56 protein-coding genes (1 of these 56 only partly in view) are annotated in these 56,424 nt (G+C 71.0%); 42 read left to right on the top strand and 14 right to left on the bottom strand.

Annotated elements, in window-relative coordinates; genetic code table 11:
• From prcB to VNF07_09735, 12 genes are all read left to right on the top strand, one after another.
• Positions 1-94: the end of a proteasome subunit beta gene (prcB, locus tag VNF07_09790; GenBank protein ID HVB06520.1), read on the top strand. It extends 716 nt beyond the left edge of the window; the window shows 94 of its 810 coding nt (coding positions 717-810); the start codon falls outside the window, past its left edge; it ends in the stop codon at positions 92-94.
• Positions 91-774 (top strand): proteasome subunit alpha, encoded by a 684-nt coding sequence (gene prcA / locus VNF07_09785; protein ID HVB06519.1) that lies wholly within the window; start codon positions 91-93, stop codon positions 772-774. The genes prcB and prcA overlap by 4 nt, the downstream gene beginning before the upstream one ends.
• 59 nt (positions 775-833) lie before the next feature.
• Entirely contained in the window at positions 834-2,192 is a 1,359-nt protein-coding gene (gene pafA, locus VNF07_09780; protein HVB06518.1) for a Pup--protein ligase, read from the top strand.
• Positions 2,189-2,869, top strand: a complete 681-nt coding sequence (lepB, locus tag VNF07_09775; GenBank protein HVB06517.1) for a signal peptidase I — start codon at positions 2,189-2,191, stop codon at positions 2,867-2,869. The genes pafA and lepB overlap by 4 nt, the downstream gene beginning before the upstream one ends.
• 48 nt (positions 2,870-2,917) lie before the next feature.
• A complete protein-coding gene (locus VNF07_09770; protein HVB06516.1) occupies positions 2,918-3,268 on the top strand; it encodes a twin-arginine translocase TatA/TatE family subunit in 351 nt (116 codons plus the stop codon).
• Between the two features lie 64 nt (positions 3,269-3,332).
• Positions 3,333-4,031 carry a twin-arginine translocase subunit TatC gene (gene tatC / locus VNF07_09765; protein ID HVB06515.1) on the top strand — a complete coding sequence of 233 codons (699 nt, stop codon included), beginning with the start codon at positions 3,333-3,335 and terminating at the stop codon, positions 4,029-4,031.
• Positions 4,028-6,178, top strand: a complete 2,151-nt coding sequence (locus tag VNF07_09760) for a DEAD/DEAH box helicase (GenBank protein ID HVB06514.1) — start codon at positions 4,028-4,030, stop codon at positions 6,176-6,178. The genes tatC and VNF07_09760 overlap by 4 nt, the downstream gene beginning before the upstream one ends.
• 13 nt (positions 6,179-6,191) lie before the next feature.
• A complete protein-coding gene (locus VNF07_09755) occupies positions 6,192-7,862 on the top strand; it encodes an FAD-dependent thymidylate synthase (GenBank protein ID HVB06513.1) in 1,671 nt (556 codons plus the stop codon).
• A 350-nt stretch (positions 7,863-8,212) separates the two neighbouring features.
• A complete protein-coding gene (locus tag VNF07_09750) occupies positions 8,213-8,776 on the top strand; it encodes a DUF4193 family protein (protein HVB06512.1) in 564 nt (187 codons plus the stop codon).
• On the top strand, positions 8,776-9,240 hold the full coding sequence (locus VNF07_09745) for a hypothetical protein (protein HVB06511.1): 465 nt from the start codon (positions 8,776-8,778) through the stop codon (positions 9,238-9,240). Before VNF07_09750 ends, VNF07_09745 begins: the two co-directional genes overlap by 1 nt.
• Positions 9,241-9,245: 5 nt before the next feature.
• Positions 9,246-9,722 carry a GNAT family N-acetyltransferase gene (locus VNF07_09740; protein ID HVB06510.1) on the top strand — a complete coding sequence of 159 codons (477 nt, stop codon included), beginning with the start codon at positions 9,246-9,248 and terminating at the stop codon, positions 9,720-9,722.
• Positions 9,719-10,162 (top strand): NUDIX domain-containing protein, encoded by a 444-nt coding sequence (locus VNF07_09735; protein HVB06509.1) that lies wholly within the window; start codon positions 9,719-9,721, stop codon positions 10,160-10,162. The genes VNF07_09740 and VNF07_09735 overlap by 4 nt, the downstream gene beginning before the upstream one ends.
• On the opposite strand, the gene VNF07_09730 is transcribed toward VNF07_09735, so the two are convergent.
• On the bottom strand, positions 10,052-11,770 hold the full coding sequence (locus VNF07_09730; GenBank protein ID HVB06508.1) for a hypothetical protein: 1,719 nt from the start codon (positions 11,768-11,770) through the stop codon (positions 10,052-10,054). The genes VNF07_09735 and VNF07_09730 overlap by 111 nt on opposite strands.
• 105 nt (positions 11,771-11,875) lie before the next feature.
• On the opposite strand from VNF07_09730, the gene VNF07_09725 reads away from it, so the two are divergent.
• From VNF07_09725 to VNF07_09690, 8 genes are all read left to right on the top strand, one after another.
• Positions 11,876-13,759, top strand: a complete 1,884-nt coding sequence (locus VNF07_09725; protein HVB06507.1) for an ABC transporter ATP-binding protein — start codon at positions 11,876-11,878, stop codon at positions 13,757-13,759.
• A 101-nt stretch (positions 13,760-13,860) separates the two neighbouring features.
• Complete coding sequence (locus VNF07_09720; GenBank protein HVB06506.1) at positions 13,861-15,903, top strand: maltotransferase domain-containing protein; 2,043 nt, start codon at positions 13,861-13,863, stop codon at positions 15,901-15,903.
• The gene (treS, locus tag VNF07_09715; GenBank protein ID HVB06505.1) at positions 15,900-19,217 is read left to right on the top strand and encodes a maltose alpha-D-glucosyltransferase; all 3,318 of its coding nucleotides are present in this window, start codon (positions 15,900-15,902) and stop codon (positions 19,215-19,217) included. The genes VNF07_09720 and treS overlap by 4 nt, the downstream gene beginning before the upstream one ends.
• Positions 19,214-21,208, top strand: coding sequence for a 4-alpha-glucanotransferase (locus VNF07_09710; protein ID HVB06504.1), 1,995 nt, complete (start codon positions 19,214-19,216; stop codon positions 21,206-21,208). The genes treS and VNF07_09710 overlap by 4 nt, the downstream gene beginning before the upstream one ends.
• Positions 21,205-23,088 (top strand): 1,4-alpha-glucan branching protein GlgB, encoded by a 1,884-nt coding sequence (glgB, locus tag VNF07_09705; protein HVB06503.1) that lies wholly within the window; start codon positions 21,205-21,207, stop codon positions 23,086-23,088. Before VNF07_09710 ends, glgB begins: the two co-directional genes overlap by 4 nt.
• Positions 23,089-23,182: 94 nt before the next feature.
• Complete coding sequence (gene glgX / locus VNF07_09700) at positions 23,183-25,276, top strand: glycogen debranching protein GlgX (GenBank protein ID HVB06502.1); 2,094 nt, start codon at positions 23,183-23,185, stop codon at positions 25,274-25,276.
• A 52-nt stretch (positions 25,277-25,328) separates the two neighbouring features.
• Positions 25,329-25,688 (top strand): VOC family protein, encoded by a 360-nt coding sequence (locus VNF07_09695; protein HVB06501.1) that lies wholly within the window; start codon positions 25,329-25,331, stop codon positions 25,686-25,688.
• A gap of 178 nt (positions 25,689-25,866) precedes the next feature.
• Positions 25,867-26,076: a hypothetical protein gene (locus tag VNF07_09690; protein ID HVB06500.1), complete on the top strand. Its 210-nt coding sequence runs from the start codon at positions 25,867-25,869 to the stop codon at positions 26,074-26,076.
• An 11-nt stretch (positions 26,077-26,087) separates the two neighbouring features.
• Here the strand turns inward: VNF07_09690 and VNF07_09685 are convergent, their stop codons facing one another.
• The gene (locus tag VNF07_09685; protein HVB06499.1) at positions 26,088-27,134 is read right to left on the bottom strand and encodes a radical SAM protein; all 1,047 of its coding nucleotides are present in this window, start codon (positions 27,132-27,134) and stop codon (positions 26,088-26,090) included.
• A 553-nt stretch (positions 27,135-27,687) separates the two neighbouring features.
• Entirely contained in the window at positions 27,688-28,569 is an 882-nt protein-coding gene (locus tag VNF07_09680) for a sigma-70 family RNA polymerase sigma factor (GenBank protein HVB06498.1), read from the bottom strand.
• Positions 28,570-28,663: 94 nt separating this feature from the next.
• On the opposite strand from VNF07_09680, the gene VNF07_09675 reads away from it, so the two are divergent.
• Together VNF07_09675 and VNF07_09670 are read left to right on the top strand one after the other, a co-directional pair.
• Positions 28,664-29,161, top strand: a complete 498-nt coding sequence (locus tag VNF07_09675) for a carboxymuconolactone decarboxylase family protein (GenBank protein HVB06497.1) — start codon at positions 28,664-28,666, stop codon at positions 29,159-29,161.
• A gap of 42 nt (positions 29,162-29,203) precedes the next feature.
• Positions 29,204-29,692 (top strand): hypothetical protein, encoded by a 489-nt coding sequence (locus tag VNF07_09670; GenBank protein HVB06496.1) that lies wholly within the window; start codon positions 29,204-29,206, stop codon positions 29,690-29,692.
• Positions 29,693-29,900: 208 nt separating this feature from the next.
• On the opposite strand, the gene VNF07_09665 is transcribed toward VNF07_09670, so the two are convergent.
• Positions 29,901-31,187 (bottom strand): Rieske 2Fe-2S domain-containing protein, encoded by a 1,287-nt coding sequence (locus VNF07_09665; GenBank protein HVB06495.1) that lies wholly within the window; start codon positions 31,185-31,187, stop codon positions 29,901-29,903.
• A 146-nt stretch (positions 31,188-31,333) separates the two neighbouring features.
• Between VNF07_09665 and VNF07_09660 the strand changes: the two genes are divergently transcribed.
• The 3 genes from VNF07_09660 to VNF07_09650 are packed head-to-tail and all read left to right on the top strand — an operon-like array spanning position 31,334 to position 34,016.
• On the top strand, positions 31,334-31,753 hold the full coding sequence (locus VNF07_09660; GenBank protein HVB06494.1) for a nitroreductase family deazaflavin-dependent oxidoreductase: 420 nt from the start codon (positions 31,334-31,336) through the stop codon (positions 31,751-31,753).
• Positions 31,754-31,797: 44 nt separating this feature from the next.
• Positions 31,798-33,105 (top strand): aspartate aminotransferase family protein, encoded by a 1,308-nt coding sequence (locus VNF07_09655; GenBank protein HVB06493.1) that lies wholly within the window; start codon positions 31,798-31,800, stop codon positions 33,103-33,105.
• 2 nt (positions 33,106-33,107) lie between these two features.
• Positions 33,108-34,016 carry a phytanoyl-CoA dioxygenase family protein gene (locus VNF07_09650; GenBank protein ID HVB06492.1) on the top strand — a complete coding sequence of 303 codons (909 nt, stop codon included), beginning with the start codon at positions 33,108-33,110 and terminating at the stop codon, positions 34,014-34,016.
• A 6-nt stretch (positions 34,017-34,022) separates the two neighbouring features.
• Here VNF07_09650 and VNF07_09645 read toward each other — a convergent pair whose 3' ends face one another.
• A complete protein-coding gene (locus VNF07_09645) occupies positions 34,023-34,943 on the bottom strand; it encodes a zinc-binding dehydrogenase (GenBank protein ID HVB06491.1) in 921 nt (306 codons plus the stop codon).
• 62 nt (positions 34,944-35,005) lie between these two features.
• Here VNF07_09645 and VNF07_09640 point away from each other — a divergent pair, with 62 nt between their 5' ends.
• Both VNF07_09640 and VNF07_09635 read left to right on the top strand, forming a co-directional pair.
• Positions 35,006-35,788, top strand: a complete 783-nt coding sequence (locus VNF07_09640) for an HAD family phosphatase (GenBank protein HVB06490.1) — start codon at positions 35,006-35,008, stop codon at positions 35,786-35,788.
• Positions 35,709-36,224 carry a nitroreductase family protein gene (locus VNF07_09635; GenBank protein ID HVB06489.1) on the top strand — a complete coding sequence of 172 codons (516 nt, stop codon included), beginning with the start codon at positions 35,709-35,711 and terminating at the stop codon, positions 36,222-36,224. The genes VNF07_09640 and VNF07_09635 overlap by 80 nt, the downstream gene beginning before the upstream one ends.
• Before the next feature lie 28 nt (positions 36,225-36,252).
• On the opposite strand, the gene VNF07_09630 is transcribed toward VNF07_09635, so the two are convergent.
• The gene (locus VNF07_09630; protein ID HVB06488.1) at positions 36,253-36,840 is read right to left on the bottom strand and encodes a DUF664 domain-containing protein; all 588 of its coding nucleotides are present in this window, start codon (positions 36,838-36,840) and stop codon (positions 36,253-36,255) included.
• Between the two features lie 88 nt (positions 36,841-36,928).
• Between VNF07_09630 and VNF07_09625 the strand changes: the two genes are divergently transcribed.
• On the top strand, positions 36,929-37,627 hold the full coding sequence (locus tag VNF07_09625) for a helix-turn-helix domain-containing protein (protein ID HVB06487.1): 699 nt from the start codon (positions 36,929-36,931) through the stop codon (positions 37,625-37,627).
• A gap of 12 nt (positions 37,628-37,639) precedes the next feature.
• On the opposite strand, the gene VNF07_09620 is transcribed toward VNF07_09625, so the two are convergent.
• Positions 37,640-38,038 (bottom strand): cupin domain-containing protein, encoded by a 399-nt coding sequence (locus VNF07_09620; protein HVB06486.1) that lies wholly within the window; start codon positions 38,036-38,038, stop codon positions 37,640-37,642.
• Between the two features lie 111 nt (positions 38,039-38,149).
• Here VNF07_09620 and VNF07_09615 point away from each other — a divergent pair, with 111 nt between their 5' ends.
• Both VNF07_09615 and VNF07_09610 read left to right on the top strand, forming a co-directional pair.
• Complete coding sequence (locus tag VNF07_09615; GenBank protein HVB06485.1) at positions 38,150-38,332, top strand: hypothetical protein; 183 nt, start codon at positions 38,150-38,152, stop codon at positions 38,330-38,332.
• A 71-nt stretch (positions 38,333-38,403) separates the two neighbouring features.
• Positions 38,404-39,540, top strand: a complete 1,137-nt coding sequence (locus VNF07_09610) for a mandelate racemase/muconate lactonizing enzyme family protein (GenBank protein ID HVB06484.1) — start codon at positions 38,404-38,406, stop codon at positions 39,538-39,540.
• A gap of 7 nt (positions 39,541-39,547) precedes the next feature.
• Here the strand turns inward: VNF07_09610 and VNF07_09605 are convergent, their stop codons facing one another.
• Entirely contained in the window at positions 39,548-40,024 is a 477-nt protein-coding gene (locus VNF07_09605; GenBank protein HVB06483.1) for a YbaK/EbsC family protein, read from the bottom strand.
• A gap of 261 nt (positions 40,025-40,285) precedes the next feature.
• On the opposite strand from VNF07_09605, the gene VNF07_09600 reads away from it, so the two are divergent.
• From VNF07_09600 to VNF07_09585, 4 genes are all read left to right on the top strand, one after another.
• Positions 40,286-41,041, top strand: coding sequence for a class II aldolase/adducin family protein (locus tag VNF07_09600; protein HVB06482.1), 756 nt, complete (start codon positions 40,286-40,288; stop codon positions 41,039-41,041).
• A gap of 93 nt (positions 41,042-41,134) precedes the next feature.
• Positions 41,135-41,677 carry a DapH/DapD/GlmU-related protein gene (locus tag VNF07_09595; protein HVB06481.1) on the top strand — a complete coding sequence of 181 codons (543 nt, stop codon included), beginning with the start codon at positions 41,135-41,137 and terminating at the stop codon, positions 41,675-41,677.
• A gap of 352 nt (positions 41,678-42,029) precedes the next feature.
• Positions 42,030-42,749 (top strand): isochorismatase family protein, encoded by a 720-nt coding sequence (locus VNF07_09590; GenBank protein HVB06480.1) that lies wholly within the window; start codon positions 42,030-42,032, stop codon positions 42,747-42,749.
• Between the two features lie 121 nt (positions 42,750-42,870).
• On the top strand, positions 42,871-44,241 hold the full coding sequence (locus VNF07_09585; protein HVB06479.1) for an amidase family protein: 1,371 nt from the start codon (positions 42,871-42,873) through the stop codon (positions 44,239-44,241).
• Positions 44,242-44,302: 61 nt separating this feature from the next.
• Here the strand turns inward: VNF07_09585 and VNF07_09580 are convergent, their stop codons facing one another.
• Complete coding sequence (locus VNF07_09580; GenBank protein HVB06478.1) at positions 44,303-44,770, bottom strand: SDR family oxidoreductase; 468 nt, start codon at positions 44,768-44,770, stop codon at positions 44,303-44,305.
• A 443-nt stretch (positions 44,771-45,213) separates the two neighbouring features.
• Positions 45,214-46,284, bottom strand: coding sequence for a tartrate dehydrogenase (locus VNF07_09575; GenBank protein HVB06477.1), 1,071 nt, complete (start codon positions 46,282-46,284; stop codon positions 45,214-45,216).
• A 115-nt stretch (positions 46,285-46,399) separates the two neighbouring features.
• On the opposite strand from VNF07_09575, the gene VNF07_09570 reads away from it, so the two are divergent.
• A complete protein-coding gene (locus VNF07_09570; protein HVB06476.1) occupies positions 46,400-47,185 on the top strand; it encodes a class II aldolase/adducin family protein in 786 nt (261 codons plus the stop codon).
• Here the strand turns inward: VNF07_09570 and VNF07_09565 are convergent.
• A complete protein-coding gene (locus VNF07_09565) occupies positions 47,173-48,396 on the bottom strand; it encodes an MFS transporter (GenBank protein HVB06475.1) in 1,224 nt (407 codons plus the stop codon). The genes VNF07_09570 and VNF07_09565 overlap by 13 nt on opposite strands.
• Positions 48,397-48,470: 74 nt before the next feature.
• Here VNF07_09565 and VNF07_09560 point away from each other — a divergent pair, with 74 nt between their 5' ends.
• Both VNF07_09560 and VNF07_09555 read left to right on the top strand, forming a co-directional pair.
• The gene (locus tag VNF07_09560; protein ID HVB06474.1) at positions 48,471-49,421 is read left to right on the top strand and encodes a D-2-hydroxyacid dehydrogenase family protein; all 951 of its coding nucleotides are present in this window, start codon (positions 48,471-48,473) and stop codon (positions 49,419-49,421) included.
• Positions 49,422-49,425: 4 nt separating this feature from the next.
• A complete protein-coding gene (locus VNF07_09555; protein ID HVB06473.1) occupies positions 49,426-50,748 on the top strand; it encodes a nicotinate phosphoribosyltransferase in 1,323 nt (440 codons plus the stop codon).
• A gap of 21 nt (positions 50,749-50,769) precedes the next feature.
• Here VNF07_09555 and VNF07_09550 read toward each other — a convergent pair whose 3' ends face one another.
• From VNF07_09550 to VNF07_09540, 3 genes are all read right to left on the bottom strand, one after another.
• Positions 50,770-51,138, bottom strand: coding sequence for a carboxymuconolactone decarboxylase family protein (locus VNF07_09550; protein ID HVB06472.1), 369 nt, complete (start codon positions 51,136-51,138; stop codon positions 50,770-50,772).
• A 314-nt stretch (positions 51,139-51,452) separates the two neighbouring features.
• On the bottom strand, positions 51,453-52,499 hold the full coding sequence (locus VNF07_09545; protein ID HVB06471.1) for a LacI family DNA-binding transcriptional regulator: 1,047 nt from the start codon (positions 52,497-52,499) through the stop codon (positions 51,453-51,455).
• A 136-nt stretch (positions 52,500-52,635) separates the two neighbouring features.
• On the bottom strand, positions 52,636-52,938 hold the full coding sequence (locus VNF07_09540; protein ID HVB06470.1) for a hypothetical protein: 303 nt from the start codon (positions 52,936-52,938) through the stop codon (positions 52,636-52,638).
• A 458-nt stretch (positions 52,939-53,396) separates the two neighbouring features.
• On the opposite strand from VNF07_09540, the gene VNF07_09535 reads away from it, so the two are divergent.
• The 5 genes from VNF07_09535 to VNF07_09515 form a co-directional block, all read left to right on the top strand.
• On the top strand, positions 53,397-53,825 hold the full coding sequence (locus tag VNF07_09535) for a cupin domain-containing protein (GenBank protein HVB06469.1): 429 nt from the start codon (positions 53,397-53,399) through the stop codon (positions 53,823-53,825).
• Complete coding sequence (locus tag VNF07_09530) at positions 53,825-54,049, top strand: ferredoxin (GenBank protein ID HVB06468.1); 225 nt, start codon at positions 53,825-53,827, stop codon at positions 54,047-54,049. Before VNF07_09535 ends, VNF07_09530 begins: the two co-directional genes overlap by 1 nt.
• 101 nt (positions 54,050-54,150) lie before the next feature.
• Positions 54,151-54,573: a cupin domain-containing protein gene (locus tag VNF07_09525; GenBank protein ID HVB06467.1), complete on the top strand. Its 423-nt coding sequence runs from the start codon at positions 54,151-54,153 to the stop codon at positions 54,571-54,573.
• 150 nt (positions 54,574-54,723) lie between these two features.
• Positions 54,724-55,809 (top strand): amidohydrolase family protein, encoded by a 1,086-nt coding sequence (locus VNF07_09520; GenBank protein ID HVB06466.1) that lies wholly within the window; start codon positions 54,724-54,726, stop codon positions 55,807-55,809.
• Positions 55,810-55,940: 131 nt separating this feature from the next.
• The coding region (locus tag VNF07_09515) for a hypothetical protein (protein ID HVB06465.1) at positions 55,941-56,424 on the top strand (484 nt) is incomplete at its 3' end.

Here is a 56,424-nt window from a genome sequence, read left to right as displayed (position 1 = left end):
CCAGCGCATCGGCGACGACGAGGTGGCCGAGCGCTTCGGCGCCGTCCTCGAGCGGCGGGCCGCGGCGAACCGGGAAGGGGGCGGCTCCCGATGAGCATGCCCTACTACGTCGCCCCCGAGCAAGTGATGAAGGACCGCGCCGAGTACGCCCAGAAGGGCATCGCCCGCGGTCGCTCGCTCGTCGCGCTCACCTACGCCGACGGCATCGTGATGGTCACCGAGAACCCCTCGCGGACCCTCCACAAGATCAGCGAGATCTACGACCGCGTCGCCTTCGCCGGGGTCGGCAAGTTCAACGAGTTCGATCAGCTGCGCGTCGCCGGCATCCGCCACGCGGACACCAAGGGCTACACCTACTCGCGCGAGGACGTCGACGCCCGCTCGCTCGCCAACCTCTACGCCCAGTACCTCGGGCAGGTCTTCACCCACGAGATGAAGCCGCTCGAGGTGGAGATTCTCGTCGCCGAGCTCGGCGAGAGCGCCGAGGACTACCGGCTCTACCACATCGCCTACGACGGCACGGTCGCCGACAAGGAGCGCTTCACCGTCCTCGGCGGCGAGGCCGAGGCGATCACCCAGCGCGTGGAGGCGGCTTTCGAGGCCGAAGCCGACCTCGCGGCGGCGCTCCGCACCGGCGTCGCGGCCCTCGGCGGCGAGCGAACGCTGCGCGCCGCCGACCTCGAGGTGGGGCTCCTCTCGCGTGGCAACGGCCGGCGGGCCTTCCACCGCCCGAGCGCCGAACAGCTCGCCGCGCTCCTCGAAACCGCGGCCTGACCATCGAAGATCCCTCTCGGCGGTGCTCCAGCTCGCGCCGCGACCTGTAGGTTCTCGGCGTGGACCGTCGGATCTTCGGAATCGAGAACGAGTACGGCGTCACCTGCACGCTGCGCGGCCAGCGCCGCCTCAGCCCCGACGAGGTCGCCCGTTACCTGTTCCGCCGCGTCGTCTCGTGGGGGCGCTCCTCCAACGTCTTCCTCGAGAACGGTGCCCGCCTCTACCTCGACGTCGGAAGCCACCCAGAGTACGCGACCCCCGAGTGCGACTCGGTCCTCGACCTCGTCGCCCACGACAAGGCAGGGGAGCGGATCCTCGAGGGCCTCGTCGCCTCTGCCGAGGCGCGCCTTCGCGACGAGGGCATCCGCGGCGTGGTCTACCTGTTCAAGAACAACACCGACTCGGCCGGCAACTCCTACGGCTGCCACGAGAACTACCTGACGGGCAGGCGCGACGACCTCGCCCACTTCGCGCAGGTTCTCATCCCCTTCCTCGTCACGCGGCAGATCTACGCCGGGGCGGGCAAGGTGCTGCAGACGGCGCGCGGCGCCGCCTACTGCATCTCGCAACGCGCCGAGCACATCTGGGAGGGCTTCTCGTCCGCGACGACGCGCTCGCGCCCGATCATCAACACTCGCGACGAGCCGCACGCCGACGCCGAGCGCTACCGCCGCCTGCACGTCATCGTCGGCGACTCGAACATGAGCGAGTACGCGACCTTCTTGAAGGTCGGGACCGCGGCGATCATGCTGCGGATGCTCGACGACCCCGGCATCGTGCTGCGCGACATGACCCTCGAGGACCCGATCCGCGCGATCCGCGAGATCAGCCACGACATCACCTGCCGGCGGCGCGTCCGCCTCGCGAACGGCCGCGAGGTGAGCGCCTTCGACATCCAGAACGAGTACCTCGGCCGGGCGGTCCGCTACGCCGAGCAGCGGGGCCTCCCCGAGCAGGAGATGAAGGCGCTCGGGATGTGGCAGCACTGCATGGAGGGCATCGAGAAGGACCCCCTCTCGCTCGACCGCGAGTGCGATTGGGTGATCAAGCACCGCCTCATCGAGGGCTACCGGGAGCGCCACGGCCTCCCCCTCGGCCACCCGCGCGTCGCGCTCCTCGACCTGCAGTACCACGACGTGAGCCGCGAGCGCGGCGTCTTCTACCGCCTGCAGGCGAAGAACGCCGTGGAGCGGATGGTCACCGACGAGGCGATCAACGACGCGATGGAGCACCCGCCGGCGACGACGCGGGCACGCCTGCGCGGCGAGTTCATCCGCCGCGCGAAGGAGCGCCGACGGGATTTCACCGTCGACTGGGTGCACCTCAAGCTGAACGACCAGACCCAGCGCACCGTCTTGTTGAAGGACCCCTTCCGCGCCCACGACGAGCGCGTCGAGCGCCTCATCGAGGCGATGTGAGCGAAGAGCACCCCGGGGACGAGTCGCGGCGCGACCCCCCGACGATGACGGTCCCGGTGAGCCGGGACGAGGCGGTGGGCGGCGACGGCGAGCCGGTCCCCGAGGCCGACGCCGCCGGCGAGTCCTCGCGCCGCCGGCACAGCCGGCGGCGCGTCGCCTCCGAGTGGGGCGTCGTCCTCATCGCCGCGCTGCTGCTCGCCTTTGTCATCCGCACCTTCGCGGTGCAGGCCTTCTTCATTCCCTCGGCCTCGATGGAGCCGACACTCAACATCGGCGACCGGATCCTCGTCGACAAGGCCTTCTTCGATTACCACCACCTGCAGCGCGGCGACATCATCGTCTTCACCCAGCCGCCGCGCGATACCTGCGGCTCGTCGGAGACCGACCTCGTGAAGCGGGTGATCGGCCTCCCGGGCCAGACGATCCGCTCGCAGGGAAACAGCATCTACGTGGACGGCAAGCGCATCAGCGAGCCCTACCTGCCGAGGGACGACCCCCTCGGGCCGGTGCGCATCACGCCGCAGAAGATCAAGCCGGACAACTTCTACGTCCTCGGCGACAACCGCGCGATCTCCTGCGACAGCCGCTACTGGGGGACCGTCGTCGGCGACACCATCGTCGGCAAGGTCGACCTGCGGTGGTGGCACAACGGCCGTCCCGACATCCACTTCTTCTAACCGGCGCCCTTCCGCCGGTCCGGGCGTGCCCACCGGTACATTGCACAGGTGCTGAACCTCGATCCGGCGAAGCTGCTGGTGATCCTCGTGGTCGCGCTCGTCATCCTCGGTCCGGAGCGCCTCCCGCAGGTCGCCCGCCAGATCGGCACCGCCTGGAGGACGCTCACGAACCTGCGTGAGCAGGTCACCGAGGAGGTGCGGCGCGCCCTCCCGGAGGTCGGCGAGCTGCCGCGCATGCCGCGCCCCGGGTCGGTGAGCAGCTTCCTCAACGACCTCACCCGCCCCGGCGGGACGGAGGGGAACGCCGACGCGGTCGCGTCCGCCGCGGCGACGGGCGCCGCAAGGCGCTCGAGCGGGCCGGTCGAGACGATCGGCTTCGACGACCCGGGCATGAACTGACCCCCGTCCCGAAGCGCCGATGAACCGGCTGCTGCGTCGCGCGGGCGGGCCCGCCCCGGACGAGATGACGCTCACCGAGCACCTCGCCGAGCTCCGCCAGCGCCTGCTGATCTGCCTCGCCGTCTTCGTGCTCGCCGCGATCGCGAGCTACGCGCTGTACCCGCAGATCATCAACTTCCTGCGCCATCCGCTGTGCCACGCCGACCCGCAGCACTGCAGCCTGTACGTCACCGCCCCCCTCGACGCCTTCGGCTTCCGCCTCGACGCGATGGGCCTCGGCGGCGCGCTCCTCGCCTCGCCGGTGATCCTCTACCACCTGTGGCGCTTCGTCACCCCGGGCCTCAAGACCAACGAGCGCCGCTACGCGATCCCCTTCGTGCTGGCGAGCCTGGCGCTGTTCGCCTTCGGCGTCTTCGTCGCGTGGCTCACGCTCCCGCACGCCCTCGCCTTCCTCCTCCACCAGGGCGGCCCCGGCGTGAAGCCGCTCCTGCAGGCGAACCGCTACCTCTCGCTCGTGATCGCGCTGCTCGCGATCTTCGGGCTCACCTTCGAGTTCCCCGTCGTGCTCGTCGGCCTCGAGCTCGCCGGCGCCGTCCGCCCCGCGCAGCTCGCGAAGTCGCGGCGGATCGCGATCATCGCGATCGTCGTCATCGCCGCGGTCGTCACGCCGAGCTCGGACCCCTTCTCGATGCTCGCCCTCGCCGTCCCGCTCCTCGTCTTCTACGAGGCCTCGATCGTCCTCGGCAGGCTGCTGAAGCCTTGAGCGCGGGCACCGCCACCGAGCCGGGGGCGCCGCCCCCCTCCGCCTCTGGGATCCGCCGCTGGTTCGTCGACAGCCGCCCCTTCCCCCTCGACCCCTTCCAGCAGGAGGCACTCGACCACCTCGACGCCGGCCGCTCGGTGCTCGTCGCCGCGCCGACCGGCTCCGGCAAGACCGTGGTCGCCGAGTACGCCGTGGCGCGCGCGATCGCGGAGGGGGGGCGCGCCTTCTACACCACCCCGTTGAAGGCGCTCTCCAACCAGAAGTACGGGGACCTCGTGCGCGCCTACGGACGCGAGCAGGTGGGGCTGCTCACCGGCGACGTCTCGCGCAACGGCGAGGCACCGATCGTCGTGATGACGACCGAGGTGCTGCGCAACATGATCTACGCGAGCTCGGGGAGCCTCAAGGACCTCCGCTACGTCGTCCTCGACGAGGTCCACTACCTGGAGGACCGCTACCGCGGCTCGGTGTGGGAGGAGATCATCCTCTCCGCGGCCCCCTCGGTCGTCCTCGTCTGCCTCTCGGCGACGGTCTCCAACGCCGAGGAGCTCGCCGGCTGGATCTCGACGGTGCGCGGCTCGGTCGGCACCGTGATCGAGGACCACCGGCCGATCGACCTCCGCCAGCTCTACCTCGTCGGCGACCGCTCGGCGGGCCATCTCCACCTCTTCCCGACCTTCGTCGACGGAGCCCCCAACCGGGAGGCCGCCGCCCTCGACGAGCGGGCGCACCGGGTGGGCAGGGTGCGCCCCGGCCGGGGGCCGCGTGCGAGCGCGGCGCGCAAGCCGGGAGACCTCTTCCGGCCCGCCCGGGCCGAGGTCGTCGAGCGCCTGGCAGAGGAGGAGCTCCTCCCCGCGATCTACTTCGTCTTCTCGCGCGCCGGCTGCGACGACTCGGTCCGCCAATGCCTCGACGTCGGCATCCGCCTCACGAGCCGCGAGGAGCGCCGCGAGATCCGTCGCATCGCCGAGGAGCACGTCGACGAGCTCTCCGACGCGGACCTCAAGGTCCTCAACTACCAGCGCTTCGTCTCCGGCCTCGAGTCCGGCATCGCGCCGCACCACGCGGGCATGGTGCCGCCCTTTCGCGAGGCGGTCGAGGACCTCTTCGCGAAGGCGCTCGTGAAGGCGGTCTTCGCCACCGAGACCCTCGCGCTCGGGATCAACATGCCGGCACGTTCGGTGGTGATCGACGCGCTCTCCAAGTTCGGGGGCAACGGCCACCAGGACCTGACGGCGGGGGAGTACACCCAGCTCACCGGGCGCGCGGGGCGCCGCAGCATCGACGACGTCGGCTACGCGGCCGTCGTCTACTCGCCCTTTCATACCTTTGACGAGGTGGCCGCGCTCGCCGCCAGCCGCTCGCGGGCGCTGCGCTCCTCGTTCCGCCCGAACTTCAACATGGTGGTCAACCTCGTCCGCCGCTACCACCGCGAGGACACCTACCGCCTCGTCGCCTCGTCCTTCGCGCAGTACCAGAGCGAGCAACCCCTCGTCCGCCAGCTGGACGCGGTGCTCGCGCTGCTCGAGGAGCGGGACTACCTCGAGAACTGGCACCTCACCCCGGCCGGCGAGCGCCTCTCCGGCCTCTACCACGACTGCGACCTGTTGATCGCGGAGGCGATCGGAGCCGGCCTGCTCGACGGCCTCGACGCCCCGGGCCTCGCCGCCGTCGCCTCGATGTTCACCTTCGAGGCGCGCCGCCAGCGGGGCCCGGGGGGCCTCTCCACGCCCCGCCTCGCGCGCCGCGCCGCGAGCCTCGAGGAGCTCGCCGTCGAGCTCCGCCTCGACGAGCGCCGCCTCGGCCTGCCGCGCACACGCGCCCTCGACAGCGGCTTCGCCTCGCTCGCGGAGGAGTGGTGCCGCGGCGCGGACCTCGCCCGCCTGCTCGCGCCCCGTCGGGCACCGGGGCGCGCCGGCACCTTCGAGCCGGTGATGTCGGGGGGCGACTTCGTCCGCAACATGAAGCAGCTGATCGACCTCCTCCGCCAGATCGGCAACGTCACGGCGGGAGAGCGGGTCGGGACCGTCGCCCGCCAGGCGGCCGAGCTCCTGACGCGTGGCATCGTCGCCGCCTCGGCGGGCGCCGGGGTCGTGGAGAGCGAGGAAGAGGCGGTGGTCCCCCCGAAGACGGAGCCGCTCCTTTAATCTCTCTCGGGCAATGGCCTACGTCCGGGAGACCTTCACCGAGGACGAGCGGGACGTGCTCCGCCACTACGTCACGAACCTCGACGGGCCCGTCTTCGCGCTCGTCAACCTGCCCGAGGTGGTGAAGGGTGCCCTCTTCGCCCGCTACTCCCGCTCGCCGAAGAGCCTGCGCCGCCTCTTCCTCGACGAGTTCGTCGACGACCTCGACGTCTCGGGGGACATCTACCTCGACGCGACGATGGGGCTGCGGCGCGCCGAGGAGCTGTACGCGCGCGTCTTCGGCGAGTACGGCGACGACTCGGTCGCGCAGCTCGGCGGCGTCCACCTCGCCTGCGAGCAGGCCTCGAACATCCTCACCAAGGTCCTCGAGCGGGGGCGGCTGATGTCCTACCTCGAGCAGTCCACCCGCTACATCCCCTACGACACGCGCATGCCGAGCGGCCACTACCGCTACTACCGCGACCCCGACGTCCTCGAGTCGCCCCTCGGTGCCCGCTACGTGGGCGAGATGGACCGCATGTTCGACACCTACGGGGAGCTCCTGCCGCGCCTCGAGGGGCACCTGCGGCGCTCGGTGCAGAAGCCGGACGCGATCTCGGACTTCGCCTACCGCCAGTCGGTGCGCGCCGCGGCGCTCGACTCGCTGCGCGGCCTGCTGCCGGCGGGGGCGCTCTCCAACGTCGGCATCTACGGCTCGGGGCAGGCCTACGAGATGCTGCTCCTGCGGATGCGGGCGCACCCCTCGCCGGAGGTGCGGGGCTACGCCGAGCTGATGCTCGTCGAGCTGAACAAGGTGATCCCCTCCTTCCTCACCCGCCTCGACCGCCCCGACCGCGGCGGCGAGTGGGTCGAGTACCTGGGGGGGCGGCGCGACGAGATGACCGCCCTCGCGGCGCTGCTCTTCCCCGACGAGCCCGCTGGCGCGGTCGAGCCCTCGGTGCGCCTCGTCGACTTCGACCCCGCCGGCGAGGAGAAGGTCCTCGCGGCGATGTGCTACCCGTACACGGGGGTCTCCGACGCGGAGGTGGAGCGGCGCGTCGCCGCCCTCACGCCGGCCGAGCGCGAGGAGCTCGTCGCCGCCTACGTCGGGAGCCGCCAGAACCGCCGCCACCGCCCCGGCAGGGCCTTCGAGCGCACCTCCTACCGCTTCGACGTCGTCTCGGACTACGGCGCCTTCCGGGACCTGCAGCGTCACCGGATGCTGACGATCGAGTGGCAGCCGCTCACCACCACCCTCGGCTACGGGGTGCCGCCGCTCGTCGCCGAGGCCGGCCTCGAGGACGAGTTCGTCGCCTCCCTCGAGCGCTCGCGCGAGCTGCACGGCGCGCTCGAGGAGAGCTTCCCCGAGCAGTGCAGCTACGCGGTGGCCCTCGCCTTCAACATCCGCTACTCGCTGCAGCTCTCGGCGCGCGAGGCGATGCACGTCACCGAGCTCCGCTCGGGGCCGCAGGGCCACCCCGCCTACCGGGTGATCGCCCAGCAGATGCACCGCGCGATCGCCGAGCAGGCCGGCCACCGGGCGCTCGCGGCGGCGATGTCCTTCGTCGACCACGGCGAGGTCGAGCTCGGGCGCCTCGACGCCGAGCAGCGCCTGGAAGTTCGGCGTGGTGGAGGGGGAGGGGCCGTTTCCGGCCCCGGTACCCTCTCCGGTGGAGGGCGAGAGGCGATTCGGATCGACTCTTGACGCGGCGGTGCGCACGCGTCATGAATAGGGGGTCCCGTTTCCGCCATGTCGTCCGGAGCCTCCGTCAGTCGCTCCCCGGCAGTACGGCGGGGCTGTTGCGTCAGGCGGGGCCGTAGGGAACTGAGTAGACAACGTCGGAGACGACGACGGCCCCAAAGGTTCCCCGGCCCCGCCTTTCGCCTTTCCTCCAGGCCGAGGAGACCCTCCGCGCAGCGGGAATTTCCGGGCCGTGACAGCGGTTGAAGCCCCACACGCGTGCCCTATAGTGACCCGCGCCCGACCCCCGGAAGGTCGTCGCGCGCCGTCGCCCCAGGGCCCGACGACCACGCGCGATGAGAACGAGGAGCTGAATGCCGAGCAAGAAGAGCGATCCGGAGGGCGAAGTGGCCGAAGGCGCTGTCGAGGAGGAAGAGCCCGCCGAGCCAGGCGAGGAGCTCCTCGAGGGCGAGCTCGACGAGGACGCCCTCGAAGAGCTCGAAGACGATGCACTCGGGGACGACCTCGACGACGACGGCCTCGGAGACGAGGTGCTCGGTGACGAGGTGCTCGGTGACGAGGTGCTCGGCGACGACGTCCTCGTCGCCGACGGCGACCCGACCGTGGTGGTCGTCGCCAACCCGCAGGCCCTCGTCGAGGGCGAGGAGGCGAGCGAGGACGAAGAGGACGAGGAGATCGACGACGACGAGGTGGAGGCGAGCCTCGACGTGATCCTGAAGGAGCGCCTCGTCGTCGCCGAGGAGGAGGACGAGGAGCCCGACGAGGACGAGCCCGCGGACACCGAGGACCGCGTCGACGGTAACGCCCGCGTGCTCCCCAAGCAGCCCGGCGAGTTCCTCTGCCAGTCCTGCTTCCTCGTGAAGAGCGACACCCAGCTCGCCGACGAGAAGCGGATGCTCTGCAGGGACTGCGTCTGATGGAAGAGGAGCGGCCCTTCCTCGACGAGCTGCTCGACGTCGCGCTCTACGCGCCCGTCGGCCTCGCGCTCACGGTCCTCGAGGACCTCCCCGGGCTGATCGACAAGGGTCGCCGACGCGTCGCCGGCCAGGTCGGCGCGGCGAAGCTCGTCGGCCGCTTCGCGCTGCGCAACGCCCGCCGCCGCCTCGACGACCTGCTCGAGCCGAGCGGCACCGACGCGACGGTCACCGTGCTGCACCGCGACGACCGGGCGGAGCCCCCCGCCGCGCCGCCGGTCACGCCCGCGGTCGCCGTTTCCTCGGAGCACCTCGCGATCCCCGGGTACGACGCCCTCGCCGCCTCGCAGGTGGTCGCCCGCCTCGAGGCGCTGACCGCCGCGGAGCTCGACGCCGTCGAGCAGTACGAGCTCGCCACCCGTCGGCGGCGGACGATCCTCAACCGCGTCACCCAGCTCCGAGGCTGACGGCCGTGGGGGAGGGCCCCGCCCTGGCCGTGCCGTTCGCCGCGGACGGCACGGCCCTCGCCGAGCCGCTCTGGAACGACGCCCTCGCCGCGCTCGCCGCCCTTCGTGGCGGGAGCTCGCTGCTCCGCTGGCTCCCCGAGGGGAGCGACGGTGGCCCCTCGCTCGCAGCGGCGTCGGCGGGTGGAGCGGGGCAGCTCTTCCTCGGCAGCTACGACGGGGTGGCCTGCGGCCTCGCCTACGCGGCCCTGCCGACGGCGACGCACCGTGCGACGCTCCTCCTCCTCTTCGTGGACGAGGGCTTCCGCTCGGTGGGCGTCGGCGAGGCGCTGCTCGAGGCTGCCGAGGGGTGGGCCGCAGCCGGGGGCCACGGCGCCCTCGACGCCGTCGTGCCGCCCGGGGCGCGCGACGCGAAGGTGCTCCTCGAGGGGCGCGGCTACCTCACGGACCTGCTGCTCGTGCACCGCGGGGAGGCCCGCCGCTGAGCGACCGGGAGCGCTCACCGGTCATCGCCTGTGCCGGCATCGTCCTTGTCGACGCGGGCCGGCTGCTCCTCGTCCGGCGCGGCCAGGAGCCGGAACGGGGGCGCTGGTCGCTCCCAGGGGGACGGGTCGAGGTGGGGGAGTCACCGGCCGCGGCCGCCCGTCGCGAGGCGGAGGAGGAGACGGGGCTGGAGGTCGTCCTCGGTGCGCTCGTGGGCACGGCGCTCGTGTGCGGTGGTGGTCGCCGCTTCCTCGTGTGGAACTACCGCGCCGCTCGGGGTGGGGGTGCGCTGCGGCCGGGCGGCGATGCCGCCGAGGTCGCCCTCGTCGCCTCAGGCGGGCTCGGGGCTCTCGATCTCAGCAGCGGCCTGCTCGACTGGCTCCTCGGCCACCGCGTGCTCGCCGGCGGCGTCCTCGGTGGACGGCGGCCCGTCGACGGGTGACTCGGCCGCCTTGAGGACGCCATGCACCGCACCGGTCGCCTCGACGGCAGCCTCCTCCGCGGGAGCGGCTGGTGTCGCGGGCGGGACGCGCGACGCGCCCTCGGGCACGGTCACCGCCTCCTCCGACGCGGCCGCGGCTCCGCTCGGGTGCGGGCTCGCGACGGCGCCCGGCGCGTCCTCGGAAGGCTGCCCGGCACCCTCGCGCGCCGCGACCGGGGGGGTGGGCTCGGCCGCGGAGCCCTCTGCGGGCGGTCGCGGGACGGCGGCGGGCGGCGGGGGGACGCGCAGGCGATGCGCGCCGGCCACCGCCGGGCGGGGCGGGCGCGGGATCGCGCCGACCGGTCGCGGTGGCGGGGGCATCGCGAGGCCGACGAGCTTCGCGAGCGCCGGTATGCGACCGGCGGCCACGGTGGCCGCCTGACGAACCGCCCCCGAGGGGTCCTCGGGGAGCCCCGCGGGGTGGATGGAGCGGCGGATCGGGGAGGCGACCGCCGCCTCGAGCACCGCGACCCAACGCTCCGGCGGCACGTCGCTGCCGAGCGCCGCCCCCGCGGCCTCGGCGAGGCGGGTGACGAGCGCGGCGGGGAAGCGGGCGGAGGGTTCGGGGAGACGCGCCGAGAGACGGAGCGCCTGCAGGACGCGGCCCTCCTCGAGCGCGTGGGCGATCTCCTCCTCCCACGTCGTCCGCAGCTTGGTGACCCTCGTCTCGAGCGCCTCGCGCAACGAGCGCAAGAGCGTCCGCCCCTCGTCGTTCTGGGGAGCGGCGCCGACGACGGCGGCACGCAGGTCGCGCAGCGAGATCTGCTCGAGCGACTTCGCGGCGGCCTCGGCGCGGTCGCGCCAGGCTGCCTCACGGACGGGCTTCAGGAGCTCCTCGGCGATCGCCACGATCGCGTCCCCGGCCGCCGCGGGGCGGCCTTCGCGCTGGGCTGCCGCCTGCTCGTCGGCGATCGCGCGGCGCACCTTCGGGAGGCCGCCGAGCGCCAACTGCTCGGCGATCGGCCGCCGCTCGGGGGCGAGCGTGTCGAGGAGCGCGTCGAGGTGGACCCGCCCCGGGACGAGACGGACCGGGCGTGCGCGCGCCGGTCGGCGGGCGCCGTCTGGTCGGGCGCCACCTTCTCGGGGCTCGCGTGGCTCTCGCGGCGGCGCGCCCTCGGGGCGCGCGGGACGGCTGCGGGAGTCCCCACGCTCGGCCGTCGGCCGGGGCCGAGGGTCGCCCCGCTCGGCCGGCGGGCGGCCGGGGCGGCTGTCGCGCGACGGACGGTCGCGACGGGGGCGGTCCTCGCCGAGGGCGTCCCGGCGGCCGGATCCCCGGCGCTCCTCCTTGCCCACGAGGGTCGTCGTCACCCCGCCGGTGACGGGGCGCTCGGGGCGCAGCTCGATGCGGTCGGTGCTCGGGCTGTGCTCCTTGTTGGGGAGGACCTGGACGACCGTGATGCCGTCGAGCTCGAAGTCCGCCTCGACGCGCAGCACGTCGCCGACCTTCGCGCCGGCGGGGAGGAGCTTGGTCTCGACCACGCCCTTCGGCTGCCGGGCACCGGCGGCGCGCCAGGTGTAGGAGACGTCGTCCTTCAGCGAGGTGAGTTCGATCTCCATCCGGCGGGCCATTGCGCCGGTCAAGTTACCGCCTGATGAACATACGACGCGCCGGGGAGGGCGCAGGCACCCCGATACGCTCGCCGCGGCGGAGAGGCGGAGGTCGGCGCGGTGGGCATGGGCATGGGCGGCGCGATGTACTGGGGGCACATGCGCCGGGACCGCTCGGTGCTGAAGACGCCGCTAAAGCGCGGCACGGTGCGCCGCATCATCCGCTTCGCGAAGCCCTACCGGTGGATGCTCGCGGTCTTCCTGGTGCTCATCGCGGTCGACGCCGCCGCCGGGACGGTGAACCCGCTCATCTACCGGGAGATCATCGACGTCGGGATCAAGGATCACCGGGGCTCGCTCGTCGTCTCGCTCGCCTTTTTGCTCGCCGGCCTCGCCTTTTTCGACGTCGCGCTCGGGGTGATCGAGCGGATGATCTCCTCGCGCGTCGGCGAGGGACTCATCTTCGACATGCGCTCACGGGTCTTCGCGCACGTGAGCCGGATGCCGATCGCCTTCTTCACCCGCGCCCAGACAGGCGCGCTCGTCTCGCGCCTCAACAACGACGTCCTCGGCGCCCAACAGGCCTTCACCGACGTGCTGCAGAACGTCGTCTCCAACGTCGTCACGGTGTCCTTCGTCCTCGTGGCGATGTTCTTCCTCTCCTGGCCGATCACGCTCGTCGCGCTGGTGATCCTCCCGGTCTTCGTCATCCCGGCACGCCTCGTCGGCCGTCGGCTGCAGGTGATCACGCGCGAGTCGTACTCGTTGAACGCCGAGATGACGACGATGATGACCGAGCGCTTCAACGTCTCCGGGGCGCTGCTCGTGAAGATCTTCGGCCGCCCAGAGAGCGACCGTGCCGCGTTCGACTCGCGGGCCGGGCGGGTGCGGGACATCGGCATCCACCAGGCGATGCTCGGGCGGATCTTCTTCGCCGGGATCATGCTCACCGCCTCGGTGGCGACCGCCGTGGTCTACGGATGGGGCGGCGTCCTCGCCGCCCACGGCACGCTGCAGGTGGGCACGGTGGTGGCGCTCGGCTCCTACCTCACCCGCCTCTACGGCCCGCTCACCTCCCTCTCCAACGTCCAGCTCGACGTGATGACGGCGCTCGTCTCGTTCGACCGGGTCTTCGAGGTCCTCGACCTCGAGCCGATGATCACCGAGGCGCCCGGCGCCGGCGCCCTACCGCGCGGCCACAACGGCGTCGAGTTCCGACACGTCGATTTCTCCTACCCCGGCGCCGACGAGGTCTCGCTCGCCTCGCTCGAGTCGGTCGCGGTGCTCGAGCGCCATCCCCGTGTGGAGGTGCTCCACGACGTGAGCTTCACCGTCGAGCCGGGCCAGCTGGTCGCGCTCGTCGGCCACTCGGGCGCCGGCAAGACGACGATCGGCGCCCTCGTCTCGCGCCTGTACGACGCGAACGGCGGGAGCGTGCTCGTCGGCGGCCACGACGTGCGCTCGCTCACCCTCTCCTCTTTGCAGGAGGCGGTCGGGGTCGTCACCCAGGACGCGCACCTCTTCCACGACACGATCCGCGCCAACCTCCTCTACGCCCGGCCGGCGGCGAGCGAGGAGGAGCTCTGGGAGGCGCTCGAGGGCGGCCAGATCGCCGAGCTCGTGCGCTCGCTCCCCGAGGGCCTCGACACCCTCGTCGGCGACCGTGGCTACCGCCTCTCCGGTGGCGAGAAGCAGCGGGTGGCGATCGCCCGCCTGTTGCTGAAGGCCCCCGACGTCGTGATCCTCGACGAGGCGACGGCCCACCTCGACTCGGAGTCCGAGGTGGCGGTGCAGCGGGCGCTCGACACCGCACTCGAGGGACGGACCTCGCTCGTCATCGCGCACCGCCTCTCGACGATCCGCGAGGCCGACCAGATCCTCGTCCTCGAGGGCGGCCGCATCGTCGAGAGCGGGCGGCACGGCCAACTGCTCGCCAGCGGTGGGCTCTACTCCGAGCTCTATCGCACCCAGTTCGCGGAGGCCCCCGAGGAAGAGGCGCAACCGGCCTGAGGGGCGCGCCACAAGTGAGGGACGTGTCGCGGCGTCGACTAGAACAGGTAGAACCGGCGCACGGTGGGCGTCGACACGATCCTGTTCGGGTAGGGACTGCCGTGCGCCAACTCCACGCTGCGGACCCCTCGCTCCCCGCCGCCGGCGCGCCACCGGCGCGCCCCACCCTGTCGGGGCTGTGGCCCGCGGTCGACGGGGGCAGGCGAGCGCTGAAGGCGATCGCCGGTGACCCGCAGCGCTTCGAGGTGGACGCCCTCCTTGACGGCCACGACCTGCTCACCGGCGAGCTCCGCCACCGCCACGAGGAGGAGCGGCGCTGGCAGCGCGTGCCGCTCGTCGCCCTCGGCAACGACCGCTACGGGGCGACGCTCTCGTTCTCGCGCCTCGGCCGCCACGAGGTGGTGGCCGAGGTCGCCGTCGACCACTTCGGGAGCTGGCGGCGCGAGGTCGCGATCAAGGCGGCGGCCGGCGAGGACATCGGCCTCGAGCTGCTCACCGGGGGAGCACTCGCGCGCGCCGCGGCGGTGCGGGCGCGCGGCAACGACCGCCGGCGGCTGATGGAGGTCACCGAGCCCTTCGCGGCGCGTCCGCCGCTTTTCGACGAGCTCGTCGGCGACGAGGTCGCCGCGCTCTGCGCCCGCTACCCCGATCCGGCGCAGCGTGTCACAAGCGCCCCCTACCCCGTGCAGGTGGAACGGGAGCGGGCCCTCGTCGGCGCCTGGTACGAGCTCTTCCCCCGCTCCTGTGCCGAGGAGGAGGGGGCACACGGAACCTTCCGCGACGTGCTCGGGCGCCTCGACTACCTGGCGCACCTCGGCATCGACGTCCTCTACCTGCCGCCGGTGCACCCGATCGGGACGACGCACCGCAAGGGTCGGAACGGCGCCACCGAGGCGGGGCCCGAGGACCCCGGGAGCCCGTGGGCGATCGGCGGCCCCTCGGGCGGTCACACCGCGCTGCACCCCGAGCTCGGGAGCTTCGCGGACTTCGACGCCCTCGTCGCCGCCGCGGCGCAGCGAGGGGTCGAGGTCGCCCTCGACCTCGCCTTCCAGTGCTCACCCGACCACCCCTGGGTCCGCGAGCACCCGCAGTGGTTCCGCCATCGCGCCGACGGCTCGATCCGCTACGCGGAGAACCCCCCGAAGCGCTACGAGGACATCTACCCGATCGACTTCGAGAGCCGCGATTGGCGCAACCTTTGGCAGGCGCTGCGCGGGGTCGTCGAGTTCTGGGTCGAGCGCGGGATCCGCATCTTCCGGGTCGACAACCCCCACACCAAGCCCTTCTCCTTCTGGGAGTGGCTGATCCGGGAGGTGCAGCGCAGGGATCCCGAGGTCGTCTTCCTCGCCGAGGCCTTCACCCGCCCGAAGGTGATGGGCGAGCTCGCGAAGCTCGGCTTCAGCCAGTCCTACACCTACTTCGCCTGGCGCCAGGGCAAAGAGGAGCTGGTGGACTATCTCCGCGAGTTGACGAGCCCCGAGATGGCGGCCTACTTCCGCCCCAACCTGTGGCCGAACACCCCCGACATCCTCACCGAGCAGCTGCAGCGCGACGGCGCCGCCGCGTTCGCGCTGCGGGCGCTCCTCGCGGCGACGCTGTCGGCCAGCTGGGGGATCTACGGCCCCGCCTTCGAGCAGGCGGAGCACCGCCCGCGCAGTGTCGGCTCCGAGGAGTACCTCGACTCAGAGAAGTACGAGCTACGCCACTGGCACCTCGACGAGAAGGCGGGCGTCGCGCCCCTCGTCGCGCAGCTGAACGCGCTGCGGCGCGCCGAGGCCGCCCTCCGCCGGAACACCACACTCGCCTTTTACGGCGCGGACAACCCCGCCCTCCTCGCCTACTCCAAGCACCCGGGCGCCGGGGAGGCGGGGGCCACGGTGCTCTGCGTCGCCAACCTCGACGCGCACTACCCCCAGTCGGGCTGGGTGGAGCTCCCCGCCGGCTTCGCCGGCCCGGAGGTGGAGCGCTTCGACGTGCACGATCTGCTGAGCGGCGAGCGCTACCACTGGCAGGTCGGCCGCAACTTCGTGATCCTCGATCCGAAGCGCGCCCCCGGTCACCTCTTCGCGGTCGAGCCGAGCACCCCGGCGCCGACGGCCGCCGCCCCCGGCGCCGCCGCGGCACCCCTCGGGGCGGGCGGGTGAGCGCGCGCCGCCGTGACCTCGGGCCGGCGCCGGACCCTCTGTGGTACAAGGACGCGGTCCTCTACGAGGTGCACGTCCGCGCCTTCGCCGACAGCAACGGCGACGGCGTCGGGGACTTCCGCGGGCTGATCGGCAAGCTCGACTACCTCCGCGAGCTCGGCGTCACCGCGCTCTGGCTGCTGCCCTTCTACCCCTCACCGCTGCGCGACGACGGCTACGACATCGCCGACTACCGCCGCGTCCACCCGGCCTACGGGACGCTCACGGACTTCCGGGCGCTGTTGCGCGAGGCGCACGCCCGCGGGCTGAGGGTGATCACCGAGCTCGTCCTCGCCCACACCTCCGACGAGCACCCCTGGTTCACGCGGGCTCGCGCCGCGCCCGCGGGCTCGGTGGAGCGCGACTTCTACGTCTGGTCCGACACCCCCGACCGCTACCGCGAGGCGCGGGTGATCTTCAAGGACTTCGAGACCTCGAACTGGGCCTTCGACTCGGCAGCCGGCGCCTACTACTGGCACCGCTTCTACTCCCACCAGCCGAGCCTCAACTACGACAACCCGGCGGTGCGCGCCGCGATGGTCGACGTCGTCGACTACTGGCTGGAGATGGGGGTCGACGGGCTGCGCCTCGACGCCGTCCCCTACCTCTACGCCCGCGAGGGGACGACCTGCGAGAACCTGCCGGAGACCTTCGCCTTCCTCCGCGAGCTGCGCGCGCACGTCGACGCGCACTTCCCCAACCGGATGCTGCTCGCCGAGGCGAACCAGTGGCCCGAGGACGCCGTCGCCTACCTCGAGGGCGCCTGCCACATGGCCTTCCACTTCCCGCTGATGCCCCGCATCTTCATGGCGGCCCGCCAGGAGGACCGCTTTCCGATCGTCGACATCCTCACCGAGACCCCGCCGATCCCCCCCGAGAGCCAGTGGGCGCTGTTCCTCCGCAACCACGACGAGCTGACGCTCGAGATGGTCACCGACGAGGAGCGGGACTACATGTACCGCACCTACGCGGAGGACCCCCAGGCCCGCCTGAACGTCGGCATCCGCCGCCGCCTCGCGCCCCTCCTCGGCAACGACCGCAACCTCATCGAGATGATGCTCGGCCTGCTCTTCTCGTTGCCGGGGACGCCGATCATCTACTACGGCGACGAGATCGGGATGGGCGACAACATCTATCTCGGTGACCGCAACGGGGTGCGGACACCGATGCAGTGGGACGGCGACCGCAACGCCGGCTTCAGCAACGCCAACCCGCAGCGCCTCTACCTGCCGGTGGTGATCGACCCCGAGTACCACGCGCAGTCGGTGAACGTCGCCGCCCAGGAGGAGAACCCGAGCTCGCTGTTGTGGTGGATGCGGCGGCTGGTGGCGCTGCGCAACCGCTACCGCGCCTTCAGCCGCGGTGACCTCGAGATCCTGCTGCCGGAGAACCGCAAGGTCTTCGCCTTCCTCCGCCGCCTCGGGGACGAAACGCTGCTCGTCGTCGTCAACCTCTCCCGCTTCACCCAGTGCGTCTCGCTGGACCTGCAGGGCTATCTCGGCGCGGTCCCCGTCGAGCTCTTCGGCGGCACCGAGTTCCCGCCGATCGGCGACCTCCCGTACTTCATCACCCTCGGGCCGCATGGCTTCTACTGGTTCGCGATCGAGGCCTCCGTCGAGCAGGCCGAGCCGCAGCCGCCGCACCTCGAGGTGCCCGGCCGCTTCACCGACGTCTTCAGCGGGGCGGCGAAGCTGCGCCTCGAGGGCTCGCTCGTCGACTACCTGCCGCGGCGCCGCTGGTACAGGGACAAGGCGCGGCGCATCCGGCGGGTGACGATCGACGACGTCGTCGGGCTGCCGCACGCCGAGCGGCCCAGCGAGCAGGTCGCGAGCCTGCTCTTCCTGCACGTCGCCTTCGACCAGGGGGCACCGGAGGACTACCTCGTGCCCGCCGCCTTCGCCACCGGCGAACGGGCCGAGGACCTCCGCCGCCATCACCCCGAGTCGCTCCTCAGCGAGCTGCGCAGCGGCGGTGAGGAGGGGGTGCTCTTCGACGCGACCTACGACCCGGAGCTCGCCGCGGCGCTCGTGCGCGCCCTCGGGCGCCGCCGCCAGCTCCTCGGCACCGCCGGGCGCATCAGCACCGTGCCCGCCCCCGCGTTCACGCGCCTGACGCGTGGCATCGAAGCCGACGCCCCGAGCCAGCTGATCGGAGGCGACCAGTCGAACTCCTCGATCGTGCTCGCCAACCGCCTCGTCGTGAAGCTCCTGCGGCGCGTCGAGCCGGGGATCAACCCCGACGTCGAGCTCGGCCGCTTCCTCCACGAGCGCGCCCGCTTCGCGCACTCGCCGGTCGTCGCCGGCCACCTCGAGCGGCGCAGCGACGGCGCGAGCGAGGCCTCCTGCATCGCCGTCGTCCAGGAGTACGTGCAGAACGAGGGGGACGGCTTCAGCTACGTCCTCGACGCGCTGCTGCACGGCCTCGAGGAGGCGGTCGCGCACCGCGACCCCGAGGAGCTCATCGTGCACGTGCCGAGCCGCCTGCTCGACGTCGCGATGCAGGCCCCCGACTCCGGGCACCCGCTGATCGGGCCCCACCTGCAGTGGGCCGAGCTCCTCGGGCGGCGGACCGGGGAGATGCACCGGGCGCTCGCATCCGGCCCCTACGATCCGGCGATCGTGCCGCAGCAGCTGACGGCCATCGACCGCCAGGCGATGCTGCACGGGGCGCGCAGCCTGATGCGCAGCAGCTTCCGCGCCGTGCGCGCCCTCCCCGAGCGGCACCCCGTCATCACCGAGGTGCTCGCCGCCGAGGGGGAGATCCGCGCCCGCCTCGATCTCGTGCGCGAGGGCTCGAGCACCGCCTGGAAGATCCGCTGCCACGGTGACTACCACCTCGGGCAGGTGCTGTGGACCGGACGCGACTTCACGATCATCGACTTCGAGGGCGAGCCCGCCCGCTCGATCTCGACCCGCCGCCTGCGCCGCCCGGCGCTCACCGACGTCGCCGGCATGCTGCGCTCGGTGCACTACGTCGCCTCCGTGGCGGCGACCCGCCTGAGCCGCGACCTCATCCCCGGGCGCGACCCCTCGATCCTCGAGCGCCTCCTGCTGCTCTGGTACCGCTCGATCGCCGGCGCCTTCCTCACCGCCTACCTTGAGGTGAGCTGGGACGCGCCCTTCCTCCCCGAAGGGCGCGAGGAGCTCGAGAACCTCCTCGACTTCCTCCTCCTCGAGAAGGCCCTCTACGAGCTCGGCTACGAGGCGAACAGCCGACCCGAGTGGGTGACCATCCCCGCCCAGGGCATCCTCGAGCTGCTCGGCCACCACCGGTGAGCGTGGGCGCCGCCCCCGGGCCGGCCCTCGCGCGCCTCGCCGCGCTGCACGGGATCGCGACCAGCTACCGGAGGACGACGGGTGAGACCGTCGTGACCCCGCGGGAGAGCGTCGTCGCCCTCCTCGGCCTGCTCGGGGTGAGCGTCGGGAGCGAGCGCGCCGCGAACGCGGCGGCCGCCGCCGAGCGGGCGCGGCGCTCGGCCGTGACCCTCGACGCCGTGCTCGTCCACCGCGGCCCCGGCGCACCGGTGATCAGCTTCACCCCCCGGCGCGCGCTCGGCGCGGGCGCCGAGCTCGTCGTCACCCAGGAGGACGGCGACGAGCAGCGCTACCCTCTCTCGTCCCTCGAGGCCCCGACCACCAGGGCGCGACGGCGTGCCGTGCGCCTTCCGGGGGAGGTGCCGCTCGGCGTGCACCGCATCGCCCTCGTCTCGGCGGGCCTCTGCGAGCAGGCGACGCTCCTCGTCGCGCCGGCCGCACTGCCACGCGCCGAGCGCGGCTGGGGCGCCTTCACCCCCACCTACGCGCTGCGGGGTGCGTCGGACCTCGGTGCGGGGACCCTCGGCGACCTCGCGGCCCTCTCCCGCCTCCTCGCCGAGCGGGGCGCGGCCCTCGTCGCCACCCTCCCGCTCTACGCGGCACGCGAGAGCCCGACGCTCGAGACGAGCCCCTACCTGCCGTTGTCCCGCCTCGCCTGGAACGGCCTCTACCTCGATCTCACCCCGCTCGTCGCCGCGACGGGGGATGAGCAGCTCCGCTGCGAGCACGCCGCGGCGCTCCTCGGGGCGGCCGATGACAAGCCGACGCGGGTGCGCTATGACGAGGTGCTCGCTCGCCGCGCCCCACTGCTCGGGCGCCTCGCGGCGCTCGCGGCTCGTGACCCGGCGGGGCGCGCCGCGATCGATGCCTTCTACGCGGCGCGCCCCGAGCTCGCCGCCTACTGCTCGTTCCGGGCCCGTCACGACCTCGCCGCCACCCCCCCTGCGGGCGCGGACGTACAGCAGCGGGAGGCCTACCACCGCTACCTCCAGTTCGCCCTCGACCGCCAGCTCGACGCCCTCGCCGGCGAGGGCCCGGGACTGCTCCTCGACTTCCCGATCGGCGTCCACCCCGAGGGCTTCGACACCGCCGCGTTCCCCGAGAGCTTCACCTTCGGGGCGAACGTCGGTGCCCCCCCGGACCCCTTCCAGGCGGCCGGGCAGGACTGGGGCTTCCCGCCGCCGAGCCCGACGGGCCAGCGCACGGAGGGCTACCGCTACCTGCGCGCCTGCCTGCGCGCCGCCTTCTCCTATGCCAAGGTGCTGCGCATCGACCACGTGATGGCCTTCGAGCGGCTCTGGTGGATCCCCGCCGGCGCCCCCGCCACCGAGGGCGCGTACGTCGCCTCGCCGACCGAGGAGCTGCACGCGCTGGTGGCGATCGAGGCGGCGCGCGCCGGGGCGGTGGTGGTCGGCGAGGACCTCGGCACCGTTTCAGCGACCACCGAACGGGCTATGGACGACGAGGCAATGCTGCACAGCTCGATCCTCCAGTTCACCCTGCGCGCCGACGCGCCCCTCCCCGAGCCGCCGGCGCGCGCCGTGGCGTCGGTCGGCACCCACGACCTGCCGCGCTTCGCCGCCTTCTGGCGCGGCGACGACCTCGACCCCGGTGACACGGGCGCGCGCACGGCGCGCGCCGCGCTGCGTAACCGGGTCGCCGATGCGCTCGGCCTCGCGGCCGAGGGGAGCGGCACCGACGCTGCGCTCACCTCGCCGGAGACGACCCGGGCCGCGCTCCGCGGCCTGCTCGGCCACCTCGCGCGCAGCCCCGCGGACCTCGTCGTGTGCGACCTCGAGGACGCCTTCCTCGAGGAGCAGCCGATCAACCGCCCCGGGACCGAGGACGACGGCAACTGGAGCCTGCGCAGCGGGCGCACCCTCGCCGAGCTGGCAAACGACCCCACGCTCGCGGCCCTCTTCGAGCACGTCGACGCGGAGCGGCGGCGATGAGCCCGAGCACGCTCACCGACGACGACCTCTACCTCTTCAACGAGGGGACGCACCGTCACCTCGCCGGGAAGCTCGGTGCGCAGCCGCTCGCCGGGGGTGGCACGCATTTCGCCGTGTGGGCGCCGAACGCGCGCGCCGTCTCGGTGCTCTGCGACGCGAACGGCTGGAAGCCCGGTCCCTCGCCGCTCACGCCGCGCGGGGTGTCGGGGATCTGGGAGGGAGAGGTCGCGGGGATCGGCGTCGGCGCCGCCTACAAGTACGCCCTCACGAGCGCGACAGGCGCCCTGCTCGAGAAGGCGGACCCCTACGCGCTGCAGAGCGAGTGCCCGCCGAAGACGGCCTCGGTGGTCGCCACGCTCGACTACGAGTGGGGCGACGGCGAGTGGATGGCGGGGCGGGGGGCCCGCGCCGCCCTCGACGCGCCGCAGTCGATCTACGAGGTCCACCTCGGCTCGTTCTGCCGCCCCTGGGACCGCGAGGGCTTCTCCAGCTACGGGGAGATCGCCGACGCGCTGATCGCGCACGTCACCCGTTGCGGCTTCACCCACGTCGAGCTGCTCCCGGTGATGGAGCACCCCTTCTACGGCTCCTGGGGCTACCAGGTGACCGGCTTCTTCGCACCGACCGCGCGCTACGGCAGCCCGACCGAGCTGATGGCGCTCGTCGACCGCCTGCACCAGGCGGGGATCGGGGTGCTCTTTGACTGGGTCCCCTCGCACTTCCCGAAGGACGCCTTCGCCCTCGCCGCCTTCGACGGCACCCACCTCTACGAGCACGCCGACCCCCGCCTCGGCGAGCACCCCGACTGGGGGAGCCTGATCTTCAACTACGGCCGCCACGAGGTGCGAAGCTTCCTCGCCTCCTCGGCCGACCACTGGCTGCGCGCCTACCACGGCGACGGGCTGCGGGTCGACGCGGTGGCCTCGATGCTCTACCTCGACTACTCGCGAAAGGCCGGCGAGTGGCTCCCCAACCGTGAGGGGGGCCGCGAGAACCTCGAGGCGATCGACTTCCTCCGCCAGCTGAACGCCGGCGCCTACGGCGACCACCCCGGCATCCAGATGATCGCCGAGGAATCGACGGCCTGGCCGGGGGTCTCCCGCCCGGTCGACCACGGCGGCCTCGGCTTCGGGATGAAGTGGGACATGGGCTGGATGCACGACACCCTCGAGTACTTCCAGCGCGAGCCGGTGCACCGCCGCTTCCACCACCACGAGCTCACCTTCCGCGGCCTCTACGCCTTCAGCGAGCACTACGTGCTGCCGCTGTCCCACGACGAGGTCGTGCACGGGAAGCGCTCGCTGCTGCGGCGCATGCCGGGTGACGAGTGGCAGCGCTTCGCGGGGCTGCGCCTCCTCCTCGCTTACCAGTTCACCGCGCCGGGCAAGAAGCTCCTGTTCATGGGGGACGAGCTCGCCGAGGAGCGGGAGTGGGACCACGACTCGGTCCTCGACTGGGCGCTTCTCGAGCACCCCGCGAACGAGGGGGTGCGGCGCCTCGTCGCCGAACTGAACGCCCTTTACCGAGCCGAGCCGGCGCTGCACGAGCTCGACTGCGACCCGGCGGGCTTCGACTTCGTCGAGTCCGACGACGCCGCCGAGAGCACCCTCAGCTACCTGCGGCGCGCCCGCGACGGCAGCACCTGTCTCGTCGCCTTGAACTTCACCCCGGTCGTGCGCCGCGACCACCTCCTCGGGGTGCCCTTCGCGGGACGCTGGGAGGAACGGCTGAACAGCGACGCGGCGCTCTTTGGGGGGAGCGACGTCGGCAACGCCGGCGCTGTGGAGGCCCTCGCCGCGGCGCACTACGACTGGCCGGCGAGCCTGCGCCTCACCCTCCCGCCGCTCGCCGCCGTGGTGCTGCGCGGCCTGCCCAGGTGAGCGCCCCGCTGCTCGCCCCGGCTGGCGGGAACCCCCTGTTGCATGCTCCACTTGCCGCCCTCCGCCGGCATCGCGGCCGGGGGAGGTGAGGAGGGTGCGCGAATTGCGGGTCTGGCCAGGGCAACCCCGCCCGCTCGGTGCCCGCTGGGACGGCGAAGGGGTGAACTTCGCGATCTTCTCCGAGCACGCGACGCGCGTCACGCTCTGCCTCTACGACGCCCCCGACGGCGACGAGTCGGCGCGCATCGAGCTCACCGGGGTCACCGACCACGTCTGGCACGCCTACCTCCCCGACGTCCGCCCCGGCGCCTGCTACGGCTACCGGGTGGAGGGCCCCTACGACCCGGCGGCGGGCCAGCGCTTCGACGCCTCCAAGCTCCTCATCGACCCCTACGCGCAGGCGATCTCCGGCGGCATCCGCTGGTCCGACGCGCTATTCAGCTACGACCCCGCGGAGCCCCTCGCGCCCCGCGTCATGCCCGGCCGGGATAGCGCCAGCGCGATGCCGAAGAGTGTCGTCGTCGACCCCGCCTTCACCTGGGGGGGCGACCGCCCGCCGCGCACCCCCTGGAACCGCACGGTGATCTACGAGACGCACGTGCGCGGCATGACCAAGCTGCACCCGCAGATCCCCGAGGAGCTGCGTGGCACCTACCTCGGCTTCGCCTCGGACCCCGTCCTCGACCACCTCACGAACCTCGGGGTGACGGCGGTCGAGCTGATGCCCATCCACCAGTTCGTCGCCGACCGCCACCTCGTCGAGCGGGGGCTCACCAACTACTGGGGCTACAACTCGATCGGCTTCTTCGCCCCGCACGTGGAGTACGCGACGACCGGCGACGGCGGCCAGGTCGGCGAGTTCAAGTCGATGGTGAAGGCGCTGCACCGCGCCGGCCTCGAGGTGATCCTCGACGTCGTCTACAACCACACCGGCGAGGGCAGCCACCTCGGCCCGACGCTCTCGCTGCGCGGCATCGACAACGCCGCCTACTACCGCCTCGCCGACGACCGCCGGGGGGAGTACACCGACTTCACCGGCACCGGCAACAGCCTCAACATCCTCCACCCGCGCACGATGGCGCTGATCATGGACAGCCTCCGCTACTGGGTGACCGACATGCACGTCGACGGCTTCCGCTTCGACCTCGCCCCGGTGCTCGTGCGCGGCTACGGGGACGGCAAGCCGAGCGCCTTCTTCGAGATCATCGGGCAGGACCCCGTCCTCTCGGAGGTGAAGCTGATCGCCGAGCCGTGGGACGTCGGCCCCGACGGCTACCAGCTCGGCCGCTTCCCGCAGGGCTGGTCGGAGTGGAACGGCGCCTACCGGGACTGCGTCCGCCGCTTCTGGCGCGGCGACGCCGGCATGGTCCCCGAGCTCGCCAGTCGCCTCAGCGGCTCGAGCGACGTCTACGCCCCCTCGGGGCGCGCCGCCTACGCCTCGGTGAACTTCGTCACCTGCCACGACGGCTTCACCCTCACCGACCTCGTCGCCTACAACGAGCGCCACAACGAGGCCAACGGCGAGCAGAACACGGACGGGACGAGCGAGAACTACTCCTCGAACTGGGGGGAGGAGGGCGACACCGACTCGGAGCGGATCATCGCGCTGCGCGAGCGGATGAAGCGCAACCTGCTCGCCACGCTGTGCTTCTCCCAGGGGGTGCGCATGCTGCTCGGCGGTGACGAGGTGGGCCGCAGCCAGTACGGGAACAACAACGCCTACTGCCAGGACAACGAGATCAGCTGGTTCAACTGGGCGATCGACGACCCGGGGCGCGACCTGCTCTCCTACACCCGCAGCCTCATCGAGATCGAGCACGCGAACCCGGTGCTGCGCCGGCGGGAGTTCTTCGCCGAGCACGAGGTGCTCTGGATCCGCCAGGACGGCGACGAGATGACCGACGCCGACTGGGCCGACCCGGAGCGCCGCAGCCTCGGGATGCTGATGCACGGCCAGGCCGCCGACGAGGTGGACAGCCGCGGCCGCAGCCTGCGGGGCGAGACGCTCCTCCTGCTCCTCAACGCGGCGGCCGTCTCGCGCCCCTGGACCCTCCCGAAGGTGCCCGCCCCCGGGCTCTGGGAGATCCTCCTCGACACCGCCCGCGCCGGCCGCCGTCCGGTGCGCAACGCCGCGGTAACCCTCTCGGGGCGCTCGGTGCTGCTGCTGCGCCACCGCGACAGCCGCTGAGCGGCACGACCGCGGCCTTGCGGTCGGCGGGCGCGAGGTGGATGCTTCGGTGATGGCAACGGTGATCGCCCTCGACCACGTGAACGTCGCGATGCCAGCGGGGCGCGAGGAGGAGGCCGACGGCTTCTACTCCGGCCTCCTCGGCTTCGAGATCCTGGAGAAGCCGGCGGCGCAGGCGCTGCGCGGCGGCCGCTGGTTCCGTCGCGGCGACGTACAGGTCCATCTCGGCGTCGACCCCGACTTCCGTCCCGCGCTCACCGCCCATCCGGCGCTGCGCGTCGCGGGGCTCGACGAGCTGGCACCGCTCCTCGAGGCCGCGGGGGTGCCCCTGCACTGGGACGACACCCCTGAGGTCCACCGTTGCGTCGTCTTCGACCCCTTCGGCAACCGCGTGGAGCTGATCGACGGCTGAGACGGCACCGCTCCGCCCGCAGTACCACTTCCACGAGGGGCCCGACGGCCTCGAGGCCTGGTCGGTCGCCCGCCTGGTCGAGCTGAGCAGGGGGCTCCCGCTCGAGGAGGTCGCGCTCTCGGCGATCAGCGAGATCGACACCGCCTACTGGTCGACCGCCGGGGGCGCGCCGCTCGCGGTGCGCGAGATCGTCGAGCACCTCGTCCTCGTGCAGTCAGCGGAGCTCGCCTACCCCGTGATCCTCGGTGCCGACGGCCGGGTGATGGACGGCATGCACCGCATCGCCCGCGCCCTTGTCGAGGGGAGGAGCCACGTGGCCGCGGTGCGCTTCCCGGCAGACCCGCCTCCCGACCACGTCGGGCGTTCCCCCGAGGAGCTGGCCTATTAGGCCTCGCGTGCTCAGCCGCAGGCGGGAGAGAAGAGGCCGAGCTGCTCGCCGAGGGGCGCTGCGGGCACCTCGGGGCGGCGCTCGCGCAGCGTCGTCCGCACCGGAGCCTGCACGATCGCCGCCACAGTGTCGGCGATGCGGCGCTGCTCGTCGGCGGGCTGGTAGGCGCCGGCGGAGAAGCGGCGGGCGTAGAGGGGGAGGAGGTCGGGGCGGAGCCGCCCGAGCTCGCCGAGGAAGTGCTCGCGGACCCCGTCGCGCAGGTGGAGCGCGATCGCGCTCACCGAGACCGCCCCCGCCTCCTTGCAGGCGGCGGCGATCTCCTCGAGGTGCTCGGTGTCATCGGTGAGGCCGGGCAGCACCGGGGCGATGAGCACACCGCAGGGAACCCCCGCCTCGTTCAGCCGACGCACCGCCTCGACCCGCCCCCGTGGCGGGGGAGTGCCCGGCTCGAAGAGGCGCCAGGCGGTGCGGTCGAGGGTGCCGATCGAGAGGTTGACGCTGACCTCCGTGCGCGCCGCGGCGCGCCGGAGGAGCGCGAGGTCGCGCAGGATGAGCGTCGACTTGGTGAGGATGCTGAACGGGTTGCGGACCTCGCCGAGCACCTCGACGATGCCGCGCGTCAGGTGGTAGCGACCCTCGGCCTTCTGGTACGGATCGGTGTTCGTCCCCATCGCGAGGTGCTCGCCACCCCAGCGGCGCGAGCGCACCTCAATGGCGACGCGCTCGACGGCGTTCACCTTCACGACGATGCGTCGCTCGAAGTCCTCGCCGACGCCGAGGCCGAGGAAGGCGTGCGTCGGGCGGGCGAAGCAGTAGCTGCAGGCGTGCGAACAGCCGCGGTAGGCGTTGATCGTGTGCGAGAAGGGCAGGCGACTCGCCGCCGGGACCCGGTTGATCACCCGCTTCGCGTTCACCTCGAGGAACTCGAGGCCGCGGTACTCGCCGACGCCGACATGGTGGACCGCCGGTGGGGCGTCGTCGAAGAGCTGGCCGCGATCGGCAGGCGGCGCTTGGTCGGCCGCCAGCGGCCAGCGCAGTCGACCGGTCTCCTCGTCCACGACGTCACCCTAGCGAACATATGTTCGCTAGGGTGAGAGGGCGGCGGTTTGCCCGGCTCGCGGCGGGTCGGAAAACCGGAGAGAATCACGGGCTCGACGACGACTTCGACCACCGCCGGCACGACGTCGCGGGCGGCCGCCGGCAGCGCGGGCCAACAGGCCATCGAGTTCACCCAGTGCATGCGCACCCACGGTGTCCCGAGCTTCCCCGAGCCCCGCATCACGGCGAACGAGATCTCCATCAGGATCGGTCCCGGCACGGGTGTCGACCCGAAATCGCCCCCTTTCCGGTCGGCCCAGGCCGCGTGCCACAAGTACCTGCCGGCAGGCAAGTGGGCGGTCAGGCGATCACACCGGCCGACCAGGCGGGCTACCTGAAGGCCGTCGACTGCATGCGCTCACACGGCTTCCGGGGTTTCCCCGACCCGGTCTTCTCGAGCAACGACGTGCGGCCAACATCCCCTCGAGCGTCAACCAGAGCTCGAATCAGTTCAAGAGCTCGGTGCTCACGTGCCAGAAGCTGATCCCCTCCCGCCTGCCGTACTCCGGCGGCTCATGGGCGCTCGTCAAGGGCTCTGAGGTCGAGCTGGGCGACCCGCGCCGGGTCGACCAGGAAGTCGCACTCGACGATCTTCCCGTTCCTGATCGTGAACGCCCCCACCGAGAAGGGCTTGCCATCGCGCTCGGAGACGAGCCCGGCGGCGCCGTTCACCAGTGCCCGCCGGACGCTGAGCCCTGTCCGCCGCCACATGCTGGCCTGGCGGGCGACCTCCGCCGCGCCTTGCACGTAGTGCGAGAGGCCGATCCCGCCGTCCGCCCGCAGCACGACATCGGGGTCGAGAACGGCGATGAGCGCCTCGAAGTCACCGCTACGCGCCGCCGTCAGAAAGACGTCCACGACCCGCCACTGCACGTCGAGGTCGGCGTCGGGGACCGTCACCGAGCCTCGTACCCGCTGGCGGGCGCGGCTCGCGAGCTGGCGGGTCGCCTCTGGTGAGCGGTCGACGATCTCCGCGATCTCGTCGAAGGGCACCGCGAACATGTCGTGCAGCACGAAGGCGAGGCGCTCGGCGGGACCGAGAGCCTCGAGGACGACGAGCAGCGCGAGGCCGACCGAGTCGGCCAGCAGCGCCTCGTGCTCTGGATCGGTGCCGCCCGGCGGGTCGATCACCGGGTCCGGGAGGTGGACATCGAGCGGCTGCTGTCGGCGCGCGCCGCGCGAACGCAGCATGTTCAGCGCGACGCGGGCGACGATCGTCGTGAGCCAGCCCGCGAGGTTCTCGACCCCGCCCGCTCCGGCGCGGCTGGCCCGCAGCCATGCGTCCTGGACCGCGTCGTCCGCCTCGGTGAGCGACCCCAGCATCCGGTAGGCCACCGCCCGCAGCCGGGGCCGGTGCTCCTCGAACCGCTCGGCCAGCCACTGCTGATCGGTCATGTCACGTTCCTCCGTCGCCGCGTGTCATACCCGTAGACACCTGAGACGCAGGTGATGTGACCGCGACACCGACAGACATGGCTGGAGGACCATCATGGGACCACGGATGAACAACCCGGCGATGACCGTCCCCGGCGCGATGGATGCGCTGCGGCAGCTCGGTGCCGCCGCCCGCAGCGCCGGAGTGCCCGAGAGCACGCTCTACCTCATCGAAGCGCGCGCCAGTCAGATCAACGGATGCAGCGTCTGCCTCGACATGCACTCGCGTGAGCTGAAGGCGGCGGGGGAGCCGGATCAGCGTGTCTTCGTGGTCGGCGCCTGGCGGGAGGCTCCGTACTTCAGCGAGGCCGAGCGTGCCGCCCTGGCACTCACCGAGGCCGCCACCCGTCTCGCCGACCGCTCGGACGCGGTCCCCGACGAGGTGTGGGAGGAGGCCGCCCGCCACTACGACGAGCCCCAACTCGCCGGTCTGGTGATCGCGATCGCCGGAATCAACGCCTGGAACCGCATCAACGCCACCACCCGGCAGGTCGCCGGCGACTGGGTCGCCCAGTGGATCAACCGCTCCGAGCCGGCCGCCCAGTCCGCCTGAGGCACAGCCGTTCCGCCGACGAGAGCAACTGGAGAGGACCGAATGACCGACCCGAACGCACAACCTGTCGTCAAACCGACCGTGAGGGCACAGACCTTGCCCCTGCAGAGGATCGTCAACGGGCTGATCCGCGGCCTTCTGCGCGCCCCCCTCCTCAGCCGCGCCATCGGGAAGCGGCTGATCACCCTCTACGTCGTCGGGCGCAAGTCCCGCCGCCGGTACGCGGTCCCGGTCGCGTACACCCGTCTCGACGGACGCCTGCTCGTGAGCTCGCAGTTCGGCTGGATCCGCAATCTCCGGAGCGGGGAGCCCGTGGACACCCGCCTCTCCGGCAGACGGCGGCCGGCAGAGGTGCAGGTGCTCGCCGACGAGACCGGCGTCGTGGAGCACCTGGCGCGGATGGCGAGGGACAACCACCCGTTCGCCAAGTTCAACGGGATCGGCTTCGACCGGGACGGGAACCCCGTGCCTGCTGACCTGCACCTTGCATGGGCGGCCGGTGCGCGAATCGCCATCCTGACGCCACGCTGAAACGACCCTTCGATGTTGCCGCTTCGGCACGCGACCGAACGGCCCTCTTGACACAATGAGGATTCGTTCGGGGAGCTGACCGCTTCGCCCGCAGCGCCTGCTGAACACCTGCGCCCGCCGCGAGACAGGGCGCGGAAATGCCGATCACCCGCCTGGCGCAGGGCCGGACGGGCGATCGATGACTTGCGAGAACGTGCTGCGTCGGTGCCTACCAGTAGGCGACCGTGGCCTCCTTGCTGGCGTCGCGCCACGGCACGCCGCGGGGGATGACCATGTCCGCGGCACGGGCGGTGCGCAGCACCGTCGGGTCGGTGCCACGGATCGACCGTCCGGCCTCGACGTCATCGGCGGCCTCGAGGAGGAGCTTGCGCATCGAGGAGATCGCGCGGTCTGTCGAGCCGAGGGCCTCGAGGTGGCGGGGCTCGATGTACCCGCCGCCCAGTGCGCTCTGCAGCGCGAAGTCCTGGGTGTTCACCCCGTGGATGCCGGTGAAGGTCTTCGTCCGCTGCACCTCGCGGTCGATCTTGTAGTCGTTGGACTTGTTCGACTTCAGCCAGTGCGTGCCGGGGATGTAGTCGACCTGGCCACGCCCGCCACGGTGCTCCTCGGCGTCGAAGCTCTCAAAGGTCATCTCCCACGAGTCGTCCGAGGTGTACTTGATGTTGTACGCGAAGACGTTCTCGTCGTCGATCGCCACCCAGATGTGACCGTTCAACGCGGGGTGCTTGGCCGGCTCGCCGTTCGCACCGTTCACGAGGCCACCACGCATCTGCTGGTTGGGCATCATGTACTGGTAGACGCGGACGTAGCTCTGGTCCTCGGAGATGTTGCGGATCGAGCCGTAGGTGAAGCCCCACGGCTTCTCGTCGACCTCGAGCGTGGGGTGCGTGTCGAGGTTGCGCAGCGCCTTGGTGTTCGAGATGTCGTTGTTGTGGGCGAAGCTCGAGTGGGCGGTGTCGATGCCGCCCTCGAGCGCCTGCAGCCAGTTGCAGTGCTCGCCAGTCTTCGAGACGCGCACGTGCGTGCCGACCGGGGCTCGCAGCCACTCGTAGTCGGGGGGAGCGGGCATCTCGCGGACGGGGCCCATGTAGGACCAGACGATGCCGCCGGCCTCGTAGGTCGGGTAGGCCTTGATCGAGACGCGCAGGCGGAACTTGGAGTACGGCGGCTCAGACGGCATGTCGACGCAGTTGCCCTGGGTGTCGAACTTCCAGCCGTGGTACACGCAGCGCAGCCCGCACTCTTCGTTGCGGCCATAGAACAGCGGTGCGAGGCGGTGCGCGCAGTAGGCGGCGACGAGGCCGACCTCGCCCGAGGAGTCTCTGAAGGCAACGAGGTCCTCGCCGAGGAGGCGGACGCGGATCGGCGGGCTGTCCGGCTCGGCGATCTCCTCCGCGAGGCAGGCGGGCGTCCAGTAGCGACGGAGCACCTCACCCATCGGGGTCCCGGGACCGACGCGCACGAGGCGCTCATTCATCTCCTCAGTGATGTGCATCTTTCCCCTCCGACATCCTCAGGGCCGCTGCCCGTTCGAATTGGCTTTCACGTGGGCGCAATCTTACTTCGAATCTCTAAGCTCTGGCGACCGCGAGCGCGCCCCGACGCGGGGAGCGCCGGAGCATCCGAGCAGGGGAGTGGACGATGACCGACCGCAACAGCCACAACCAGGAAGTGATCGCGGCCTACCGCGCCAACGCCCCGACCTCGGACGGAACGCTCGATGGGCGGCCGCTGCTCCTTCTCACCAGCACCGGCGCGAAGAGCGGCAACCCGCACACCACGCCGATGATCTACCGCCGCGAGGGCGAGCGGATCTTCGTCTTCGCCTCAAAGGGCGGCGCTCCCACCAACCCGGACTGGTACGTGAACCTCGTCGCGACCCCGACGGTGACCGTCGAGCTCGGACCGGAGACCTTCCGCGCCACGGCCACCCCGCTCGGAGAGCCCGAACGGGGCAGGATCTATGCCGAGCACGCGGAGGCCTTCCCGAACTTCGCGGAGTACCAGGAGAAGACGACCCGGCCGATCCCCGTCGTCGAGCTCGTGCGCGCCGAGGGCTGAGGGCTCCACTCGACGGCGCCCCGTGACACCGGTTGAATGGTCCGATGACCACCCACGACGAGCTCCTCGCCCGCCACCGCCGCGTCCTGCCGAACTGGATCGCGCTCAACTACGAGCGCCCGATCGCTCTCGTCGAAGGGCGCGGGCGCCACGTCGTGGACGCGGAAGGCCACCGCTACCTCGACTTCTTCGGCGGCATCCTCACCACGAGCATCGGGCACAACGTGCCGGAGATCGTCGAGGCGACCCGCGCCCAGCTCTCGCGCATCGTGCACACCTCGACGCTGTACCTGATCGAGCAGCAGATCGAGCTCGCGGAGCGCATCGCGGGGCTCTCGGGGATCCCCGAGGCGAAGGTCTTCTTCACCAACTCCGGGACGGAGGCGAACGAGGCGGCGCTCCTGCTCGCGACGACCGCTCGCCGTTCAAACCAGGTGCTCGCCCTCCGCAACAGCTACCACGGTCGCTCCTTCGCGGCGATGGGTGTCACCGGCAACCGCAACTGGTCGGCGTCCACCTTCTCGCCGCTCGCGGTGAGCCTCGCCCCCTCGCCCTACCGCTACCGCTCGCCCTACGCGGCGCTTCCTGAAGAGGCCTTCCTGGCGGCCTGCGTGGCCGATCTCCGGGAGCTGGTCGCGACGGGTCTCTCCGGTGACCTCGCCGCGGTGATCGTCGAGCCGATCCAGGGCGTCGGTGGCTTCATCGTCCCGCCGCAGGGCTACTTCGCCGCGCTGAAGGAGGTCACCGACGAGCTCGGCGCGACCTTCATCTCCGACGAGGTGCAGACCGGGTGGGGACGCACCGGGGAGAGCTACTTCGGCATCTCCGCCGACGGGGTGCGCCCCGACGCGATGACCTTCGCCAAGGGGTTGGCGAACGGCCTCCCGATCGGTGGGGTCGTCGCCGGCGCGCAGCTCATGGACTCGGTCTCGGTCAACTCGATCAGCACCTTCGGCGGAAACCCGCTCGTCACCGCGACCGCCCTCGCCACCCTCGACTACATCGAGCGCCACGACCTGCAGGGCAACGCCCGGGCGCGCGGCGGCGAGCTCCTCGAGGCCCTCGGACGGCTCTTCTCGCCGCTCGACACCGTCGGAGAGGTGCGCGGCAAGGGGCTGATGGCGGCGGTCGAGTTCGTCCTCCCCGGGACGCGCACCCCCGCGCCAGCCCTCGCCGCCGCTGCGCTCGAGGGGGCGCGCGAACGGGGCCTGCTCATCGGCAAGGGCGGCCTCTACGGCAACGTGTTGCGCATCGCGCCGCCGCTGTCGGTCACGGCCGCGGAGATCGCCGAGGCGGCCGGCATCCTCGAGGGCGTCGTCGCCGGCCTCGCCGAACCGGCGACGCTGCGGTGAGCGTGGCGGCCGCGGCAACCGAGGCCCCCGTGAGGGCGAGCGGCGAGCTCGCCCGCTCGATCGTCGGTGACGAGGAGGCGCTGCGCCTGGCCATGGCCGGCCACGGCTACGTCTTCGTCCGCGGCCTCGTGCCGCCCGACGACCTCGCCGCGCTCGACGCCGCGCAGCGCACCATCCTGCTCGGTGCGGGCTGGGCCAGCGGCGGGCCCGGCGGAAGGCTCCACCCCGAGGCAGCGGGGGCTGCGGAGGCGGCGACCCTCGTCAGCTCACGACCGGTGCAGCGGGCGCTGTTCTCCTGTGAGGCGCTACACCGCGTCGCCCACCACCCGCGGTTGCTCGCGTTGCTGGGCGCCCTCCTCGACACCTCCGCGGTGCTCCGCCATCCGCGGCCCGTGGCACGGGTGGCCTTTCCGCAGTCCCTCGGCGGCGCGCTGCCGACCCCGCCGCACCAGGACCACGTCGGGATGCAGGGTGCCACGGAGACCTACACGGCCTGGATCGCCCTCGAGAGCTGCGGCCGCGAAGATGGGGCGCTCGCCGTCGCGGAGGGCTCGCACCTCGGCGGCATCCGCCCGCTGCGGAAGGTCGCGGGGGCGAGGGTCTTCTGCTGCGCGGCGGAGGGCCTCGAGGACAGCTGGAGGAGCGCCGACTTCGACCCCGGCGACGTCGTCGTCTTCCACAGCCACACGGTGCACGCCGCCCTCGCCAATCGCAGTGGTGCCCTCCGCCGCTCGGTGGACTGCCGCTACCAACGCGCCGCCGACCCGGTCTGCGAGGTCTCGCTGCGCGAGGAGGGCGACCTGCACTGGGAGGAGGTCTACGCCGGGTGGGGGAGCGCGGAGCTCGAGCGCTACTGGGAGGCACTGCCGCTGCAGGTCGTCCCGTTCGACCCCTCGCTCGCGAGGTCCTGAGCGGCCTCAGCCGATCGTCAGGGTGACCTTCCCGACGACCCGCCGGGCGCGCAGCTCTTCGAGCGCCTCGACCGTCTCGGACCAGTCCCTGCGCACGCCGGACTCGACGCTGAGGCGGCCCTCCGCGACGAGGCCGGCGAGGTACTCGAGGTCGGCCCCGAAGGTGGAGAGGTCGGTCTCGTAGACGAAGAAGCCGGTGAGGCGGGCGTGCGAGGTGCGGGGGAAGTCGGTGAAGGCGATCGGCGCGGGCGCGCCGGAGGCCATCCCGTAGGTCGTCACGGTCGCGTCCGTCCCGACGTGGTGGAGGGCGTCGAGGAGGACCTCGCCACCGACGCCGTCGATGACGAAGTCGTAGGGGTCGGCCTCCCCGAGCGTCCCGGCGAAGGCGGCGTGCGCACCGAGCGCCCGCGCCTCGGAGAGGCGGTGCTCGCCGCTCACGAGGGCAGTGACGTGCGCCCCGGCGACGCGGGCGAGCTGCACAGCGAAGTGGCCGACCCCTCCGGTCGCCCCGGTGACGAGCACACGGCGCCCGATCACAGGACCACCGGTGCGGAGCGCTCTGAGGGCGGTGAGCCCGGCGACGGGGAGGGCGGCGGCGTCGGCGAACTCGACGCCGTCAGGGAGGAGCCCGATGCGCGCCGACGGGACGGCAACGCTCTCGGACCAGCCTGCGCCGTCCCCGACGGCGACCACCCGGCTGCCGGCCACCGGTCCGCTCCCGTCCGCGGCGGCGGCAACCACGGTGCCGGCGACGTCCTGGCCGGGCATCCAGCCTTCCGGCCGCCGTTCGAGGAGGGAGAGCTCGCCGCGGTTCACCCCGAAGGCGCGCACCGCCACAATCGCCTCGTCGTCCCTCGGTGTCGGCTCCGGCAGTTCGCGCCGCACGAGGCCGCCGGGTGCCGCGGGATCGGTGATCAGGCCGAGCACGGGCCCTCCTTGGTCGGGTGGAACCGCTCGGAACGGTATCCCGCTTCTGCGATGCTCTCCCGGTGTCGATCCGCCCCTTCGACGCGGTGGTCTTCGACCTCGACGGCGTGATCGTGGACACCGAGGACTCGGTCTTCGAGGCCTGGTGCACGGTCTTCCGCCGCCACGCCTGCGAGCTCTCCCTCGAGGACTGGAACCGCACGGTCGGCAGCGCGGAGGGCGGTCGCGTCGTCTACGAGCTGCTCTGCGCACGGGCGAGCGGCGCGGTCGCGCCGCGAGAGGTGCTGCGGGCCGAGATCCGGGACCTCCAGCACGACCTCTTCGAGACCATGCGGCCGATGGCCGGCGTCGTCGAGTGGGTCCTCGAAGCGCGCGCCCTCGGCCTCGGCCTCGCCGTCGCCTCGAGCTCTTTTGAGGAGTGGGTCCGCCGCTGCCTGGCGACGGTGCGCCTCGAGCAGGCCTTCTCCTCGGTCCACCGCCCCGACGAGCGGCACGCCGCGAAGCCGGCACCGGACCTGTACCTCGCGGCCTGCCGGTCACTCGGTGTGGAGCCGGCCCGCGCCTTCGCCGTCGAGGACTCCCACAACGGCCTGCGGGCCGCGCTCGCCGCCGGCCTGCGCTGTGTCGTCGTGCCGAACGCCATCACCCACGGAGCGGACTTCAGCGAGGCCCACCACCGCCTCAGCTCACTCGGCGAGCTCACGCTCGCCGAGGCGATGGAGATCCTCGCCAGCTCCCCTCTGAGCAGCCCGTTAGCGTGGCCACATGGAGACCTGGCAGGCGATCATCTCTCGGCGCAACACCCGTACCTTCTCCGAGGAGCCGATCGCCCGCAAGGACCTTGAGCAGATCCTCGAGGCTGCGCGGCGCACCCCCTCCTCGCGCAACGGTCAGCGGTGGGACTTCGTCGTCTGCACCGAGCGCGAGCAGCTGGCGGCGCTGTCGATGGTCTGGCAGGGCGCCGGTCACGTGGCGCACTCCCGGGCGACGGTGGCGCTCGTCACGATCGACGACGCCGACCCGCACACCCGTGAGACCCTGCAGTTCGACCTCGGGCAGGCTGCGATGGCGATGGCGATCGCGGCGGCCGACCTCGGCATCGGCAGCGCCCACTCCGCGGTCTCCGAACACAAGCGTGCTCGCGAGCTTCTCGGCCTCCCCGAGGACCGCTTCTGCGCCTGGCTGCTCTCCCTCGGCTACCCCGGGGACCGACCGCTCGCGCCGATCACGCGGCCAAAGCGCAGGGACTTCGACGAGGTCGTGCACTGGAGTCACTTCTAGGGCGTCACAGAACACGACGCGCAGAGCCCTAGAACTGTGACGGCAGTCGCGGTGTCGACCCGCCGCTACTCGCCGGTCTCGCCGTCGATCGACTCCCGGAGGAGGTCTGCGTGCCCGTTGTGCCGTGCGTACTCCTCGATGAGGTGGACGAGCACCCAGCGGAGCGAGACCTCCCCGTGCCCCCCCAAGCGGGGTGGCTCTCCGCCAGCGCCGCCGCCTCGCCGCGGCCGAGCTCGGCGAGGACGATCGCTCGGGAGCGCTCGACGCGCTGGGCCCACAGCGCCTGCAGCTCCTCCGCGGTGTCGTCGGCGGCGCTCCGCCAGTCCCAGTCTGGATCGGCGTCGAAGTCCACCGTCGCCCACGCCTCGTGCAGCGGCGCGCCGGCGACCACCTCACTCATCCAGTAGTCCTCGACCATCGCGAGGTGCTTGAACATGCCTCCGAGAGTCATCGACGTCGGCGGCAGCGCCTGGCGTAGCTGCTCGTCGCTCAGGCCCCGGCACTTCCACTCGAAGGTCGCCCGCTGATACTCCAAGAAGCCGAGCAGCGTCGCGAGCTCGTCGCCGCCGTGCGGTGGCTCGGGTCGCCCGTGTTCGTCCGTCTGCGCCTCGTCCATCGCGCGCCAAGCTACGGGATGGCGCGGTCCCGAAGGCACACCACCCTCCGACACAGTACTGCGCCGATACACCCGCTATTGTGTGACGATGCACTTCCGCGACGTGTACACCGTCGACGAGGCGGCGCGGCGACTCGGGGTCGGCCGTCGCCACCTGCTGCAGCTGCTCGGGAGCGGCGCGGTGGTGGGGGAGCGGCACGGGCGGAGCTGGCTCGTGCCCGGCGAGGCCCTGGAGCGCACGCCCGCGGTGGCCCCGGTGATCGGCCGACCCTTCGGCGAGCGCCTCGCGTGGAGCGTGCTCGCGGAGCTGGAGGGGCGACCGCCGCGCGCCGGCCTCGCCCGCGAGGAACGGGCGCGACTCCGCAGGCACCTCGCACGCCCCCTCGAGGAGCTGCTGCCGCGCCTTCGTGGGCGGGCCGCCGCGGAACGCCTGAGCGTCGGCTCCGGCGCTCTCGAAGCGGTGGTCACTTCTCGGCGGGACCTTCTCGGAGGGGCGCGGGCGCTTCGCCTCGTCGGGTCGAGCCGGGCGGCGGCGGTCGACCTCTACCTGCGCTCCGAGGACTACGACGCCTTCCTCGACGAGACGCTCGCGGTACCCGACGTCGCCTACCCGAACCTGGTGGTGCACCTCGTGAGCGCCGCCAACTGGCCCTTCGAGGACCCGGGAGGGGCGGTCTGGACGAGCGCCGCGCTCCTCGACCTCTACGAGGCGGGTGCGCTCGGGGGGTCAGCGCTCGCCGTCGCCTTCGACGGCCTCCTCCGCAAGCAGGCCGGCCGCGCTGGCTGAACCGCTGAGCGATCAGCTCTCGAGCTGACGCGCCGCCTCCTCGTAGGCGGCGGTGTCGACCGCCTCCAGCCAATCCGTGCTTCCCATCGAGACGGTGGTCTGCCCGAGGTAGCTGTGGGGGAGGGCACCGTGCCAGTGCTCCTCGCCCGGCGACGCGTAGAGGACGTCCGCCGCACCGAGGCTCCTCACCTCACCGGCGCGGGTCACCACCACGCCGCGCCCGTGATCGATGAACAGGATCTGGCCGTTCGAGTGCGAATGCCAGAAGGTGTGCGCCCCCGGCTGGAAGATGATCGTCGAGATGTTCACGCCCTCGGCAGTGAGGACGGGATCGCGCCAGACCGAGCCGACGAAGGTGTCGTTGGTCGTCGCGGACTTCGCGCCCGGCTGCCTTCCGCTCACGTGCTCCATGGGCTGCTCCTCGTCTCGGGAGAGTCATTCTCCCAGCTCGAGGGCACCCTACAACGAGCTTTCCGGCGCCGTCGCCGCCCGCTGATACACCCCCGCGGCATAACTGGAGCCATGCACACCGCGACGCTGCACCCCACCGCCCCACCCGCCGGCGACCTCCGCTCGTGCAGCGGAACGGTCATCGTGCACCCCGACCGCGGCACCGAGTGCACCGACGACGCGCACTGCGAGGTCCCGCTCTTCGCGCACGAGTTCACCAGCCTCTGCGACGACCCCACCTGCTGCGGCGACTGATCGCCCGCGCCGCAAAGCGCCATGCGATGCTGAGGCCGAGCCCGACCGAGGGGTGACGAGGAGGCGGCGGCGTGTCAAAGCTCAGCGCGGTGAGGGCCCGGGCGGTCTCGATCCCTGTCGAGAAGCCGACCCGGATGTCGACTCGCATCCTTGACCGCCGTGACTTCGTCATCGTCGAGGTCGAAGAGGAAGAGGGGCGAAGCGGCGTCGGCTACAGCTACGCCGGCACCACGGGCGGGCCGCTCCTCGCGCGCGCCGTCACCGAACTGCTCACGCCGAGCGCGCTCGGGGAGGAGGCCGAGAACATCCTCGGCCTCTACGAGCGCCTCTACCAGGAGACCCTCCTCACCGGGCGTCGGGGGATCGTGCTGCGCGCCATCGCCGCCCTCGACATCGCCCTGTGGGACCTCGCCGGAAAGCGGGCGGGGCTGCCCCTCGCGGTCCTCCTCGGAGGGCGGACCGGCGCCGTGGCCTGCTACGCCTCCGGCGGCTACTACCGCGACGAGGGCGCCTCACCCGAGGAGGCCGTGCGCGCCGAGATCGCGCACAACGAGCAGCTCGGCTTTGCCGACCACAAGATCAAGGTCGGCGGCCTCTCCGTCGAGGCGGACGCCCGCCGGGTGGCCGCCGCGCTCGAGCCGATCCGTCCGGGTGGTCGCCTCGCGCTCGACGCGAACAACGCCTACCCGAACGCCCACGAGGCGCTGCGGGCGATCCGTGCCTTCGAGCGCGCCGCGGGGGAGCGGGGGCTGTGGTGGATGGAGGAGCCGCTCTCACCCGACGACATCGCCGGTCACGCCGAGCTCGCCCGGACCGTCGAGACGCCCATCGCGACGGGTGAGATCGCCCAGACCCGGCACGAGTTCCGCGCCCTCATCGAGGCGGGCGCCGCCGACATCCTGCAACCGGACGCCGGGGTGCTCGGCGGCGTGAGCGAATGGATCCGCATCGCCCGCACGGCTGAGACCTTCCGCCTCCCCGTCGCCCCCCACTGGCATGCCAACCTGCACGTCCACCTCGCCGCGGCCGCGCCGAACAGCCTCGGTGTCGAATACTTCGAGCTCGCCAAGGACATCTACAACTTCGAGCGCCTCGTCACCCCCGAGACGCGCCTCGAGACCGTCGACGGGAAGGTCCTCTGCCCCGACCGACCGGGCCTCGGGATCGACTTCGATCCCGAGGCGCTCGAACGCTTCACCGCTGCCTGAGGGGCACCTAGGCCGGCGGCGTGACCGTCACGGGCAGCGCGCCGGCGAGGCCCCGCAGCTCTTCGAAGTCGGTCGAGAAGACCGAGTGCGGGCTGCCGGCCGAGGCCCACAGCACCTCGTGGTCGCGCAGCGCCTCGTCGATCACGGCTCTCAGCGGCGCGGGATGACCGAGCGGGGCGACGCCGCCGATCACCTGCCCGGTCGCGGCGCGCACCTCCTCGGGGCTGGCGCGCCGGAGCTCGCCGCAACCGAGCGCCGCGGCGAGGGACTCGAGGTCGACTCGGTGCGCGCCGCTCGCGAGGACGAGGATCGGCGTGCCATCGGCGACGAAGACGAGCGAGTTGGCGATCGCACCCACCGGGCAGCCGAGCGCTGCCGCAGCCTCGGCGGCAGTCCTCGTCGAGGCATCGAACTCGCGCACCTCTCCCTTGGCCCCCGCCGCGCGCAACGCCCTTGCCACCGACGACTCGCCAACGCCGCTCATGGATCGCGCCTGGCTGCCGGGAGCGCTGGGTTCAACTCGACCGCAGCCCGACACGTGCCGGCCGCGCGTCAGCGACGTCGCCCGCTGCGTTGACCCCCCCGGGTCGCGGCCTTACGATCGCCCAAGCCCAGGTGGGGGAGCGAGCATCGGGGCCACGCCCCCGAGCAGCGTTCCGCCGGCGCATCGACCCGTCGGCAGACGTCCGTCGCGCCGGTGCTCCGACCCGAGCGATGGCACCGACGTCGACAAGGGAGGAACGCCATGGCGCGTGACAAGAAGATCGCCGCACGGCTCGCAGAGGCCTGCCGGATCATGGGGACCTGGGACATGACCCACGGTTCCGAGGGCCACATCAGCTACTGGGACGGCGAGTCCGAGAGCGTCCTCATCCGGGGAAAGGGCAAGGACCAGCTCGGCGTGCGCTACACGCGTGACTCCGACATCGTCGAGGTGGACTTCGCCGGCAACACCCTCGAAGGCGGCACCGAGGGGGTCCGCTCACCGAGCGAGATCTACCTGCACACATGCATTCTGAAGGCGAACCCCGAGCTGCGCAGCGTGGTGCACATGCACCCGCGTGCCGCGCTCATCCTCACCGCCTGCGAGAAGCCGATCCTCCCGATCCACGGCCGAAACGCCCAGGGCGCGCGCATCGCCGCGGAAGGGATCGACACCTACCCGACGAGCATCACGATCCACACCCAGGAGATGGGTGAGAAGTTTGCCGCCTTCATCGGCAAGAAGAAGTTCGCCCTGATGCGCGGCCATGGGATCACCGTCGCCGGAACGAGCATCGAGGACGCGACGGTGCGCGCGCTCGAGCTCAACGAGCTGCTGAAGCTCACCTACGAGGCCTACCTCGTCGGTGACCCGAAGCCCCTCCCGCAGGGCGACATCGACCACCTGCTGCGCGACCCGGAGGCGAACCGACCGCGTGGCTCGGCGGGCGGCGAAGCGGGCATGCTCGCCAATTACCGCTACTACGGGATGGTCGCCGGGGAGATCCCCGTCGGCTGACCGGTAGGCGGGGAGCAGCCCCGACGACGTGTCGCGAACTCAGGTAGCAGTCTCACTACCTTTGGAACCCCAGCGGCAGGCTTCAGGAGCGGCATGCACGAGGCGCAACTCATCAAGACCAGGACGCCGGAGTTCCGTGAGCTCTTCGAACGGGTCAAGCTGGCCACCCGGCTTTCCTCAAAGCTGAGCGCCTACTGCCTTGAGGAGGCTGAGTCGATCCGGATCGCCTTCGAGGAGCTCATCGGCAAGCCGGTTGGGGACTCCTTCACACTGATTCCGCCCTTCTACACCGACTACGGGTTGAACATCTCCGTCGGCCGGTCCGTCTTCATCGGCTATCAGTGCGCGTTCACCGGCCACGCAGCCATCGACATCGCCGACGAGGTGATGATTGCGCACAAGGTCAACCTCATAACGGCCGGTCACCCCGTCGAACCGAGCAAACGGCGGGACTACATCACGGCGGAGCCAATCACGATTGGCACCAACGTGTGGATCGGCGCGGCCGCGACAATCCTGCCCGGCGTGAACATCGGAGCCGGTGCCGTCGTAGGCGCCGGCGCTGTGGTCACCCGCGACGTGCCCCCGGCCACCCTTGTAGCAGGCGTGCCGGCCACCGTTATCAGACAGCTGTGACGACACGGATCTCCCTTGTGCCTTTCGTCCTGACGCCGATAATGTTCGTTATGTAAGTTACATTATTAGGGTCCCCGAAGGGTCGGAATGTTCAGCCCTTCAAGTCCTCCCCGACCGGCAGGCTCCCGCCGCAGGAAAGAGGTGGGGTGCCACGGCCGGTCGTGGCATTCCGAGGGCGATGCCTAGGCCACTGGCCACACCATGGCGGCGCAGACGAGATCGCGGCCTTCCTCGAGCCTCCGGCATTGTTGTCTTGCAGCACTCTCCGGGGCGCACCTCGTCGGAGCGCCCCATACTGGGGCCCACGGCTCGGCACGACGCACCGGAGCGAGCACGCGGACGGGGAGGACAAATGGCGAGGAACAAGCCCTGGGACGGCGTCTTTGGCGCTGATGACCTCGCGGCGATGGGCCGCAGCTACGACCAGCAGGACCGCCCGATCACCGCGGGCGAGCGTCCTGCGGTGATCGTGGTCGACATGACGCGTGCCTTCGTCGATTCGACCTACCCGACCGGCTTCAGCGCGACCGGCTATCCCGCCGCGGCCGCGAACGCCCGGTTGCTGGAGGTGGCGCGTGCCGCCGGGCTGCCGATCTTCTTCACCAAGGGCTATGCCGAGCCCGATCACCAGCCGACGCCCGCCGAGCGGGGACGCTGGAAGTCGACCTCGCGACCGGCGCCCCCCGCTGACGCGCCCCCTGGCGACGTGATCGTCGATGAGCTCACTCCCCTGCCGGGGGAGATCGTGATCAACAAGGCCGGTCGGCCGAGCGCCTTTTTCGGTACGCCACTCACCTCCTACCTCGTGCACGCCGGCTGCGACACGGCGATCGTCACCGGGATGGTCACGAGCGGTTGCGTGCGCGCGACGGTGATGGACGCCTTCCAGAACAACTTCCACTGCATCGTGCCGTCCGAGTGCGTAGCCGACCGCAACCAGCTCTCGCACAAGGTCTCGCTCTTCGATCTGCACATGAAGTACGCCGACGTCGTCAGCCTCGACGAGACGGTCGGCTACCTGGACCAGCTGCACAAGGGCGCAGCGGGGCTGCCCGACCTGCAATTGGCCTGACCGCGGTCATGGCCTCACCTTCCCCCGCTGACATCGCCGTGACGGCCTGAGGGCTGCTCCGCCGCGCTTTACGATCTTCGCTTCGTCGCCGTGGGCGCCGTGCCGCGAAGGGATCGTCCGGATGACCGACCAGCTGCTCACCGACCTCGGAGCGGGTGAGCTCTCAGAGCGGGTGCGGAGCGGCCAATGTACGGCGACCGAGCTCGTGCGGGCACACCTTGACCGCATCGAACGCCTCGAGCCGACCCTCCACGCCTTCCGGCACCTCCGTCGGGCGGCCGTGCTGGCCGAGGCCGAGAGCTTTGACGCTCGTCGCGAGCCGAGCGACCGCCCCCTTGCAGGCATTCCGGTGGCAGTGAGCGCAGACCTCGCGGTGGCCGGCCTTCCGAACGAGCGCGGCTCGGCGGCAACGTCGCCGGACCCGGCGGTGCGGGATGATCCGCTCGTCGCGATGCTGCGGGGAGCTGGTGCGCTCATCGTTGGCACGACCTCGGTCGCGGAGTTCGGGATCTGGCCCTTCACCGAGCCCGAGCGCGCGGAGGCGCCACGAAACCCCTGGAACACCGCGCACTCCCCCGGCGGCGCCGCCGGGGGCGCCGCGGCCGCCGTCGCTGCCGGGATGGCGGTCCTCGCCGTCGCGACCGACGGGGTAGGCGGGCTACGTGTCCCGGCGAGCTGCTGTGGCCTGTTCGGGCTGAAGCCCGGCCCCGATCTCCTCGCGCCGGTCGAGCCGGAAGCGGCCCGGATGTACGGGATGACGACCGCTGGGCCGATCGGACGCAGCGCCGAGGACGTCGGCCTCGCCCTCGACGTCCTCGCCGGCTCCCGGAGCTACCGCGACCCGCTGCCGCCGCCCGCCCCCCTCCGGATCGCTTACGCGCCGGGCCACTACTCCCCCGCGGCCCGCATCACGCCGGCGGTCTACGAAGCGGTGAAGGGCGCAGCCACGACGCTGCAGCAGGCCGGCCACCGGATCACCGCCGATCGTCCCCCCTACCCTGCCGACATCACCTTCCGCTTCACCCACCGATGGCAGGCGGCGATGGCAGACGAGGCCGAGGGCCTCCCCACCGAGAGGTTGGAGCGGCGCACCCGCAAGGTGGCTCGCCACGGCCGAGCCGCCCGTCGCAAGGCCACACCCGTCGCCGACGACGCCTTCGCCGTGGCGATGCGCAGGTGGTTCCAGGGCTACGACCTGTTGATCACCCCGACGTTGACGAGCGGCCCGCCGCCGGTCGGATCCTGGCCGCGGGGATGGCTGCGCACCATGAACGCGGTCACCAACTGGCTGTACACGCCGCCGTGGAACGTCGCCGGGCTGCCCGCCGCCTCACTCCCCTACGACCGCGACGAGGCGGGGCTGCCAATCGGCGTACAGCTGGTGGCGCCCCCGGGCGGTGAGGCGACGCTCCTCGCCGTCGCCGCACAGTTGCAGGCCCTCCACTCGTGGGAGCGAATCGCCCCGATCGGCACTCTTCCTCCGTCACATTAATCGTCCATATTGGACGTGCTTGCGTGACGGAGCCCCCCCGGGCCGAAGTGCACCTGCGTTGTCACGGCTCGTGCGCGGCAGGATCGAGCAATCGGGTGCGATCCACGTGGCCCCGATGGATCGTCTGCCCACCGTCGATCACGATCGCCGCCCCGGTGACGAAGGAAGCGGCCGGGGAGGCGAGGAAGGCGATCACGTTCGCCACCTCCGAAGGGTCCGCGGTGCGCCCGAGGACGGTGCTCAACGCCGACTCCGGTCGGAAGGTGGCAGTGCGGCCGCGGGTGTCGATCGGTCCCGGGCAGACGGCGTTGGCCCGCACTCCGAGGGAGCCGACCTCGGTCGCCACCTGTCGGGTGAACAAGACCACTCCGCCCTTCGCCGCGCTGTACGCGGCGCCGAGCGGGAGCGCGACGAAGGCGTGCGTCGAGGCAACGTTGACGAAACTCCCTTCGTCGGGACGACGAGCGGGAGGAATGCCCTCGTCATCAGGAACATGCTGGTGAGCGAGGTGCTCAGCACGCTCTCCCACTCGGCGAGCTCGAGCTCGCCGAGTGCCGCGCGACTCCCCCGCCCGACGACGTTCACCACGGCGGCGATCTCGTGCTGCTCCGCCGCGCACCGGGCCGCGAGCTCGTTGACGGCGCCCTCGTCGCTCACGTCGGCAACGACGGCGACGGCACCTCCGCCGTAGAGCGACGGCTCGGCGGCGACGGCGTCCGGGAGGTCCGGGTCGATGTCGACGGCGACGAGGCTGGCGCCGAGCTCGGCGAAGACCGCCGCCGTCGCGCGTCCGATGCCGCGTGCGGCACCGGTCACGACGACCGAGCGGCCTTCGAAGTTCAGGAGATCGAGCATCGCAGTCCCCCTTGTGCGCCGGCGAGTGGCTCCCGTCGTCGTCTACCTCGGCGGGTCGCTGTGGCCGGGTCCGTCACATAATCCTGTCGACATATGGAAGGTTCTGTGGCCGGGCGCTCAACTCGCAGGCAGGGCATCGACGATCGCGCGGGTCACCTCGGCGGTCGTCGATTTGCCTCCGAGGTCGCCGGTGCGGATCTCGCTCGTCGCGAGGACTCGTGCGATCGCCTGATCGATCGCCTCCGCGCCCGCTTCCTCGCCGAGGTGGCGCAGCATCATCGAGCCCGACCAGATCTGGCCGATCGGGTTGGCGATCCCCTTCCCGGCGATGTCGGGAGCCGAGCCGTGCACGGGCTCGAACATCGAAGGGTTGTCCCTCGTCGGATCGAGGTTCCCCGACGGAGCGATCCCGATGCTGCCGGCCACCGCTGCGCCGAGGTCGCTCAGGATGTCCGCGAAGAGGTTCGAGCCGAGGACCACGTCGAAGTGCCCCGGGCGCTGCACGAACGCCGCCGCCAGGGCGTCGACGTGCATCTTCTCGTAGCGGACGTCCGGGTACTGCTCGGCGACCTCCCCCACCACCTGGTCCCAGAAGGGGAGGGTGTGGATGATGCCGTTCGACTTCGTCGCCGACATCACGTACGAGCGGCGCGTGCGCGCGAGGTCGAACGCGAAACGGGCCACCCGCTCGATGCCGCGGCGCGTGAAGACTGCCTCCTGCACGGCGATCTCGTCGGGGGTGTCGCGGTAGAGGCGACCCCCGATCTCGGAGTACTCCCCCTCGTTGTTCTCGCGGACGATGACGAGGTCGACTCCTCCGCCGATCACCTCCGGGCGTAGCGGGCTCGGCACCCCCTCGAGCAGCTTCACGGGGCGGAGGTTCACGTACTGGTGGAAGCTGCGCCGGATCGGGATCAAAAGGCCCCATAGCGAGACGTCGTCGGGGACACCCGGGAAGCCGACGGCACCGAGGAAGATCGCTTCGTGCTCGGCGAGCTGGGCGAGGCCGTCCGCCGGCATCATCTCCCCGGCACGGGTGTAGTACTCGCACCCCCAGGGGTATTCGACGAGCTCGAGAGCGAAGTCGAAGCGGCTCCCCACGACCTCGAGGACCTCGAGGGCCGCCGGCACCACCTCGTTGCCGATCCCGTCACCGGGGATCACGGCCACCTTGTAGCGCTTCGGCATCAGGGCTCCTCTCACGCGAGATTCAGCCCTGGAAGTTACCGGCCGGCTGGATGCGCAAAGATAAAGCAGCACACGCTCGACTACACGACGAGGGTCCGAGAGGACGGAGGCGACGATGGCGGTCATCGAACAGCCGTTGGTGACGGAGACGAGCAAGAAGGCCGGTGTCTCCGACGAGGAATGGGCGCTGCGGGTGAAGCTCGCCGCCTGCTACCGGATCTTCAACTACCTCGGCTGGACCGAGCTGATCTTCAACCACATCTCGCTGCGCGTCCCCGGCCCCGAGACGCACCTGTTGATCAACCCCTTCGGCCTCCGCTACTGCGACGTCACGGCCTCCAACCTCGTGAAGATCGACCTCCAGGGGAACATCATCGGGGACGACACCTGGCCGGTGAACCGCGCCGGGGTGATCATCCACACCGCCCTGCACGCGGCACGGCCGGACATCCACGCGGTGATGCACACTCACACCACCGCCGGCTCTGCCGTCGCCGGCCTCGACGGCCCGATCGACGGCAACAACTTCTACGCCTCCCAGCTCTGGGGGCAGATCCGCTACCACGACTTCGAGGGCATCACCTTGGAGAAGGACGAGCAGGACCGCCTTGTCGAGAACCTCGGCGAGGAGTGGCTCCTCGTCCTCCACAACCACGGCCTCCTCTCGGCGGGCGCCACGCTCGAGTCGGCGTTCATGCGCCTGTGGACCCTCGAGCGCTCGTGTGAGATCCAGGTGGCGACGATGAGCACCGGCGGCAAGATCAAGCAGGTCTCGGACTCCGCGCACGAGCGCTCCTCCGGTGACTACCGGAAGATGCTCGCGAGCCCCGAGGCCGGCCTGCGGGCCTTCGAGGCCTACCAGCGCCAGATCGACGAGATCGACCCCTCCTACCGCACCTGAGCGGCAGGGCGGGCCCCGAGCCCCCGCTCCCCCACCGCCTCGGCCGCGACACCGACGCGCCGCAGCGGCAACGCCAACAGCCCCGCGGCGGCGACCAGCAGGCAGCAGAAGACCAGTGAGGCGGTGCGCAGGCCGAGCGCGCTCGTGAGCAGGCCGACACCAATCACCGGCAGCGAGAGCGCCAGATAGCCCACCAGGTTGTAGGCCGCAAGCGCCTCGGCGCGGCGCGCTGCCGGCGCCAGCTCGTTCACGAGGGCGAGGCTCCCGACGAAGGCCATCCCGGCTCCGGCTCCGCCGAAGAGCGTGGCGAGGAAGAGCAGCAGCGAGGAGCGGGCGGTGAAGGCGAGCTGGATGAGCGCCGCGCCGAGCGCCACCAGGGCCAGCCCCGCCAGCATCGAGCCGCGGGCGCCGTGCCGCCTGCGGAGAAGCTGCGCGACCCCGCCGACGAGGTTGAAGGTGCAGAGCACGGCGCCGGCGACGAGGTGGCTCGAGACGTGCAGGATCTGGCGGGTCATCGTCGGGCTGAGCGCGCCGTAGACGCCGCCGAGCGACCAGCCGACCCCCATCGTGACCGAGGAGACGACGAACGGGCGGAGGATGGCGCGTGGTACCGAAGGGCGCTGCAGCCTCCAGCGGGCGTGCTCACCGGGCGTCACCGTCTCGATCACCAGCACCGCGACCGCGAGCAGCGCGCCGCCGTCGAGGGCGATCTCGAGCACGTAGGGGAGCACCGTCGGCGACGGCAGGAACTGCACCATCACCCCGAAGGCGAGCGAGCCGGCCGCCGCGCCGGTGAGGAAGGCGACGGTGTTCATCAGCGCGGCCCGCGGACGCTGGCGCGGCGGTGAGAGCTCGACGAGCGAGGCGCCCGCCGCGGCGATGAGGGTGCCGGTGGCGACGCCCTGCAGGGCGCGCGCCGCGAAGAGCCACAGGGCCGAACGGGCGAGCGCGAAGAGCAGCGCGCTCGCGACGAGCAGCGCCGCACCAGCGAGCAGCAGGGGGCGTCGGCCGACGACGTCCGAGAGGCGGCCGACCACGAGCAGCGTGGCGAGCACGGCGACCGCGTAGACGCTGAAGATCGCCGTCACCGTGAGCGAGGTGAAGTGGTATTTGCCCTGGTAGACGACGTAGAGGATCGACGGGCCGTTGCTCGCGAAGGTCGTGCAGAACACGACGAAGAGCACCGCCACCACCGCGAGTCGCCGCCTCATCGTCGCCCCGACCCTACCGGCGCCCGCCGGGGCGGCCGTTGGACGACCGTCGGAAAGTCCGTGAGACTCGAACCATGACCGCCGTCGCCGTGCTCGACGACTATCAGGGCCGCGCACACGCCCTCGCCGACTGGGCGGCGCTCGGCTACGACGTCACGCTCCGCTTCTTCTTCCGAGCGATGGACGAGGACACCCTCGTCGGCATCCTCTCCGAGTTCGACATCGTGGTGCTGATGCGGGAACGCACCGCGCTCCCCCGCCAGGTGATCGAACAGCTCCCCCGTCTGCAGCTGGTCGTGACGACCGGGATGGTGAACGCGGCGGTCGACCGCGAGTGCCTGCGCGAGCGCGGCATCACCTACGCCGGCACCGGCGGCAGCGGCAGCGCCGGGCCGGTCGAGATCGCCTGGTCGCTGATCTTCGCCACGACCAAGCGCACCGTCATCGAGGACGCGGCGATCCGTGCCGGCCACTGGCAGCTCGGCTTCCCTGCCCTCCTCTCCGGCAAGACCCTCGGCCTCCTCGGTCTCGGTCGCCTCGGCTCGGCGATGGTCCCCGCCGCCCGCGCCTTCGGCATGGAGGTGGTCGCCTGGAGCGAGAACCTCACCGCAGCGCGCACCGACGAGGTCGGCGTCGAGCTCGTGACCAAGCAGGCACTCCTCGAGCGTTCCGACGTGCTCTCCATCCACCTCCTCCTCAGCAGGAGGACCCGCGGCCTGCTCGGCGCCGACGACTTCTTCTCGATGAAGCGCAGCGCGGTCCTGATCAACACCTCGCGGGGGCCGATCGTCGAGGAGCAGGCGCTCGTCGACGCCCTCCGCGCCGGGCGCATCGCCGCCGCCGGCCTCGACGTCTTCGATGTCGAGCCGCTGCCCACCGGGCACCCCTTCCTCGCCCTCGAGAACGCGGTGCTCGCCCCGCACCTCGGCTACGTGAGCGAGGAGGGCATGGAGGCGATGTACAGCGACGCGGTCGAGGACATCGCCGCCTTCCTCGCGGGTGAGCCGATCCGCGTCATCGAGTAGCGCGATGCCGACCTCGCTGCGCACCGACCTCTACGAACTGAACATGGCCGCGAGCTACCGGACGCGGGGAATGGACGGGCTCGCGACCTTCAGCCTCTTCGTCCGCCAGCTCCCCGCCTCACGGGGCTTCCTCATCGCCTCGGGGATCGAGGAGTGCCTCGACTGGCTGGAGGACCTGCACTTCGGCGCCGAGGAGCTCGCCACCCTCGAAGGGCTCGGCTTCAACGAGTCCCAGCTCGCGGCGCTCGACGGTCTCGAGTTCACCGGTGACGTCTGGGGAGTTCCCGAGGGCCGCGTCGTCCTCGCCAACGAGCCCCTCGTCGAGGTCACCGCACCGATCGCCGAGGCCCAGCTCGTCGAGACGATGCTCCTCAACGAGCTCACCTTCCAGACCAATGTCACCACCAAGGCCGCCCGCTGCCGCCTTGCCGCCGGCTCCGAGATCGGCCTCGTCGAGTTCGGGATGCGCAGGGCACAGAGCATCGACGCGGCGATGCTCGCGGCGCGCGGCAGCGCGATCGCCGGCTTCTCGGCGACGAGCAACGTCGAGGCCGCGCGGATCTACGGCCTCGTCGCGGCGGGGACGATGGCGCACTCCTACATCGAGGCCTTCGAGGATGAACGGGCTGCCTTCGACGCCTTCGCCGAGGACTTCCCCGGCCGCTCGACCTTCCTCGTCGACACCTACGACCAGGGCCGCGGTGTCGAGCACGCGATCTCGGTGATCAAGGCCCGCGGCCTCGAGGAGCATGCCGCGATCCGCATCGACAGCGGGGACCTCGCCGTCGTCACTCGACAGGCACGCGCCGCCCTCGACGCCGCCGGGCTCACCGGCGTGCGGATCATGGTCTCCGGCGCGCTCGACGAGTACCAGATCGCCCCGCTCGTCGCCGGTGGAGCGCCGATCGACGCGATGGGCATCGGTACCCGCCTCGTCACGATCGCCGACGCCCCCTACCTCGACAGCGCCTACAAGCTCGTCGAGTTCGACGGCCGCCCCGTCGCCAAGCTCTCCGAGGGGAAAGTCACCCTGCCTGGGGCCAAGCAGGTCTTCCGCGCCGCGGACTTCCACGACACGCTCGGCCTCCGCGGCGAGGCACCGCCCGCTGGCACGACCCCCCTGCTCGAGCCAATGCTGGTGGGTGGTCGGCGCCAGGCATTCTCGGTCAACCCCCTTGAGCAGGCGGCGGCCCGCTGTGCGCACGAGCTCGCCCACCTCCCTGCTGCGCTGCGGGAGCTTGAGGCGCCGGAACAGCGCACACCGCAGCTGAGCAGCACGCTCGCCGATCTCGCCGAGGAGCTCCATCACCGCCTTCGGGCGCGCTGAGCTGGGACTCTCAGCTCAAGCTCAACTAGAGGTTAAGGGTTGTCCCTCCGCGGGGGCGGCGGCGAACTCGAGGAACGCGGCATAGGCCCGTGGGCCCCAAACCGTTCCCGGGCCACCGTTCATCATGATGGCCACCCCGATCGCCTCGGCGACCTCGGCCGCGCCCGCCCCGGCACGCGCCGCACCCCGTGCATGGGCGGCGATGCAGCCGTCGCACTCGCGCGTGACGCTCACTGCCAGCGCGATGAGCTCCTTCAACCGCGTCGAAAGGGTTCCCTCGGCCATCGCCGCCCCCGAGAGGCGGACATAGCCCGAGTAGACCTCCGGGATCAGCTCCCGGAGAGCGCGACCTTCCCCCCTGAGCTCGTCCAGCGTCTCGTGCGCGTGCATCGCGACCTCCTCGGTTCGGCCGCCCGCGGCGGCGTGATGTGGTGGAGGGTACAGGGGGCTGTCTATTAATCTGCTGGCGAGGCCGAGGCGCACCGCAAGCGTTGCGGGCACCCTCAACCCGGCGTCGGCGACAAGGCTCGGCTCGTCGAAGCCTGCCGATTCAGTTCGGCGTGGGCGATAGTGACGACACAGAAAGTGCCTCCCGTTGCTTGGGATAGGACGACTTCGACAATCGTCATTCTCCCAGCAGGAGAGGCCTTTTTTGGTCGGGCCAAGTGCCTCACTTCCGCCATGGTCAAAGCGTGGATCGAGGGTTAGCCGACGAGCACGCCACTACGCAGTGGGCGATATTGGCGGGGGGCACCCACCGAGGCACGTACTAACAGTCTCCCCGAGAAGCTTACGGTGCGAGGCTGCAAATCGTGGTCGATCGACGGCCGCAGATGGTTGAGGAGCAACTGCGCCGCCATCAAACCCATCTCCGGCTGGGGGATCTCGTACGTCGTGACCGGGGGGCTCATGAGTTCGCACCAGTCGGCGTTCGAATAGGCCACGAAGGAGACGTCACGGGGGATCTGCGCACCGGCTCTCACGAGCTGCTGCATCGCCCCGAGCGCGATCTGGGTGCTGCCGGTGATGATCGCGGTCGGCGGGTCGGCGGCGGCCAGCAGCTCGTCCACCACCTGCTGGCCCCACGCGAGTCCCGACGTCCCGTAAAAGACGGGACAGTCATCAGCTGAGACCCCTGCCTCGCGCACCGCACGCGAGAAGCCGGCGACCCGGCCCTTGGTGGTGCTCAGCTCTGCACCGCCGATGACCAGTGCGATCCGTCGGTGCCCGGCAGCGAGCACGTGCTCGGCGAGGTCGTGGCCGCCCCGTTCGTCGTCGCCTACGACAGCGTCGACGTCGGTTGCGCGCGAGCGGCGGTAGAGCTCGACGATCGGCAGCGGCTCCGCCAGCTGCAGCAGCGCGGCGGCGCCCGCGTCATCGAAGGGAACGTGGACGATCGCGTCAACTTGGCGATCGGCAAGTGACTGGAGCGCGCGGAGCTCGAGCGCGGGGTCGTCGCGGTGGCAGCACAGGATGAGCTGATAGTCCTCCGCGGAGAGCGCGTCGTGCAGCAGGCGGACCGCCGCGGCGTAGTTGTATTTCTCAAGGCTTGGAATGACGAGGCCGATCGTTCCGGACTGGTGTCGCCTGAGCGCGCGTGCGAGGACGTTCGATCGGTAGCCGAGGGCTGTTGCTGCGGCCTCGATGCGTCTGCGAGTCTTCGGGTCGACATGGGCGGCGCCGTTGAGGGCGCGCGAGACCGTCGCCGTGGAGCATCCCGTCTCACGCGCGATGTCACGGAGGGTCGTCACGGCCGAGAGCCTAACTGGGGCCAAACATGGTACGTGTTAGCCTCGATCCACCGATTAACCAGGGCTGATCACCGCTCCTGGTCATACCCAAAAAGGCCTCTCTGGCTGGGGTGAATGGCGATACCTGAGTCGCAATTCACACCAGCACCGAGAGGCTCTTTGTGTGTTGTCGGTATCGCGCGCTCTCGACCGCATCCGGGTGACCTTCGATGAGCCGACGCCCGTCGCGAACGCTGGTCTTGTGCTCATCGCGACGCTCGCCGCCCGGCTCGGTGTCGAGCGGCTCGTGAACGACACGGTGCGCCTTCGCGGCCGGGTTGGCGGCGCACTCCCCGGCCGCGAGGTGCTCACGCTCGTGCATGCGATCTGCGCCGGTGCGAGCCACATCGACGATGCGAACGTGCTCCGCGCCGGTGGGACCGCCACCGTGCTCGGCCAACGGGTCGAGGTGCCCTCCACGCTCGGGACCTTCCTCCCCGCGCCTTCGCCCTCGGCCACGTCCGTCAGCTCGAATCCGTCACCGCCGCAGCCGCAGACGCCCACCGATGCGCTGACAATCGAGAACGACACGAAACCTTGGTCCGTCACGTCCAGGTGTCGGACTGGGGCGACATCACGCTGGCGCCAACCTCACTCCGGACCGCTCGGGCACACCCGACAGCCAGTCGGTGGATCGAGTTTTGACGCAACGATTCTGCAATCGATTACAGCCTACTGCTTGCTAAGTGAACTTCGGGCTCCTAACATTATCGGCAAGCAAGGCCGCCTTTTCATTGGTACGGTCTGCTCAACGGCGGTATATGGACATGGTTCGGGGATCGAGCTTAGGAAGACCTAGCTAGATACGGTCTGCAATGTGTTGCACACGGGCTCCACTCCTGACGGGAAGGGACTGAGATGGCGCAACAGGCGTTCCACTACGAGATGCCTCCTGAGGCCAAGGCCCGGCCGAAGACGGCGGTCGATGTGATGCGGACTGAGCTCTTGTCAGTGGGCATCCAGATCGTCAACGGGGGCGGCGAGACCAACCTCCACGCCCACAACGGCGAGGATGCCGTCTGGCTCGTGCTCGGTGGCCAGGCCGCCTTCTACAACGCTGACGGCGACCGACTGCTCATCGGACGCCACGAGATGGTGGTCCTCCCGTCGGGGACGAAGTACTGGTTCGAATCCGCTAGTGACGAGCCGCTCGAGATAGTGCGGATCGGCGCCAAGGACCCCCGCGTCGCCCCTTCTCGCACCGACGTCACCTCGCGCGACCGGGTCGCCCGCGTCGGCGCCACCCCGCACGTCCAGGCCGAACAGATCGTCGCGATCCCCGCCTGATGGCGATGGATCAGGCCGGGCGTGTCTTGCGCGTAATAGTCGACTTCGACACCTGCGAGAGTCACGCGAACTGTATGCGGGCCGCTCCTACGGTCTTCGAGGTACGCGATGACATGTGCCTCTACCTGCTCGACGAAACGCCCGGCGAGTCGCTCCGGGCGGCGGTCGAGGAGGCGGCGAGGAGCTGTCCAACCGAGTCGATCTTCATTGTCGACGACGCCTAGCGCCATCGAGCCCCAATTGCCGTTGGGCGAAACGTCGCCCCGAGATCTCGCCGGTTCCACCGAGGAGTCGAGAGAGCGTCACCTGAGAGGGAAGGATTCACATGCCCAAGCCAACTGCTTATCGCTACGAGCTCCCCGAGGACATTGGGAACGTGAAGGATCTCGTCGACATCTGGTCGACCGAGGTTCTTGGGACCCAGGTACAAGTTGTCCGAAGCGGCGGCGAGACGAACCTCCACGCCCACAACGGCGTCGACTCGATGTGGTTCGTGCTCGCGGGAACCGCGGCGTTCTACGACGAGGACAACAAGAAGTACGTGCTCAACAAGCACGAGATGATCGTGCTTCCCTCGGGCACGAAGTACTGGTTCGAGTCCCTCGCCGAGGAGCCGCTCGAGGTTATGCACATCACAGGTCGTGATCCACGCGTGACGCCGACACGCACCGACGTCACTCCACTCCCCGAGCGGGTCGGGCGCATCCCTCACCGCCAGGTCGAAAAGCTCGAGCCCATCGACAGCTGAGCACGCCGGCCCGGCGGCTAGAGCCGTGAGGGGCAGAAGGAGCGACGTACCGGAACCAGCTTTGGGAACCGAGGCGCGGCCCCGGTGCGGCCCGCTAGTACGCACATGAAACGGCCGAGTGCCGGGATCGACGCAGGGAGGATGCAGTCGATGTTCATTGACGCCGACACGCACGTTGACGAGTGCGAAGACACATGGTCGTACTTTCCGAAGTCCAGGGAGGAGCTGCGACCCGGCACAATGACATTCCTCGAGGGGAGTGCCCCCTCCTACCTCCGCCCCGGTTATCACCGGGCGTGGTTCATCGATGGACAGCTCTTCCAGCGGCAAGTACGCAGCGATGAGCGCACTGGAACCACGGTCGAAGCTCGGGAGCTCCACGATGTGCGCTCCAGGGTGAAAGACATGGACGAGCTCGGCGTCAGCCATCACGTCATCTATCCGACGCTCTTCCTCAACGAGCTCACTCGGCGGCCGGAGCTCGAGATCGCGCTCTGCGAGAGCTACAACCGCTGGCTCGCCGACCGCTGCTCGGAGAGCGACGGACGGCTGCAGTGGGTCGCGGTGGCACCGCTCAGCTCGATCCCTGACGCGCTCGCCGAAATCCGGCGGGCTCGAGACGCGGGGGCCTGTGGCATCTTCAAGCGAGGGATCGAATGCGGCGACCGCAACGTCGCAGACCCCTACTTCGCTCCGGTCTACGAGCTGGCACAGGGGCTCGATCTGCCCATCTGTCTACACTCGGCGCGTCCGTATCGGATCGTGACAGATCTGATGACCCGGCTGCAGACGGGCCTCGAGTCCGGACTCTACGTCCAGGACGCGTTTTCCCGGGTGCTCAAATCACGGCTCCCCGAGCGTTACCCGACCCTCCGGATCGGCTTCATCGAGGCGGGTGCAGGATGGCTTGCGCACGTGCTTTGGTCGGCGCGCGCCGACCAAAGCAAGGACGTCGCACTCGGCGCGGGGAGCGAGCGGGCCAAGGAGCGCAATCGCGAAGTGCTAGCTGAAGGGCGCCTGTTCGTCACTTGCGAAGTGAGCGAGGATCTCCCCCAAATCATCTCCGAGGTGGGCGACGCCAGCCTGATCGTGGGCTCGGACTACGGGCACCCGGACCGCGCGTCTGTCTGGGGAGCGCATACGCGGATCGTCGAACGGCCAGACATACCTGCCACCGCGAGCGACCGGCTCACGCGCGTGAACGCCGCCGCCTTCTACGGCCTCGCTACCGACTGAACAACCCTCGCCAACACAACGCGGCGACTGCCAGACCCATCACCACGAGCAAGGAGAAGAACATGGGCGGGCACTTTCAATCTGGCAATGCGCCGGGACGATCAGGTGGACGACACCACAGACGATCGATCATGGTCTCCGCGCTCCTCACGCTTTCCTGCACCGGGCTACTGCTACTGCCCGCGGCGATTTCAGCTTCGACGGCATTGAAGAAGTTGACCCCCCTACAGAAGGGGCTGAACTTCTATAAAGGCAAGACCGTCACCTTTATCATCCCGTCCTCAGTGGGGGGAAGCGTCGATCAGCTCGGGCGCGACCTCAGTGTCGCGATGGGGCAGTACCTGGGAGCGACCTTCAACGTCGAGAACATTCCGACTGGCAACCTCATTCCCGGCCAAGACGCGCTCGCGGCGTCGAAACCCGACGGCCTCACGATCGGCGAGGGCAACATCCCAGCGGACATCCTCGACCAGCTGACGAACGCATTCAAGGGGGTGAACTTCAACATCGCGCGCGAGGCATTCATTGGCTCGACGCCACCATCGCCGAACGTAATCGTCGCCTCGACGAAGTCCTCGATCGCAAGCTTCAAGAGTCTCCTGTCATTACCGAATC

The organism is Acidimicrobiales bacterium (genome assembly GCA_035533595.1).
In the GTDB taxonomy this organism is placed as follows: Bacteria; Actinomycetota; Acidimicrobiia; order Acidimicrobiales; family Bog-793; genus DATLTN01.
This window is presented reverse-complemented; position numbering and strand designations above follow the sequence as displayed.

What these genes read in the sequence shown, in the direction of transcription:
- VNF07_09520 (HVB06466.1), top strand. Translation starts at nt 54,724, where the DNA reads ATGTTCATTGACGCCGACACGCACGTTGACGAGTGCGAAGACACATGG.
- VNF07_09730 (HVB06508.1), bottom strand. Translation starts at nt 11,770, where the DNA reads ATGGCCCGCCGGATGGAGATCGAACTCACCTCGCTGAAGGACGACGTC.
- VNF07_09560 (HVB06474.1), top strand. Translation starts at nt 48,471, where the DNA reads ATGACCGCCGTCGCCGTGCTCGACGACTATCAGGGCCGCGCACACGCC.
- VNF07_09655 (HVB06493.1), top strand. Translation starts at nt 31,798, where the DNA reads ATGACCACCCACGACGAGCTCCTCGCCCGCCACCGCCGCGTCCTGCCG.
- tatC (HVB06515.1), top strand. Translation starts at nt 3,333, where the DNA reads ATGACGCTCACCGAGCACCTCGCCGAGCTCCGCCAGCGCCTGCTGATC.
- VNF07_09530 (HVB06468.1), top strand. Translation starts at nt 53,825, where the DNA reads ATGGCGATGGATCAGGCCGGGCGTGTCTTGCGCGTAATAGTCGACTTC.
- VNF07_09575 (HVB06477.1), bottom strand. Translation starts at nt 46,284, where the DNA reads ATGCCGAAGCGCTACAAGGTGGCCGTGATCCCCGGTGACGGGATCGGC.
- VNF07_09675 (HVB06497.1), top strand. Translation starts at nt 28,664, where the DNA reads ATGGGACCACGGATGAACAACCCGGCGATGACCGTCCCCGGCGCGATG.
- VNF07_09535 (HVB06469.1), top strand. Translation starts at nt 53,397, where the DNA reads ATGGCGCAACAGGCGTTCCACTACGAGATGCCTCCTGAGGCCAAGGCC.
- VNF07_09695 (HVB06501.1), top strand. Translation starts at nt 25,329, where the DNA reads ATGGCAACGGTGATCGCCCTCGACCACGTGAACGTCGCGATGCCAGCG.
- VNF07_09750 (HVB06512.1), top strand. Translation starts at nt 8,213, where the DNA reads ATGCCGAGCAAGAAGAGCGATCCGGAGGGCGAAGTGGCCGAAGGCGCT.
- VNF07_09665 (HVB06495.1), bottom strand. Translation starts at nt 31,187, where the DNA reads ATGCACATCACTGAGGAGATGAATGAGCGCCTCGTGCGCGTCGGTCCC.
- VNF07_09590 (HVB06480.1), top strand. Translation starts at nt 42,030, where the DNA reads ATGGCGAGGAACAAGCCCTGGGACGGCGTCTTTGGCGCTGATGACCTC.
- VNF07_09595 (HVB06481.1), top strand. Translation starts at nt 41,135, where the DNA reads ATGCACGAGGCGCAACTCATCAAGACCAGGACGCCGGAGTTCCGTGAG.
- VNF07_09625 (HVB06487.1), top strand. Translation starts at nt 36,929, where the DNA reads ATGCACTTCCGCGACGTGTACACCGTCGACGAGGCGGCGCGGCGACTC.
- VNF07_09570 (HVB06476.1), top strand. Translation starts at nt 46,400, where the DNA reads ATGGCGGTCATCGAACAGCCGTTGGTGACGGAGACGAGCAAGAAGGCC.
- VNF07_09565 (HVB06475.1), bottom strand. Translation starts at nt 48,396, where the DNA reads ATGAGGCGGCGACTCGCGGTGGTGGCGGTGCTCTTCGTCGTGTTCTGC.
- VNF07_09615 (HVB06485.1), top strand. Translation starts at nt 38,150, where the DNA reads ATGCACACCGCGACGCTGCACCCCACCGCCCCACCCGCCGGCGACCTC.
- VNF07_09605 (HVB06483.1), bottom strand. Translation starts at nt 40,024, where the DNA reads ATGAGCGGCGTTGGCGAGTCGTCGGTGGCAAGGGCGTTGCGCGCGGCG.
- VNF07_09725 (HVB06507.1), top strand. Translation starts at nt 11,876, where the DNA reads ATGGGCATGGGCGGCGCGATGTACTGGGGGCACATGCGCCGGGACCGC.
- VNF07_09680 (HVB06498.1), bottom strand. Translation starts at nt 28,569, where the DNA reads ATGACCGATCAGCAGTGGCTGGCCGAGCGGTTCGAGGAGCACCGGCCC.
- VNF07_09550 (HVB06472.1), bottom strand. Translation starts at nt 51,138, where the DNA reads ATGCACGCGCACGAGACGCTGGACGAGCTCAGGGGGGAAGGTCGCGCT.
- VNF07_09585 (HVB06479.1), top strand. Translation starts at nt 42,871, where the DNA reads ATGACCGACCAGCTGCTCACCGACCTCGGAGCGGGTGAGCTCTCAGAG.
- VNF07_09555 (HVB06473.1), top strand. Translation starts at nt 49,426, where the DNA reads ATGCCGACCTCGCTGCGCACCGACCTCTACGAACTGAACATGGCCGCG.
- VNF07_09755 (HVB06513.1), top strand. Translation starts at nt 6,192, where the DNA reads ATGGCCTACGTCCGGGAGACCTTCACCGAGGACGAGCGGGACGTGCTC.
- VNF07_09630 (HVB06488.1), bottom strand. Translation starts at nt 36,840, where the DNA reads ATGGACGAGGCGCAGACGGACGAACACGGGCGACCCGAGCCACCGCAC.
- VNF07_09660 (HVB06494.1), top strand. Translation starts at nt 31,334, where the DNA reads ATGACCGACCGCAACAGCCACAACCAGGAAGTGATCGCGGCCTACCGC.
- VNF07_09745 (HVB06511.1), top strand. Translation starts at nt 8,776, where the DNA reads ATGGAAGAGGAGCGGCCCTTCCTCGACGAGCTGCTCGACGTCGCGCTC.
- VNF07_09635 (HVB06489.1), top strand. Translation starts at nt 35,709, where the DNA reads ATGGAGACCTGGCAGGCGATCATCTCTCGGCGCAACACCCGTACCTTC.
- prcA (HVB06519.1), top strand. Translation starts at nt 91, where the DNA reads ATGAGCATGCCCTACTACGTCGCCCCCGAGCAAGTGATGAAGGACCGC.
- VNF07_09670 (HVB06496.1), top strand. Translation starts at nt 29,204, where the DNA reads ATGACCGACCCGAACGCACAACCTGTCGTCAAACCGACCGTGAGGGCA.
- glgB (HVB06503.1), top strand. Translation starts at nt 21,205, where the DNA reads ATGAGCCCGAGCACGCTCACCGACGACGACCTCTACCTCTTCAACGAG.
- VNF07_09525 (HVB06467.1), top strand. Translation starts at nt 54,151, where the DNA reads ATGCCCAAGCCAACTGCTTATCGCTACGAGCTCCCCGAGGACATTGGG.
- VNF07_09600 (HVB06482.1), top strand. Translation starts at nt 40,286, where the DNA reads ATGGCGCGTGACAAGAAGATCGCCGCACGGCTCGCAGAGGCCTGCCGG.
- VNF07_09620 (HVB06486.1), bottom strand. Translation starts at nt 38,038, where the DNA reads ATGGAGCACGTGAGCGGAAGGCAGCCGGGCGCGAAGTCCGCGACGACC.